Raw genomic sequence first — 56,953 nt, 5'->3', positions numbered from 1 at the left:
CGCCGGATCTTCAAACGCCACGAACAGAACGAACTGCGGGCCGCCGCCGCCCAGGCCATCGGCGAAATCGGCGCCCCGGACAGCGCGCCGCTGCTGGAACAGGCCGCCAGCGACCGCTCTCCCGAGGTCGCCCGCCAAGCGGCGACAGCCCTGAAATACCTGAACCGCGCCCATGACTGACCAGGACAGACCACAGCAGATCGTCCAGTTTCTGGCCGCCGCCTGCAAGGGGCTGAAGCTCTACCCAGCCGCCCATCCCGAGGTCAAGCGACAGATAGCCCGGCTGTCGGAACAGCTGCTGCTCTACCTGCGTCGCCGGCAATCGATGCGCGTCGGCCTGCTGGAGGGCAGCCTCTTTGTCGACCAACACCTCTTCACCGACAACCAACCGGCGGCAAACGACGTCATCGCCCAGCTCCAGCGTTTCGACATCGAAGGCCTCGAATTCAACCGCGGCGTCACCAACGAGGAGATCCGCCAGTTCATACTGGTACTGCACGAAGGCGCCGGCAACGGCGATTTGCAGCAGACACTGCGAGCCCGGGGCGTCAGACACATTCTGCCCGTTCGCGCCAGGGACGACGAGGACAGCGAGACGCCGCGGGCCATCTACAGCCGGGCGCTGGATGTCGTTGACCGCATCTTTCACGATGTGCGCATGGGGACTGTCCCCTCCTCGGAAGAAGCGGTCAAGACCGTCAAGAGCATGGTCCACATGACCCTGACCGATCCGCACGCCCTGTTCGCCATGTCGCTGCTCAAGGATTACGACAACTACACCTTCACCCACTCGGTCAACGTGGCCGTGCTGGCCCTGACTGTCGGCCGCGCCTGCGGCCTGGGGGAGGAAAAACTGCGCCTGTTGGGTCTGGGGGCCCTGCTGCATGACATCGGCAAGCTGAAAATCGACTGGAATATCATCAACAAACCCGGGCGGCTCACCGACGAGGAGTTCGAGCAGATCAAGAAGCATCCCACCACCGGGGCCGATCTGGTCCGCAAAATGGAGGGGATGTCCCCCGAAGTGATCGACATCGTTCTCGGACATCACCTGCGCTACAACCGCGAAGGCTATCCGGCCGACGCCAAGGGCAAGGCGCTTTCGCCCCTGGTCGACATGGCGACCATCGCCGACACCTACGACGCCATCACCACCCTGCGCTCCTACCAGCGCCCCATGACCCCGAAACAGGCCGTCGCCCGGCTGGAAGAACTTTCAGGAACAGCCCTCCATCCCGACTATCTGGCACGCTTCACCCGCTTTCTCGGCCCTTACCCGGTCGGCAGCCTGGTGCGCCTGACCAGCAACGAAATCGGCCTGATCGCCTGGATCAACCCGGAGAATTCCGGGCAGCTCCGGCTCAGACTCCTCTTCGACGGTGACGGAGAGCGCATCGAACCGCCGGAAGACATCGAACTGGCCGAAGACGGCCAGCGCCGCATCGTCGCCGAGGTCGATCCTTTCAGCCGCAACATCGACGTCACCGACTATCTCGACTGACTGCGCTCCCCGCCGCCCACACACGCCACGGTGGCGGAACGCCCCGGAACGGGACCTTGTCTCGTCGTTCCGGATTTACAGATTGATCATTGAAACAACAGATGTTTTTTATATTCCAGCAGGCCGTCGGCGACAGAAGCGGGTTATGAAAACCAAGAAGGCGGGAGAGATTGACTGCAACCAGAGCACGCAAAAGAAAGTACGCAAGAGGCAGTGCGCAGTGCCGAAAACGAGGTTATCAGCAAGGCAGGCGGCTCAAAAAGTCGGATGCAAGGCATCCGAAATTTCGCGGCATGAGGACAACGCCGCCAACAGGCTTTTTTCAGTGTCCTGAGCGGTTTCAGAAATCGAGACGCCCCAGCGCCTCGGCGGCGGCAATACGCACCTTGCGCCGCGGATCGTGCAGGGCCAGCAGCAGGTGCGGCTCGGCGGACGGATCGCCGATCCGGGCCAAAGAATCGATGGCGGCGCAGACCAGGGCGTCGTCACGCGCCTTGAGCACGGCGGCCAGATAGGGAACCAGCCGCCGGTCGGAAAAATAGCCAAGGGCGGTGGCGGCGTGAACCCGCACCGCCGGCTCGCTGTCTTTCAGCCGCGCCAGCACCGCCTTCAGGGTCCGGGGATTGTGCCGACGACCGAGCACCTGGGTGGCGGCGGCACGGATATCGGCATCCTCGTCCTCGACCGCCTTGAGCAGAACCGGAAAAACCCGGGAAGAACGGGCCCTTTCCAAGGCGAAAATGGCCTTGACCCGTTCACCGCGTTCGCCGGCGACCACCGCCTGCAGCAAGGCGTCGAGACTGTCAAGCAGTTCGATGCCGTCCAGCGCCCTGGCCGCCGCCTGACGAACCTCCTCGTCAGAATCGTTCAGAGCGTTCCTCAACGCTTCCCGGCGTTCATCGAGCATGTCCACAGACTCCATGGCCCCGCCGACCGGCATGGACGGCGGATAATACGGCAGGGTGTCGACGGCACGGCGACCGGCGCGGGGCGCCTTCTGCGGGGCAACGGATGGATATTTCGCCGGCGTCAGTCACCCCGAGCTAGAAGGGGATGTCGTCGTCGGGATTGTAGGCCGGCTCGTCGAAGGAAGCCGCCGGCTGCTGGTTGAAATCGTCCTGGGCTGCGGCCGGGGCAGGAGCACGGCTGCCGACATCGTCTCCGATCCGGCCGAGCATCTGCATCTGTTCGGCCTCGATCTCGGTGATGTAGCGCTTGTTGCCGTCCCGGTCGGTGTAGGAACGGGTGCGAATCTTGCCCTCGATGTAGACCTGTTTGCCCTTGTGCAGATACTTTCCACAGATCTCGGCCAGATTGCGCCAGACGACGATATTGTGCCACTCGGTCTTTTCGACCTGCTGGCCGCTCTTGTCGCGATAGCGTTCGCTGGTGGCCAGGGGGAAGGTGGCGACAGCGGTGCCCGCGGGAGTGTAGCGCAGCTCGGGGTCCTTGCCGAGATTGCCGACCAGAATGACCTTGTTGACTGACATGGGTGACATCCTCCTTCGCAGACCGCCGATACCTGCCGATGAACGACCTGCCTGATGCGGATTGAATGGGGGAAAATGCGGATTCAGATGCAAATCGGGTGAAGTGTAGCCAAATGCGCCAGTGCTGTAAAGCGGGCGAAGTGATTGACTCGCGAAAAAAGCTCAACTAGACTGCGTTTTCAAGGTTTTTCAAGGAGTTGTTCATGCGCAGCCTCTTTTTCTACAGCATCTTCCTCCCCCTGACCCTGGCCATGATCCTCGTCGGCTTCTTCATCGCCCTGGTCGGCGGCGCCAACCCCCTGCACAACTGGGCACGCCTCTGGGGCCGGATCGGGCTGGCCCTGGCCGGAGTCCGCCTGCGCATAAAGGGGCTGGAGAACATTCCGGCCGACAGGCCGGTCATCTTCATGGCCAACCACCAGAGCAACTTCGACATCCTGGCGCTGCTGGCCGGCATCCCCGGACAGTTTCGCTGGCTGGCCAAGGCCGAGCTCTTCCGCATCCCCTTGTTCGGCCTGGTCATGCGGCAGGCCGGCTACATTCCCGTGGAGCGCGGCGACCGCCGCGAGTCCCTCGAAAGTATGAAAATGGTGGCCAGCCGCATCACCGCCGGCGCCTCGGTCATCATCTTTCCGGAAGGCACCCGAACCGAAGACGGCAGCCTTCGTCCCTTCAAGAAGGGCGGTTTTCTCGTCGCCCTGCAGTCGGGAGTGGAGATCGTCCCCGTCGCCATCAGCGGCAGCTTCACCATCATGCCCAAGGGCGGCAAGAAGATCCGCGGCGGCCGCATCGAGGTGACCTTCTTCGCCCCGGTTCCAACCGCCGGCAAATCGGTCCGGCAGCTGCGCGAGCTGATGGCGCAGATCCGACAGCCGATCGCCGCGACCCTGGGAGACGGCGAGGCATGACGCCCTCTCCCAACCCAACCGACGACTTCCGAACTCTGCGCCTGTTGCCTCTGGGCGGCCTGGGCGAGATCGGGCTGAACATGCTGGCCGTCGAGTGCGGCGGCAAGATCCTGATCATCGACTGCGGCCTGATGTTTCCCGAGCCCTACATGCTAGGCATCGACCTGGTGATTCCCGACGTGTCCGCCCTGCGGCAGCGCCGTGACGACATTCTGGGCATCCTGCTGACCCACGGCCACGAGGACCACATCGGCGCATTGCCCTATCTGCTGGACGACCTCGGTTCACCGCCGGTCTATGGCACGCCGCTGACCCTGGGACTGCTGAAGAACCGGCTCTCCGAACGCCGGCTGGACAGCCCGGCCCGGCTGCACACCGTGCAGCTGCGGCAGCCGCTGAAACTCGGCCCGTTCGAAGCCGAATTCTTCCGGGTCACCCACAGCATCGTCGACGGCGCCGGCATCCTGCTGCGAACTCCGGCCGGCAACATTCTGCATACCGGCGACTTCAAGCTCGACCCGACGCCGGTCGACGGGCAACCGACCGACCTCGGCTTTCTCGCCGCCTGCGGCTCCGAAGGAATCGATCTGTTGCTGGCCGATTCGACCAATGTCGAGAACGAGGGGCACACCCTGTCGGAAAAGAGCGTTGGCGACACCCTGAACAGCCTGATCCCCGCCTGCCGCGGCAAGGTCGTCGTCTCCACTTTCTCCTCCAACATCCACCGCATCCAGCAGATTCTCAACGCCGCTGCCAACGCCGGCCGCCGGGTGCTGGTCAACGGCCGCAGCATGATCGCCAACATCGCCGTTGCCCGCGAGCTTGGCTGCCTGCGGGTCGCCGACGACCTGTTCATCGATCTGCGGCAATACGAGACCCTGTCGCCCCACAGGGTACTGCTGCTGACCACCGGCAGCCAGGGCGAGCCGCTGTCGGCCCTCTCCCGCATGGCGGCCGGCGACCACAAGCAGCTCGAGATCGCTCCGGGCGACACGGTCATCCTCTCCTCCAAGTTCATTCCGGGGAACGAAAAGGCGATCACCAGCCTGATCAACCAGCTCTTTCGCCGCGGCGCCGACGTGCATTATGAAACGACCAGCGAAATCCACGTCTCCGGACACGCCTCGAAAGAAGAGCTGAAGACCCTGCACGCCCTGGTCCGCCCCCGCCATTTCGTGCCCATTCACGGCGAATACCGGCATCTGGTGCGGCACGCGCGGCTCGCAACCGAAATGGGCCTGCCCGCCGCCAACGCCTTCGTGCTGAGCAACGGCCAGACGCTGGTGCTGGGCCCCGACGGAGCCCACCGTGGCGAGGAGATCGAAACCGGCCGCATCTTCGTCGACGGCAGGGGCGTCGGCGACCTGGGCTCGGTTGAGCTGCGCGACCGGAGGCACCTGGCCAATCACGGCGTGGTCAACGTCATCCTCGCCATCAACCAGAAGACGGGAGAGATCCTCTACGGGCCGGAGATATTCAGCCGCGGCTTCATCACCGAGGATTGCGGCGGCGACTATCTCGCCCGGGCCGAACAGGAAGTGCGCGAACTTCTCGACCAGCACAGCCTGGAAACCGTCGGTGACTGGGAGGAGATCCGGGTCGAGGTCCGCAAGTGCCTGCGCCGTTTCTTCAATCGGACACTCGATCGAAGACCTCTCATTTTGCCATTCATTCTCGAACTCTAGCCTGACATGCGGATATCCGGAGAAACACATAAATGAGCATCGGACAAGCCGTTTTTCTCGGCCTGCTGCAGGGACTGACCGAATTTCTTCCCGTTTCCAGCTCCGGCCACCTGGTCATCGCCCAGCACTTTCTGACCGGCTTCCGGCAACCGGGAGTACTGTTCGACGTCATGCTGCATGTCGGCACCATGCTGGCGGTCTGTCTCTACTTCCGTCACGACCTGGCGGCGCTGCTCAGCGCCCCGCTGCGCCGCAACGAGGAAGACCGGCGTCAGCTGCGCCTGCTCGGTCTGCTCGCCCTGGCGTCGGTACCCACGGCCATCATCGGCCTGAGCCTGGAGGATTTCTTCAGCCGGCTCTTTCACAGCCTGCCGACAGTCGCCGCCATGCTGCTGGTGACCGGCAGCCTGCTCTTCGTCGCCGAACGGCTGCGGCGCGGCGAGCGGGGCATCGACAGGCTGGGAGCCTTCGACGCGCTGCTGGTCGGCACCGTCCAGGGGCTGGCGATCATCCCCGGCATCTCCCGCTCCGGCTCCACCATCGCCGTCCTGCTGCTGCGCGGCGTCGACGGCGAAGCCGCCGCCCGTTTCTCCTTCCTTCTCGCCCTGCCGGCGGTCGGTGGCGCCGCCCTGCTGTCGCTCAGAGATCTGCGGGCGGTCCAGGCCGCGGAGATCCCGGCCTACCTGGCCGGCACCCTGGCGGCCTTTCTGATCGGACTGGCCTCGATTCATCTGCTGATGGGTGTTATCCGCAAACGGCGGCTGCTGGTCTTCGCCGTCTACTGCTGGCTTGTCGGCCTGCTCTTTCTGCTGGTGCCGTTTTGACGGGTATCGAAAAACGTCACGCGGGCGACGAGACAAGACGAAAGCAGCCGAAAAAGCGCACAATGTTTCATTGTCAAATCGCCGACTTTTGGGCTATAGTGCCGAAGATATGGGCAGCGAAAGCAAACCTTTTTTCCGCGAACATCTGAAGAAGGAAATCGCCGGCATCTTCTGGCTCGCCTTCGGGGTCTTCACCCTGCTCAGCCTGGTCTCCTTCTCCAACGCCGATCCGTCCTTCAACAACAACCTGCACCCGGAGACCATCCGCAACTTCGGCGGCGTTGTCGGGGCGCATCTGGCCGATCTCTTCTTCCAGGTGCTCGGGCTGCCTTCCTTCCTGGTGCCACTGGCCTGCTTTCTCTTTGCCTGGCGCCTGCTGAAGTTCCGCGACATCAAGGTCCGTCTCTACAAGATCGGCGCCTTCATCCTGCTGCTGGTCACTCTCGACGGCCTGGTTGCCCTGCACGCAAGCCGGGTGCACCTGTTCGGCGAAACCATCAGTCAGGCCGGGGGAGCGCTTGGCCGCATCCTGGCCGATCCGCTACGCGGCTATCTCAACTATGCCGGCGCCTTCATCCTGCTGCTGGCCCTTTTCCTGGCCTCCTTCATGCTGGTGGCGCGCTTTTCCATGGTCCTGTTCCTGGAAGGTCTGGCCGAGCGGGTCGGTTCGGCCCTCAACCAGCGCCGCGACGCGCGGGCGGCGCGCCGAAAGGAAAAAGCCCTGAAAAAGGGAATCCGCGTCGACCGGGAACCGGTGATCGTTCAGCCCGAACCCGCCGCCCTGCCGGCGCCGGCGACCCGAATCGCGCCCCGGCGCAAACGCCGCAAGGAACCGCCGCCGGACCAGGAGAGTTTCGATTTTCTCGAACCGTCCGGAACCTACCACTTTCCCTCTCTCAACCTGCTCGATCACGACGGCGACGAAGCGCCGTCCGTCGATCGCGAGACGCTGATGATGAACGCCCGGCTGCTGGAGAAGAAGCTGCGTGATTTCGGCGTTGAAGGAGAGGTGTCGGAAGTCAAGCCGGGCCCCGTGGTCACCATGTACGAGTTCGCCCCGGCGCCCGGCGTCAAGGTCAACAAGATCGCCGGCCTGGCCGACGACCTCGCCATGGCCCTGCAGGCCCTTTCGATCCGCATCGTCGCCCCCATTCCGGGCCGCGGCGTGGTCGGCATTGAAATCCCCAACAAGGAACGGGAGACCGTCTACCTGAAGGAGATTTTCCAGTCGCCCGAGTTCCAGAAATCGTCCGGACGACTTCCGCTGGCCCTCGGCAAGGACATCTTCGGCCACACAGTCGTCTCCGACCTGGCCAAGATGCCGCACCTGCTGGTGGCCGGCTCCACCGGCAGCGGCAAATCGGTGTCGATCAACACCATGATCCTGTCGCTGCTCTACCGCTCCAGTCCGACCGACGTCCGGCTGATCATGGTCGATCCGAAGATGCTGGAACTGTCGATCTACGAGGGCATTCCGCACCTGTTGCTGCCGGTGGTCACCGACCCGAAGAAGGCGTCTTTGGCCCTGGCCTGGGCGGTGCGGGAGATGGAGCGCCGCTACAAGCTGATGGCTGACAAGGGCGTGCGCAACATCGACGGATACAACAAGAAGATCGCCCGCGAGGAAAAAGAGAAGGAAGAGCTGAAGAAAAAGGGCATCATCCAGGTCGACGCCGCGCCCGAACCGACTGATCCGGACACGCCGGTCCCCGAACCCGAAGAAGAGCTGGAACACGGCCACCTGCCCTACATCGTCGTCATCGTCGACGAGCTGGCCGATCTGATGATGGTCGCCGGTCGCGAAATCGAGGAGAGCGTCGCCCGTCTGGCGCAGATGGCGCGGGCGGCGGGCATCCATCTGATCCTCGCCACTCAGCGTCCCAGCGTCGACGTTATCACCGGCCTGATCAAGGCCAACTTTCCGACCCGCATCTCGTTCAGGGTCTTCTCACGCACCGATTCGCGCACCATCCTCGATTCGATGGGCGCCGAGAGTCTGCTCGGCATGGGCGACATGCTCTTCCTGCCGCCCAGCTCCGGCGTGCTGCAGCGCGTCCACGGCGCCTTCGTCTCCGAGCTGGAGGTGCAGCGGGTGGTCGATTTTCTGAAAAAGCAGGGCGATCCCGAATACGACAGCAGCATTCTCCAGCCTCCCCCCGGCGATGGCGCGGCGGGCAACGACGATGACGAGTACGATGAGAAATGGGACGAGGCCCTCGCCATCATCGCCGAAACCCGGCAGGCCTCCATCTCCATGCTGCAGCGCCGCCTGCGTCTCGGCTACAATCGCGCCGCCCGCATGATCGAGAAAATGGAACGGGAAGGCATCGTCGGCCCCTCCGACGGCACCAGCCGCCCGCGCGAGGTCTTCATCAACAGGATTGGCGGGGAGTAACGGGGAGAACGACCCTCGTCCCTCGTCCCTCGTCCCTCCATCCTCGACCCTCGACCCTCGATCCTCGATCCTCGATCCTCGATTCGCGACTCTCGACTCGCGCTTCTTGCTTCTCGCCCCTCGCCCCTGATTCCTGATTCCTCCCAATTCTGAGCCCCCGTTCACACTTTACCCCTTGTTCATAGAGGATGAACATTATAGAATGGTGAACAACACCTGACTTCAGCGGAGAGTCCGACAACCATGGCGCGCCTGACCGACAGCGAACGACAGACTCTGGAAGCCTGCCTGCGCAATTTGCGGGCCCTGGACGGGTGCCAAGCCGATTTTTTCCCGAGCGACAGGTCCGAGGAGCAGGGCCGGCTGCAGCTTCAGGGCCCCTGGGGGCGCCTCAGCTACCGGACGTTCACCCGCCTGCGGCTGACCGAGACCAGCGCCGAGGTGGCCATCCATCATCTGCGAAACGAACCCGACGGCGAAAAACCGTTGCTGCTGACCGACTATCTGCCGGAAAAGGTCGCCGCCAAGCTGCGCCGCTCGGGTATCGATTTCGTCGACGCCGCCGGCAACGCCAGCCTGCGGCAGCCACCCCTGTTCGTCGAGGTCAGCGGCCGCAAGCGGCCGGAAAGACAGCCCCGGACGGGACGCGCATTCCAGCACGCCGGGCTGAAACTGATCTTTCTGCTGCTGCGGCAACCAAAGGCGGCGGCCTGGACCTATCGCGACCTGGCCGGCGAATCGGGCATCGCCCTGGGCGCCGTCGGTCCGGTGCTGAAGAATCTCGAACAGCTCGGCCATCTGGTCGAACGAAACGGCATCCGCCAGCTGCACGCGGCGGACGAACTGTTCCGCCGCTGGGAAATCGGCTACGGCGATCGCCTGCGCGCGACGCTCGGCATCCAGCCCTGCCGACCGGTCGCGGCGGACGGAATTGCCCGGTTGCCCGACATGATCCGCGAGCAGGGGCTGGAGGACGACGTGCTGATCGGCGGCGAACTGGGAGCCTGCCTCCTGCTCAGAGAAGGAACGCCGGAGCAGGCCAGCCTGCACCTTGCCGGCGATCCGCTGCGGCTGATGCTCAAGCTGCAGCTGATCCCCGACCCGGCGGGACGGGTTCACCTGCTGCGCCGGTTCGGCCGGGTGGACGCCTGGCGGGGATGGCAGCCGCAAGAGACGCCGCTCGCCGATCCACTGCTGCTGCACGCCGAAATGGCGGCGACAGCGACGCGGCAGCCGCAGATCGCCGAAAGGCTGTTTCGCGAGTATCTGGCGCCGCGATTCGCGGGCAGGCCGGTGGAATGAGATTTGTTCATGGAGTTAGCCGGAACACGAAAGACCGGCACGAGGAAAACAGAACATGATTCCCGACATCAACGATACCCGAGGCATCATCGAACACCTGACGGATCTGGCCGAAACCGACAGCGAAGAATTCGACCGGGTCAGTCGCGAACTGGTCGAGAAGACGATAGAAAGCTTTCCAGAAGCCTACCGCAAACGGGCCCGCGGCCTGCAGTTCCGCATCGACGCCACCCTGTCCCGCTGCAAGGACCCCCTGTCGCGGATGAACGCCATGGTGGAAATCTTCTGGGACCATTTCCAGAAATTTCACGACGCCTTCAACAACCCGGAAAAGGTGCTCGCCGAGGAAAAACAGCAACGGACGCCGGCGCGGGTCATCGACCTGCGCGAGCGGGCTTCGGCCAGACGAAGCTGAAAGGTCGGTCAAAAAACGTCGGTGACCGGGGTTTGTCCCCGGGCACCGACGCGCTGATCCAGCAGATGCCGTCCGGAATTTTCAGGCTCAGGAATCCAGACGCAAGCCTCCGTAGACCGCGAAAGAGCGACAACCTTCCCGCAGCTCTTCCTGAACGCGCAGTGACGAACGGAATCCGCTTCCACTCAGGAAACTCAGCCCACCCCCAATGACAAGACCGTAGCGCTCCGGTTCCCGGCCGTAAATCGTGAACGTCGCTCCCCGGTAGCCGGTAAATCCGGCGCTGAGCAGGTGGTCGTCGATATCGAAATCGTAATTGAACTTCGCTTCCAGGTCACTGACCAGGGTTTCGGATCCCAGGCTGGTCATCCAGCCGGTACGTCCGCCGATATCGGCAACCAGGCTGCCGGTTTTCCGCACCCGCACAGTCAGGTTCAGCGGATCGGCGCCGACCTTGGTAAAGGCGCCTTCTGCCAACCGTCGACAGTTCATGGCGACTTGCCGATCAGTCCAAACGAAAGCGTCACGCACCCGATCAAAACTGATAAACATAAAATGCTTTACTACACCAAAATTGCGGGATTGCTCAAAAAAGAAAACCGGACAAGTGGCATATACGCCATTGACATCAAAATCATCCGTCCACTGGCAACCGGCAATCCTTTCCCCCAGAACCCTGGCGACATGGCAGTTCACCGTCTCCTCCACATCACCTGAAATCCTGCTATAATGATTTGTTTAGGCTGACAAATCATCTTCTCAAGGGAGGGAGATACCCATGTCGTACGGCATTGACCGCAACCAGGCCCTCGACCTGGTCCACCAGCATATTCACAGCCCGAACCTGATCAAGCACTGTCTGGCCAGCGAAGCGGTGATGCGGGCCCTGGCCCGCCGACTGGGCGAAGACGAGGAAAAATGGGGACTGGCCGGACTTCTGCACGATCTCGATGTCGAGCAGACGGCCGACGATCTCGAACGCCACACCCACCAGACCGTTGCCATCCTCAACCGGCTGGGCGTCGATCCGGAAATCGTCGAGGCGATCCGCCTGCACAACGAAGCGGCCCATGGCGACCGGCGACGGACGATCTTCCATCACGCCCTGGCGGCGGGCGAAACCATCACCGGCCTGATCATCGCCACCGCCCTGGTCTATCCCGACAGGAAACTGGCCAGCGTCAAGCCGAAGTCGGTGCGCAAGCGCTTCAAGGAAAAAGCCTTCGCCGCCGGCGCCAGCCGGGAGATCATCCGCGAATGCGAACAGGCCGGCATCCCCCTGGACGAATTCTGCGACCTCTGCCTGCAGGCGATGCAAAAAATCGCGCCCGAACTGGGCCTGTAAGCTCCGCCGGCGCCGCAAATTTGTTGCGGCGGGGATTGGCAAACGACAGCGAGCCTGCTAATTATGGAGTTTTGGCATGAACCGGACTGAACTGAAAAAGCTGCTGACGGCATTTCGTGACGGCGGCCTGTCCACCGACGAACTGCTCGAGCGTCTGCAGGCTCTGCCCTTCGAGGATATCGGCGTCGCCCGCATCGACCATCACCGCGAGCTGCGCCAGGGAACGCCGGAAGTCGTCCTCGGCGAAAGCAAGAGCGCCGACCAGCTCGACGCCATCGTTGCCGCCATGACGGCCAGGGGGCGCAACATTCTCGTCACCCGCCTGAATCCGGAAAAGGCAAAACGGCTGCAGCAACGGCACGGCGGCGACTACGATCCGGTGGGACGCACCTTTACCCTGTCCGGCCAGGCGCCGCCACGGCCCCGCTACGGGCCGCTGCTCATCGTCTGCGCCGGCACTTCCGACCTGCCGGTGGCCAGAGAGGCGGCGATCACCGCCCGCATGCTCGACCTCGAGGTCGAGGAACTGGTCGATGTCGGCGTCGCCGGCATCCATCGCCTGCTGGCGGAATCCAGCCAGCTGCAGCGGGCAGCGGCCATCATCGTCGTCGCAGGCATGGAGGGGGCCCTGCCCTCGGTCATCGGCGGCCTGGTCGCCGCCCCGGTGATCGCGGTACCGACCTCGGTCGGCTACGGCACCGCCTTCGGCGGCCTGGCGGCGTTGCTGGGCATGCTCAACTCCTGCGCCAGCGGCATCACCGTGGTCAACATCGACAACGGCTTCGGCGCCGCCTTCGCCGCCGCCCGCATTCTGCGCCGGAACGACGAATGAAGACGCTTTATCTCGACACCTTCTCCGGCATCGCCGGCGACATGCTGCTCGGCCTGATGGTCGATCTGGGATTTGAGGCCGATCGCCTGCGCGGCGATCTCGCGGCGCTCGGACTTGACGGCTGGACCCTGCACGTCCGCCGGGAAAAACGTCTCGGCATCGGCGGCACCCGGGTCGAGGTCCGGGTCGAAAAAGAGCAGCCGCACCGCAGCTGGAACCGGATCGACCGGATGCTGGCCGACGCACCGCTGCCAGCGGCGGCGCGGAAACAGGCCCGCACCATATTTCGCCTGCTGGGGGAAACCGAGGCCAAGATTCACGGCGTCCCCCTCGACGCGATCCACTTCCACGAGGTGGGGGCGGTCGACGCCATCATCGACATCGTCGGCTGCTGCCTGGCCCTGCAGCAGCTGGGAATCGAGCGGCTGGTCTGCTCGCCGCTGCCGCTGAGTCGCGGCTTTGTCGACACCGAACACGGCCGCATGCCACTGCCGGCCCCGGCCACCGCCGCCCTGCTCGAAAACGTGCCGGTGGTCGCCGCCGACTGCGACCACGAGCTGGTGACACCCACCGGCGCCGCCATCGTCAAGGCGCTGGCGGAATTCGCGCCGCTGCCGGCCATGCGCCTCGAACGCACCGGTTACGGCGTCGGCGGACGGGAGCTGGCCGACCGGCCGAACCTGCTGCGCGGCTTGCTCGGCGAAGAGACCAGCTCGGGACTGGAGTGTGACCGGGTCACCGTCATCGAGTCGCACATCGACGACGCCAGCCCGGAATGGCTCGGCTACCTGCAGGAGCTGCTGTTCGAACACGGTGCCCTCGACGTGGCCTTTGCGCCGCTGCAGATGAAAAAGAACCGGCCCGGCGCCGGCATCATCCTGGTCGCGCCGGAGGCCGAAGGGGAAAGGCTCGCCGCCCTGCTGCTGCGCCAGGGCACCAGCAGCGGCGTCCGCTGGCGGACCGAACGGCGCTGGAAGCTGCCGCGAGAGATCCGGACGGTGGCAACGCCCTTCGGTGAGGTCCGGGTCAAGCTCTTTCAGGTCGACCGCACCACCAGGCGGCTGTCGCCCGAATTCGAGGACTGTCGCCGCATCGCCCGGCAAACCGGTCTGCCGCTGGCCGAGGTCTACCGCCAGGTCGAATGCGCCGCAGAGAAGCTGCTGGCCGGGGAGGAAACCGACACATGAGCGCTCACAACACCGATCATCCCCGCCTGTGGCTGCTGCTGGCGGCCAACGGCGGCCTCGGCTACGCCCCGGTCGCCCCCGGCACCTTCGGCACCCTGGCCGGCATTCCGCTCTTCTGGCTGCTGAGCCGGCTTTCGCCGACCGGCTTTACCCTTGCCTGGATTCTGCTGCTGCTGCTCGCCTGCTACTGCAGCGAACGGGCCGGCCGCCACTACGGGGTGGCCGACGACGGCCGCATCGTCATCGACGAGCTGGTCGGCTACCTGGTCACGGTGGCGCTGCTCCCCTTCAGCTGGAGCGCCGCCCTGCTCGGATTCGGCTTCTTCCGGCTGTTCGACATCGCCAAGCTGCCGCCGGCATCCTGGTTCGACCGCGAGATGAAAAACGGTGTCGGCGTGGTGCTCGACGACGTCGCCGCCGGCATCTACGCCGCCCTGGCCCTGCGTTTCTGCCTGCTGGTCTTCTCCTGACCAGCAGCAGAAGGAGATATGAGTCCGTTCATGAACAGGGAGAGCTTCGACATCGCCGTACTGACCACCGGCAGCGAACTGCTGTCGGGCGAACTCGTCGACGGCAACACCCGGAAGATCGCCGGACGGCTGGCCGAAAACGGCCTGAAGCTGCGGGCATCCCTGACCGTCGGCGACCGGCTCGAGGATATCGTCGATGCCCTGCGGCAGCTGGCCGGACGCTTCCGGGCCGTCATCGTCACCGGCGGGCTCGGCCCTACCGACGACGACCTGACCACCCTCGCCGCCGCCCGCGCCTTCAGTCGTCCCCTGGACGAGAATCCGCAGGCCCTCAATCTGATCGTCGAACACTTCCGGAGGCTGAACCGCGTCATGCCGGCGGCCAACCGCAAGCAGGCGCTGCTGCCGCAGGGGGCCGAGGTGCTGGTCAACGGCCTGGGGACGGCGCCCGGCTTCTGCCTCGAACACCGGGGCTGCCTGTTCTTCTTTCTGCCGGGCGTGCCGCGGGAGATGCAACGGATGCTGGAGACGGAGGTGCTGCCCCGGCTGCTGGCCAGCTCCGGCGCGCCGCCGGCGCTGCGCGAAGAGCGGCTGCGCGTGTTCGGCCTGCCGGAGCCGGAGGTCGAAAGCCGCCTGCGCCGGCACGGCGTGCCGGAGCTGGTCGAGCTGGGATTCGGCGTCGAGTTTCCGGTCACCATCGTCAAGCTGCGCAGCCGCGATGCGGCGGCCCTGGCCGCGGCCGCCGAGCGGACCCGCGCCGCCCTCGCCGGAGCCATCCTCTTTCCCGACCAAACGACCCTGGCGGAACTGGCGGCAAAAAAACTGCGGCAGGCGAAAAAGACCCTCGCCCTGGCCGAATCCTGCACCGGCGGCCTGATCGCCGCCAGGCTGACCGATATCCCCGGCGCTTCGGCCTTTTTCGAACGGGGCGCGGTCAGCTACGCCAACAGCGCCAAGCAGGACTGGCTCGGGGTGCCGGCCGCCATTCTGGACGAACAGGGCGCGGTCAGCGCCGAATGCGCCGCTGCCATGGCCGAAGGGATCCGGCGGGCCGCCGGCACCGATCTCGGCCTGGCGGTAACCGGCATCGCCGGCCCGGACGGCGGCACCAAGGACAAGCCGGTGGGAACCGTCTTTCTCGCCCTGGCCCACGCCGCGGGCACCGAGACCGAACGCCTGCAGCTTGGCGGCGACCGGTGGCGCATCCGCGAACTGACCGCGATGACCGCCCTGGCGCGGCTGATCCGCCATCTGGAGGACGAACAGGAATGAACGGCACCGTTGGCAACAGATTTCTGTCCGGGCGCAAACCGCTGCTGCTGGCGGGGCTGTCCGCCCTGCTGCCAGTGCTGCTGGTGCTGCCGTGGACCGGCCCCGGGCAATGGACCCCGCTGTTCTTCGGCCTGTCGCTGGGAAGCTGTCTGCTGCTGATCGTTCTGCTGCTGGCCAGGCTGATAGCCCTGCGCGACGAAAAGGAGGCCCTCGCCCGACAGCTGGCCGAGGAGCAACAGCGCGGCCGTTCGGCGCGGGACGAACTGGCCCAGGCCCAACGCCGCCAGCGCCAGCTGCTCGACTGGGCCAGCGACGCCATCCTCTTCATCGACCCGCAAAGCGGCCGGCTCGTCGACCAGAACCGCGAAGCCTGCCGGCTGCTCGGCTATTCGACGCAGGAACTGGCCGAAAAACCACTGCTCGAACTCATGCCGGAGACGGAGCGATCCCGCTACCTGAGCCTGGTGGAGCGAACCCTCGCCATCGGCCATGCCGAAGACGACAATCTCGTTTTCCGCCGCCGGGACAACAGCCGCTTTACCGGCGCCATCCACACCCGGCTGGGCAACCTCGGACGACAGCGGGTCATCCACGCCATCCTGCGCGACATCACCGCCCAGAAACAGATAGAGCAGGAGCTGCGGCAGAAGAACCGGGATCTGACCCTGCTCAACCGCATCGCCCACCAGGCAGCCGAAAGCCACGGGCTGCAGGCCCTGCTCGACACTACCCTGCGCACCGTTGCCCAGTCCCTCGACGCCGACAGCGGCAGCATCTTTCTTTTGCGCCACGGCGGCAACGACCTGCACCTGGCGGCCTGCTACAACATGCCGGACAGCGTCCGCGAAGAGCTGTCCCGCATGCGGCCTGGACAGGGACTGGCCGGCGCGGTCGCTGCCACCGGCCACCCCCGCTCGTCCGTCGATCTGCAGACCGACAGCCGGCGCTGGGCCAAGTCGGTGGCCGAAACCGAGTGGCGGGGTTTCCAGGCGGTGCCTATCAGCGTCCGCGACCGCATCGTCGGGGTGCTCTGCATCTGCTGCCGGGACAAGCGGGTCTTCAAACGGGACGAGGTCCACCTGCTGATCGCCGTCGGCAAACAGCTCGGCGCCGCCATCGAGGGGGCGGAGCTGCTCGAGGCCCTGCGCTGGCAGAACCGCCTGAACGAGGCGACCAACCGTGAGCTGAAGGAGTCCCGGCGGCGGCTGAAGGAGAACCTGCGCCGGCAGGAAGAGGCGACCCGCACCCTCGAGCGGCTGGAACGGATGAAGAACAACTTCCTCGCCCTGGCCTCGCACGAGCTGCGCACCCCGCTGACCTACATCCTCGCCGGCACCGAGATCCTGCTCGACCGACAGGCCGAGCTGCCCGAAGACCAGCTGCGGGTGATCGACGCCATCCGCCAGGGCGGCGACCGCCTGCGCGACATCGTCGACAACCTGCTCGAGGTGGCCCGGCTCGAGGCGCAGAGCATCTATCTCGGCCGGGAAAGAATCGACCTGCGCCTGCTGCTGCGCAGCCTGGAAGAGACCGTCCGTTCCAACCTGATCGAAAACCGCCTCTCGCTGCACCTGGACATCTCCGGCGACTCCTTCCCGATCTGGGGCGATTCCGACCACCTGCACAAGGCGCTGCTGCGGGTGGTGGAAAACGCCATCAAGTTCACCCCTCCCGACGGCAACATCAGGATCGAGACAACCCGGATGCACAAAGAGGAGATCCTGGCACGGCGCACCGACCTCGAGCCTTTCGCCCTCGGCTTCTTCGACCGGCCGCTGGCCGACGCCTACCTATGCATCATCGTCAGCGACTCGGGCATCGGCATCGACCCGGAGGAACTGCCACGCATCTTCGACAAGTTCTACGAAGTGGGCGACATCAGCGACCACCACACCTCGCGAACCCGCTTCGGCGGCAAGGGGGTCGGGCTCGGTCTGACCCTGGCGCGCGGCATGATCGAGGCGCACGGCGGCATGATCTGGGCCGCCAGCGAGGGGACCCGCCAGGGGGGCAGCCGCTTTCACCTGCTGCTGCCGCTGGGGGAAACGGCCGCGGAGACCGAAGCATGAGTACCCGAACCTGCCGCCTGTTCATCGCCGTTCCGACCGCCGACAGCCTGAAGAAGAGACTGGGCGAGCTGCAGTGTCGGCTGGCGACCGGGATTTCCGGCCTGCGCTGGACCCGCCCGGAAAGCTTTCACGTCACCCTCTGCTTTCTCGGCGACCAGACCGAGGATTCCCTTGAAAAAATCGCCTCTGCTGTGCTATCGGTAGGTCGGTCGAGCCAGGCGTTTTCAAGCACCTGCCGCGGGCTGGGAGCCTTCCCCTCGAGCCGCCGGGCCCGCGTTCTCTGGGCCGGCCTGAGCGCCGGCGACCAATGGGCCGCCCTGCACCACCGGCTGGTTGACGGGCTGCGCGACTGCGGCATCCGGTTCCGGGCCAACTCCTTCCACCCGCACCTGACTCTCGGGCGGGCGCGAAAATGCCCCCTCGACCTGCGGCGGCTGACCGACGACAGCGAACCGGCCGACTGTGGAGAGCTGGAGGTCGATCGCATCATCCTGTACGAGAGCCGCCTGCAGCCCGGAGGCGCCATCCACACCCCGCGGGTGATGGCGCGCCTGCAGCCGCGCCCGGCGTGACATATAGTGTCACACCAACAACCGATACTGACGCCAAAACAGGTTGTTGAAAAACGTGATGAGGCTGTTTTCAACGCCGTATCGCCAACCGCAATAGTTTTTCAACAACCTGAAAAAGACGGGAGGTTCCGACATGGCGGACGATCAACGCAAACGCAGCATCGAACTGGCAATGAGCCAGATCGAAAAACAGTTCGGCAAGGGGAGCATCATGCGCCTGGGAGAGGACTCCACCCTGCCCGGCGTTCAGGCCATCTCCACCGGCGCGCTCTCCCTCGACATCGCCCTCGGCGTTGGCGGTGTGCCGCGCGGCCGCATCATCGAGATCTACGGTCCCGAGTCTTCGGGCAAGACGACCCTGGCCCTGCACATCGTCTCCGAGGCGCAGAAGAAGGGTGGCATCGCCGCCTTCGTCGACGCCGAGCACGCCCTCGACATCCAGTACGCCCGGCAGCTCGGAGTCAAGACTGACGACCTGCTGGTGTCGCAGCCGGATACCGGCGAACAGGCCCTGGAGATCACCGAGGTGCTGGTGCGCAGCGGCGCCATCGACGTGCTGGTGGTCGACTCGGTCGCCGCCCTGGTGCCGCGCGCCGAGATCGAGGGCGAGATGGGCGACTCGCACATGGGGCTGCAGGCCCGGCTGATGTCGCAGGCGCTGCGCAAGCTGACCGCTACCATCAGCAAGAGCAACTGCTGCGTCATCTTCATCAACCAGATCCGGATGAAGATCGGCGTCATGTTCGGCAACCCGGAAACCACCACCGGCGGCAACGCCCTGAAGTTCTACGCCTCGGTGCGCATGGACATCCGCCGGATCGCCGCCATCAAGCAGGGCCAGGACGTCATTGGCAACCGCACCCGGGTCAAGGTGGTCAAGAACAAGGTCGCGCCACCGTTCAAGGAGGCCGAATTCGATATCATGTACGGTACCGGCATCTCGCGCGAAGGGGACATCCTCGATTTGGGGGTGGCGCAGGGCATCGTCGACAAGAGCGGCGCCTGGTACTCCTACGACGGCGAACGGATCGGCCAGGGGCGCGAAAACGCCAAACAGTTCCTCGCCGAGCATCCGGAGACGGCGGCGGCCATCGAAGCCGCCCTGCTCGAACATTTCGGTCTGAAGGAGCGGGAAGCCGTCGCTGAAGGAGCCTGAGCATGGAACTGAACAGCATCCTCGCCATGGCGCTCAAGGCGCGTGCCTCCGACGTCCACCTGAAGGCCGGGCTGCCGCCGATCTACCGCATCGACGGCAGCCTGCGTCCGCTGCCCAAGGCGCCGCGCATCACCCCGGAACAGACGAAGACCATCGCCCACAGCATCATGAACGAAGCCCAGCGCCGCCGCTTCGAGGAGAGTCACGAGGTCGACCTCTCCTACGGCGTGCCCGGTCTGGGGCGTTTTCGCGTCAACGCCTTCACCCAGCGCGGCTCCGTCTCCCTGGTCTTCCGGACCATCCCCTTCGAAACCAAGACCATCGACCAGCTGCTGCTGCCGCCGGTGCTGAAAAAGCTGGCCATGGAGCCGCGAGGGATGATCCTGGTCACCGGCGCCACCGGCTCGGGCAAATCGACGACTCTTTCGGCCCTGATCGACCACATCAACAGCCACCGCACCGCCCATATCGTCACCATCGAGGATCCGATCGAGTACCTGCACCGCGACAAGAAGAGCATCATCAACCAGCGCGAGGTCGGCTTCGACACCGAGAGCTTCAACATCGCCCTGAAAAGCGCCCTGCGCCAGGATCCGGACGTGATCCTGGTCGGCGAGATGCGCGACTACGAAACCATCGAGACCGCCATCACCGCCGCCGAAACCGGGCACCTGGTGCTCTCCACCCTGCACACCGTCGACGCCCCCGAAACCATCAACCGCATCATCGGCGTCTTTCCGCCCTACCAGCAGCGGCAGGTGAGGCTGCAGCTGGCCGCCATCCTCAAGGGGGTTATCTCCCAACGGCTGGTGCCGTGCGCCGACGGCAAGGGCCGGGTTCCGGCGGTGGAGGTCCTGGTTTCGACCGCGCGGGTGCGGGAACTGATCGAGGACAAGGACAAGACCAAGCTGCTGCGCGACACCATGGCCCAGGGCTATGTCTCCTACGGCATGCAGACCTTCGACCAGTCGCTGCTGCAGCTGTTGCAGAAAAAACTGATCACCTTCGAGGAGGCCCTGCGCCAGAGTTCGAACCCGGATGATTTCAAGCTCAAGGTCTCCGGCGTCTCCTCCACCTCCGACAGCACCTGGGACAATTTCGAGGACAAGGAAGCGAACCTGGACGTCCCCAAGCCGGCCGAAGGTGAAAAGATCCAGATCGACCGGTTCTGACAGGTGACCGGCGGGCGACGGCAAAAAAAGGGCGGCGACGCCTACGCGACGGCCCTGCGACTGCTGACCCGCAGGGACTACAGCTGCCGGGGGCTGGCCGAGCGGTTGCGCCAGCGGGGCTTCGCGCCGGACGACGTCGCCGCGGCCATCGATCGCTGCCGCCGGCTCGGCTACCTTGACGACCGGCGTTTCGCCGAACGAACCGCCCGCAACCTGGTTGCGGGCGGACGCGCCTGGGGAAGGCGGCTGCTGCTCGAACTGACCTGGCGCGGCATCGATCCGGAACTGGCCGAACAAGCCTGCGAGCTGGCCTGCGGCGGCTGTGACCCCGAGGCCCTGATTCGCGACCTGGCGGCCCGCCGCTACCCGGACATCGACTTTCTCCGGGCCGACGCGGCGGCGCGGCGACGGCTGGTCCAGTTCTTCCAGCGCCGCGGCTTTGCATTGGCAACCATCTTCTCCGCCCTCGAGGCGGAGGACTGACGCACGACAATCAGCGGGATTGCGCACCGTGATCGCGGCGCGCAATCCCGAAAAGTATCGAAAGGACATTCCATGCTCACTGGCAACCAGATCCGCAAGAAGTTTCTCGACTATTTCGCCCGCCACGGGCATACCATCGTGCCATCCTCGTCGCTGGTCCCGCACAACGACCCGACGCTGCTGTTCACCAACGCCGGTATGAACCAGTTCAAGGACTGCTTCCTCGGGGCCGAAAAGCGGGACTACGTCCGCGCCACCTCGTCGCAGAAATGCGTCCGGGCCGGCGGCAAGCACAACGACCTGGAGAACGTCGGCCGCACAGCCCGCCACCATACCTTCTTCGAGATGCTGGGCAACTTCTCCTTCGGCGACTATTTCAAGAAGGAAGCGATCGCCTTCGCCTGGCAATTCCTGACCGAAGAGCTGGGCATCGACAAGGAGCGCCTCTACGTCTCGGTCTATACCGACGATGACGAGGCGGCCGACATCTGGCACCGGCAGGAAGGCGTGCCGATCGAGCGCATCTTCCGCTTCGGCGAAAAGGACAACTTCTGGGCCATGGGCGACACCGGCCCCTGCGGACCCTGTTCGGAAATCTTCTACGACAACGGTCCCGAAGCCGGCTGCGGCAACCCCGACTGCACCGTCGGCTGCGACTGTGACCGCTACATGGAGATCTGGAACAACGTCTTCATGCAGTTCGACCGCCAACCCGACGGCACCCTGGTGCCGCTGCCGAAACCGGCGGTCGATACCGGCATGGGCCTGGAGCGGATCACCACCGTCATGCAGGGCGTGCTCTCCAACTACGATACCGACCTGCTGCGCGACATCATCCGTCACATCGAACAGCTCTCCGGCAAGACCTATGGCGACAACGCGGAGAATGACGTCTCCATGCGGGTGATGGCCGACCACAGCCGCGCCACCGCCTTTCTCATCGCCGACGGCGTCCTGCCCTCCAACGAGGGCCGCGGCTACGTGCTGCGCCGCATCATGCGCCGCGCCATGCGCCACGCCAGGATGCTCGGCTTCGAGGATCCGGTCCTGTTCAGGACCGCCACCTTCGTACTCGACTTCATGGCCGAGGCCTACCCCACCGAGGCGTCGCGCAAGGACTTCGTCGCCAAGGTGGTGCAGAACGAGGAGGAGCGCTTCATCCAGACCCTCGGCAACGGTCTGCGCATCCTGCAGGACGAGGTCGCCTCGCTGCGCGAGCAGGGGGCCAGCATCATCCCTGGCGAAACCGTCTTCCGCCTCTACGACACCTACGGCTTTCCCGTCGACCTGACCGCCGACATCGTCGAAAAGGAGGGCTTCACCCTCGACGAGGAGGGCTTCGAGGCCTGCATGGAAGAACAGCGGACCAAGGCGCGTGAACACTGGAAGGGTTCGGGCGAGGAGGCCGTCGCCCTGATCTACAAGCAGTTGGCGGACCGGGGCATGCGTTCCGAGTTCACCGGCTATGACCGGCTCGAGGACCGGGGCGAGGTTCTCGCCCTCATCCGCCAGAACCGGGAAGTCGACGAGGCCGCCTGCGGCGAGACGGTCGAAGTGATCTGCTCGGTCACCCCCTGCTATGGCGAGTCGGGCGGCCAGGTGGGCGATACCGGACGCATCCGCGCTCCCGAAGGGGAGCTGCGCATCATCGACACCCGCAAGCCACTGCCCAACCTGCACGTGCACGTCTGCGAGGTGGTCACCGGCGCCATCCGCAAGGGTGAAAGCGTCGACATCGCCGTCGACGGCGACCGCCGCCAGGCCATCGTTCGCAACCATACCGCCACCCACCTGCTGCAGGCGGCGCTGCAGAAAGTGCTCGGCGACCATGTCAAGCAGGCCGGCTCCCTGGTCGAGCCCGACCGCCTGCGCTTCGACTTCACCCATTTCTCCCCCCTGAGCGAAGAGGAGATCCGGCGGGTAGAGGACGAGGTCAACCGGCAGATTCTGGGCAACACGAAGGTCCAGGCCCGGCTGATGTCTGCCGACGACGCCCTGGCCGCCGGTGCCATGGCCCTGTTCGGCGAAAAGTACGGGGATATCGTCCGCGTGGTCAACGTCGGCGACTACAGCATGGAGCTGTGCGGCGGCACCCACGCCGACGCCTCGGGCGACATCGGCCTGTTCCGTATCGTCAGCGAAGGCGGCATCGCCGCCGGCGTCCGCCGCATCGAGGCGGTGACCGGCACCGGCGCCCTCGACTGGGTGCGGCAGCAGGAGAAGACCCTGCAGCAGGCCGCGGCCCTGGTCAAGAGCGACCCGCAGAACCTGGACGTGCGACTGCGCAAGCTGCTCGAACAGCAGAAGGAGCTGGAAAAAGAGGTCGAAACCCTGCGCCGCCGGCTGCAGGCCGGCCAGGCCGACAGCCTGCTGCAGCAGGCCGTCGAGGTCGAGGGCGTGCGCCTGCTGGCGACCGAAGTCGACGGCATGGACGGCAAGCAGCTGCGTGAGCTGGCCGACCGGTTGCGCGACAAACTGGGCAGCGGCGTCCTCGCCCTTGGCTGCAAAACCGGCGACAAGGTCAATCTGCTGGTGGCCGTCACCAAAGATCTGACCGCCCGGCTGCACGCCGGCAAGCTGGTCGCCGAACTGGCCAAAGCCGTCGGCGGCCGTGGCGGCGGACGCCCCGACCTGGCACAGGCGGGCGGTTCGCAGCCGGAGAAACTGGCCGAAACCCTGGCCGGCGCCGCCGACCTGATCAGGGCCCAGCTGGCGGGCTGAACCGGGCAGGCACGGGAGGAACCCTCGACATGAGCGCCGGCAAACGACCCCAACAGCAGGTGGCACCACAGCCGGCCTTGCAGCAGAGGCGGCAGAGTATCCTGGTGGTCGATGACGAGCCGGTGCTGCGCGACCTCTGCGCCCGTGCCCTGGACGGCTATCGCGTTCTCGAGGCTGAAAACGGCCGGCAGGCGCTGACCATCCTGGAAACAGAGCAGGTCGATGTCGTCCTTTCCGACGTCATGATGCCGCAAATGGACGGCCTCGACCTGCTGCGCCGCATCCGGGAAAGGGATCCCGACCAGGTGGTGGTCATGATGACAGGCTATGGCGACCGCGAGGTGGTGCTGCGGGCCCTGAAGCTGGATGCCGACGATTTTCTGACCAAGCCGGTCGACCCGCTGCAGCTGACCACCGTCATCCGGAAGACCCTGGAGAAGAAGGTCCTGCGCGAAGAGCTGCTTCGAGCCCGGAAAGGGGATCGGCTCAAGACCGAGTTCCTCGGCCTGGTTTCGCACAAGCTGAAGACACCGGTCACCGTCATCTCCCTCTTTCTGCAGAATCTGGCGCGCGAGCTGCCCCAGGACGGCATGGATGTCTGCCGCCAGAACCTTCCCCTCATCCAGCGCGAAACCGACTATCTCGCCGAACTGATCCAGGGACTGCTCTACTACAGCGAAAAGGTGCTGGCCGCCGGCCGGCCGCGGATCGAGCCGATCGAACTGCACGGCCCCCTCAAGGACTGTCTCGACGAAATCGAGCTGCGGGTCCGGGCCGCCGGCATCCGGCTCTCCACCCGCTTTCCCGACCGAATTCCGCCCGTCCGGGCCGACCGGGAGCGGCTGGTTTTCTGCCTGCGCGCCCTGCTCGATAACGCCGTCAAGTTCACCCCCTGCGGCGGCCGGATCGAGATCGGCGTCGAACGCGCGGACAACCGGGTCCTGCTGCATATCGCCGATGACGGGCCCGGTATCGACCCGAAGGAGCTCGGCCGGGTCTTCGACAAGTTCCACCAGGTCGATCCGCAACGAACCGGCCAGGTGCCCGGGTTCGGCCTCGGTCTTTACTACACCAGGGAATTCTGCAGGGCCATGGGCGGCGACGTGCGGCTCGACAGCACTCCGGGCAAGGGAACCCGGGCGACGCTCGTGCTGCCGACCGGCGACGCGTGAACGCCAGCTTTTCCCTTTCGCCTCTTCCCCTTCGCCCGAATCCCGAAATTGATGGTGGATTTGAGGGGAACTGTGCTATATTTTTACTTTTGATTTCGTGAACTAAACATCAAAATGGACAGGCAAGCATGTTTCGCGGCACAACCATCATCTGCGTGAGAAAGAACGGCGCCGTGGCCCTGGCAGGGGACGGCCAGGTGACCCTGGGCAACACGGTCATGAAGCATTCGGCCCGCAAGATACGCCGGCTGGGCGAGAACCGGGTTCTGGCCGGCTTCGCCGGCAGCACCGCCGACGCCTTCACCCTGTTCGAGAAGTTCGACGCCAAGCTCAAGGAGCTTCGCGGCAACCTGACGCGGGCGGCGGTGGAAATGGCCAAAGACTGGCGCACCGACCGGGTGCTGCGCCGTCTCGAGGCGCTGCTGGTGGTGGCCGACGCCGACACCACCCTGATCATTTCCGGCGCCGGCGACGTCATCGAACCGGACGACGGCATCGCCGCCATCGGCTCGGGCGGCGCCTACGCCCTGGCGGCGGCCAGGGCCATGGTCGACAGCAGCGAACTGGCGGCGCGACAGATCGCCGAAAAGGCGCTGCGCATCGCCGCCGATATCTGCATCTACACCAACGATCAGATCACCGTGGAGACACTGCCGTGAACGACCTGACACCACGCCAGATCGTCGAACAGCTCGACCGCTACATCATCGGCCAGCAGCAGGCCAAGCGCGCCGTGGCCATCGCCCTGCGCAACCGCTGGCGCCGGCAGCAGGTGGCGCCGGAGCTGCGCGACGAAATCGCGCCGAAAAACATCATCATGATCGGCCCCACCGGCGTCGGCAAGACCGAAATCGCCCGCCGCCTGGCCCGCCTGGCCAGGGCGCCCTTCATCAAGGTCGAAGCGAGCAAGTTCACCGAGGTCGGCTACGTCGGACGCGACGTCGAGAGCATGATCCGCGACCTGCTCGAACTGGCCATCCTGATGGTAAAGGAAGAAGAGGCGCAAAAAGTGCGCGCCAAGGCGGAGGCAGTCGCCGAAGAACGCCTGCTCGACCTGCTGCTGCCGGGCGAGGCACACCGCTTCGACGAAACGGCTGCCGCCGAGCCAGGTTCGACGCGGGAGAAGCTGCGCAAGCTGCTGCGCGAGGGACGCCTGGACGACCGGTTCGTCGAGCTGGAAACCCAGGAGGCGCAGACGCCGACCATGGAGATCTTCACTCCCCAGGGGAGCGAGCAGCTCGGCTTCAACATCAAGGAGATGTTCGGCAACCTGTTCCCGAAAAAGACCCGCCGGCAGCGGGTGCGGGTGGCCGAGGCGCGCGAACTGCTGATTCAGACCGAGGCGGACAAGCTGGTCGACATGGACCAGGTCCGACAGATGGCCCGCGAGCGGACCGAGCAGAGCGGCATCGTCTTCATTGACGAAATCGACAAGATCGCCTCCCGCGAGGGGGTGCACGGTCCCGAAGTCTCCCGCGAGGGGGTACAGCGCGACATTCTGCCCATCGTCGAAGGGAGCACGGTCAACACCAAGCACGGCCCGGTGAAGACCGACCATATCCTGTTCATCGCCGCCGGCGCCTTCCATGTCAGCAAGCCGTCGGACCTGATTCCCGAGCTGCAGGGGCGCTTTCCGATCCGGGTCGAGCTGGAGAACCTGGGCGAGGAGGAGTTCATCCGCATCCTGAGCGAACCGCGCAACGCCCTCATCCGCCAGTACACGGCCCTGCTCGAAACCGAGGGGATCGACCTGATCTTCGAGGACGACGCCATCGCCGAAATCGCCCGCACCGCCGCCCTGGTCAACGACCGCACCGAGAACATCGGCGCCCGGCGGCTGCACACCGTCATGGAGAAGCTGCTCGAGGACATCTCCTTCGACGCGCCGGAGATGCAGGAAAACCAGCTGACCATCGACGCCAGCTACGTCCGGGAAAAACTGACCGACATCGTCCAGGACGAGGATCTGTCGAGATATATCCTTTAACGGCAGGTGCCGGGTGCCGGGCACTGGGCGCTGAGAGAATCCAAACCCGGCGCCTGGAGCCCTGAGCCTGGGGCCTGGAGCGAAGCGACTATGCAGAAACTGATCGAAAAAGCCAATGTCCTGATGGAAGCCCTGCCCTGGATCAGGCGCTTCTACGGCAAGACCATCGTCATCAAGTACGGCGGCAACGCCATGGTCGACGAAAAGCTGAAAGAAGGGTTTGCGCGCGATGTCATCCTGATGAAGTACATCGGCCTGAACCCGGTCATCGTCCACGGCGGCGGTCCGCAGATCGGAGAGGTGCTCGACGCCATGGGCATCGAGACCCGGTTCGTCCAGGGAATGCGGGTTACCGACGCCGCCACCATGGGGGTGGTCGAGATGGTCCTCGGCGGCAAGGTCAACAAGGAGATCGTCGCCAACATCAACGCCCACGGCGGCAAGGCAGTAGGTCTGACCGGCAAGGACGGCGGCCTGATCCGGGCCCGCAAGCTGGAAATGACCAAGGTCAACCCGGAGACCCTCTCCCCCGAGATCATCGACATCGGCATGGTCGGCGAGGTGGACGTCATCGATCCGCAGGTGATCCGGGCCCTGGAGGCCAACAACTTCATTCCGGTGATCGCGCCGGTCGGCATCGGCGCCGACGGCCGCTCCTACAACATCAACGCCGACCTGGTCGCCGGACGCATCGCCGGCGCCCTGCAGGCTGAAAAGCTGATCCTGCTGACCGACGTCGAAGGCGTCAAGGACACGAACGGCGCCCTGATCTCGACCATCGACTACCGCGAAGTACCGAAGCTGATCGCCGACGGCACCCTGACCGGCGGCATGATCCCCAAGGCCACCTGCTGCGTCGATGCGGTTCGGGAAGGCGTGGCCAAAACCCACATCATCGACGGCCGGGTCGAACACGCCTGCCTGCTCGAGATCTTCACCGACAAGGGCATCGGCACCGCGATAGCGGATTTCGGGAGCAACCAGGCTTGAGGCCAAAGGCCAAGGGAAAGAGACAAACGACAGGAGGTCAGGGAGCAGCGGGCCGGCGGTGGCCGATGCAGACTGCTCGCCCCGGAACGCTCCTGGCGAACCTGTTCTGCAAGGAAACCACCAATGAGCGACAATCAGCACTGGATCGAACGGGCCGACAAGGTCATCGCCGCCACCTACGGACGCTATCCCGTCGCGCCGGTTCGCGGCGAAGGCTGCCGGCTCTACGACGCCGACGGCAGAGAATATCTCGATTTTCTCGCCGGGGTGGCGGTCAACAATCTCGGCCACTGCCATCCGAAGGTGGTGGCGGCCATCCAGGAGCAGGCGGCGACTCTCATCCACTGCTCCAACTTCTACCAGATTCCGCAGCAGATCGAACTGGCCGAGCGGCTCACCGCCCACGCCTTTGCCGGCAAGGTCTTCTTCTGCAATTCGGGGGCCGAAGCCAACGAGGCGGCGATCAAGCTGGCCCGCAAATACAGCCGTGAGCACAAAGGCACGGACCGCTTCGAAATCCTCACCGCCACCGCCTCCTTTCACGGCCGGACCATGGCGACCATCAGCGCCACCGGCCAAGAGAAGGTTCGTGTCGGCTACGAACCGGTGCTGCCGGGCTTTGTCCACCTGCCTTTCGGCGACATCGAGGCGCTGCGCAAGGCGGTCACGGCACGCACCTGCGCCGTCATGCTGGAGCCGATCCAGGGCGAAGGGGGCGTGATCGTGCCGCCCGAAGGCTACCTGCAGCAGGTTCGCGAGCTCTGCGACCAGCACAAACTGCTGCTGATTTTCGACGAGGTGCAGACCGGCTGCGGCCGCACCGGCTACCTGTTCGCCTGGCAGCACGACCATGTCCGGCCCGACATCATGACCCTGGCCAAGGGGCTGGGCGGCGGCGTGCCCATCGGCGCCATGCTGGCCGTCGACAAGGTGGCAGCCAGCTTCGGGCCCGGCAGCCACGGCTCGACCTTCGGCGGCAATCCGCTGGCCACGGCGGCTGCCCTGGCGGTCATGCGGGAGCTGACCGAGGGGCGCATCCTCGACAACTGCGTCGCCGTCGGCGCCTACCTGCGCCTGCGTCTCGAACAGCTGAAAAAGGAGTTCGCCTGGATCCGCGAGGTGCGCGGCCGCGGGCTGATGCTCGGCATGGAACTGGACATCGACGGCGCGCCGCTGGTGGAGCGGGCGCTGCAGCGCGGGCTGCTGATCAACTGCACCGTCGGCAGGGTGCTGCGCTTCGTGCCGCCGCTAACGGTCAACCGCGAAGAAGTCGACCGGGCGATGGACATTCTGCAGGCGGTCTTCCGGGAACAGGCCGCTACCGACAACACGAAACAACCCTGACCGGTGTTTATTTTATCTGCATGGGAGACTTGGAATGCCAAAGGACTTTCTCTGTCTGACCGACTGGAACAAGGAGGAGCTCGACCGGATCTTCGCCCTGACCGCCGACCTGAAGGCGCGGCAAAAACGGGCGGAGCCCCATCGCCTGCTGGAGGGCAAGACCCTGGCGATGATCTTCGAAAAGAGTTCGACACGCACCCGGGTTTCCTTCGAGGTCGGCATGTTTCAGCTCGGCGGCCACGCCCTCTTTCTGCATTCCGGAACGACGCAGATGGGACGGGGCGAGCCGATCAAGGATACAGGCCGGGTGATGGCGCGCTACTGCGACGGCATCATGATCCGCACCTTCTCGCAGGAAGCGGTAGAGGAGCTGGCCCACTGGTCGAAGGTGCCGGTCATCAACGGCCTGACCGACCTCTATCACCCCTGCCAGCTGATGGCCGACCTGTTCACCGTCATTGAGCACAAGGGAGGCTACGAGGGCCTGACCTTCGCCTGGATCGGCGACGGCAACAACATGGCCAACAGCTGGATCAACGCCGCCGCCGTCTTCGGCTTCCGTCTGCAGGTCGCCACCCCGGAGGGCTACCGTCCTGACGAAGAGGTGATGCGGCGGGCGGCGGAGCTGGGAGCGGACGTCAGCTACACCTCCGATCCGCTGGCGGCGGCCGAGGGCGCCGACGTGCTGTCGACCGACGTCTGGGCCAGCATGGGGCAGGAGGACGAGGCGGAGAAGCGCCGCCGGGCCTTTGCCGGCTATCAGCTCAACCGGCCCGTCCTCGAGGCGGCGGCCGACGACGCCATCGTGCTGCACTGCCTGCCGGCCCACCGCGGCGAGGAGATCACCGACGAGGTGATCGAAAGCAAGCAGTCGGTGGTGTTCGACGAGGCGGAAAACCGCCTGCACGTGCAAAAGGCGATCATGGCGACATTGATGGGATAAAGGCGGGCTTGAGGCATCGGGCATCAGACGTTGGGAAAAAGCCCGGCGCCCGACGCCCGGCGTCCAGCGCCGGAATTTACAGATGACCATCACCTGCCCACATTGCCGCTACCGGCGTGACGTTCCCGCCGAACGGATTCCGCCACGCACCGTCCGGGTGCTCTGTCCGCGATGCGGACAGCGCTTTGCCTGGACACCGCCGGACCGGCAGCCGGCCCCGGCGGCAGCCGAAACGTCCACGGCGAAACCGTCCCCGATACGTTCGGAGCCTGGCGAACAAACGCAGGCGACGCCGGCAGCGGCCAGAACCGAGACCGCCGGTTTCGGACTGCGGCTGGTCGCCCACCTTCTCGACTGCGTCGCCTTTTCGCTGCTGGTGCTGGTGCTGGCTTTCGGTCTGAGCCTGATCATCCACCTCTTCGGTGGCAGTCACCCGCGCGCCCTGGAACTGATGGGCCTGCTGGCCCTGTTTGTCCTGCTCACCGCCCACTGGCTGTTCGCGGTGGTCTTCATCGGCTACTGCGGCCAGACGCCGGGCAAGATGGTCACCCGCATCCGGGTCGAGAGAGCGGACGGCTCCGAGGTCGGCTATGCCGCGGCCTTTCTGCGCGAGGTGGTGGCCAAGCCGATTTCGGCCCTGGTCCTGTTTTGCGGCTATCTCATGATACTCTTTGACCCGCAGCATCGGGGACTGCACGACAAAATCGCCGGAACGAGGGTCGTCAAGCTGTAAGCTGTAAGAATAGTTATAGAAAATTCTATTCAAGAAACCAACTCAGGAGCATCTGCAATGAGCAAGCATGGAACGGTCAAGAAGGCTGTCCTCGCCTACTCGGGCGGGCTGGATACGTCAATCATCCTCAAATGGCTGATCGAGGAATACGGCTGCGAGGTGGTAGCCTTTTCCGCCGATCTCGGCCAGGGCGAGGAGCTCGATCACATTCCGCAAAAGGCCAAGGACACCGGCGCCTCCGCCTGCTACGTCCTCGACCTGCGCGAAGAATTCGTACGCGACTTCGTCTTCCCCATGTTCCGCGCCAACGCCATCTACGAGGGCCGCTACTTTCTCGGCACCTCCATCGCCCGGCCGCTGATCGCCAAGGCGCAGATGGAAATCGCCGCCAAGGAGGGGGCAGACGCCGTCTCCCACGGCGCCACCGGCAAGGGGAACGACCAGGTCCGCTTCGAACTCGCCTACTACCACTTCGATCCCAACGTCAAGGTCATCGCTCCCTGGCGGGAATGGGACCTGAACAGCCGCAGCGCCCTGGAAGCCTACGCCCGCAAGCATGGCATCCCGGTGCCGACCAGCAAGAAATTCCCCTGGAGCTCCGACCGCAACCTGCTGCATATCTCCTTCGAGGGGGACGTGCTCGAGGACCCCTGGGCCGAACCGCCGGAGGAGATGTACGTGATGACCCGGCGGCCCGAGGATGCCCCCGACAAGCCGGAATACCTGGAGATCGAATTCGAACAGGGGAACCCGGTGGCAATCAACGGCGAGCGGCTCTCCCCGGCCAACCTGCTGGCCAGACTCAACCAGTACGGCTACGAGCACGGCATCGGCCGTCTCGACCTGCTGGAGAACCGCTACGTCGGCATGAAGAGCCGCGGCGTGTACGAAACCCCCGGCGGCACCATTCTCGAAGAAGCGCACCGCGGCGTCGAGCAGATCACCATGGACCGCGAGGTGATGAACCTGCGCGACTCCCTGGTGCCCCGCTACGCGGCGATGATCTACAACGGCTACTGGTTCTCCCCCGAACGCGAAGCGCTGCAGGCGCTGATCGACGAAACCCAGAAGACGGTCAACGGCGTTGCCCGGGTCAAGCTCTACAAGGGACACTGCCGGGTGGTCGGCCGCAAGTCGGACACCCACTCCCTGTTCAACCCCGATTTCGCCACTTTCGAGGCCGACGAGGTCTACAACCAGGCCGATGCCGAGGGCTTCATCAAGCTCAACGCCCTGCGGCTGCGCATCCGCAGCATGATGAACAAAAGCAGGCGCTAGACGCCAGGCGCCCGGCGCCTCGAGCCCGGTTTTTTGAATGGAATTCAAAAAACAGCACATCAAGACCTCCGTGGTCGCCTGTATCGTCGACGAGCAGCGCCGGGTCCTGCTGACCCGGCGCTGCATCGAGCCCTTCTGCAGCCAGTGGGTGATGCCGGGGGGGAAGATCGATCACGGCGAACCGATCCTCGCCGCCCTGCACCGCGAAGTGCGGGAGGAGGTCGGCCTGCTTGTCGGCGTCGACGGCCTGATCGACGTCTACGAGCACATCGGCGTCGGCTGCGGGCAGGATCACTACGTCATCCTCTACTACCGCTGCCATCCGACCGGCGGCAACCTGCGCCCCAACAAGACCGAATGCACCGAGGCGGCCTGGTTCTCCCGCGAAGCACTGCCGGGAATGGACCTGCCACCCGGCTGCCGACACATCCTCGCCCGGGTCTTTCCCGAACTCGACTGGGGGCCCGAGCACGCCATCATCGACGCGGCGGGCGAAATCCCAGACCAGATGCGCCTGCCCTGACGGAGTCAGCGATGGTACGCATCGTCGAAAAGGACATCCAGGTCGCCATCCCCCGCGGTCATCACCTGCATGCGATGACCTGCCAGCTCACCAACCACCTCGAACAAACCGATCTTGCCTTCCGCATAGCCGATCCCGAAGAACAGTGGCGACAGATTCACACCATTTTCGAGATGGTCGCCACCGGCGAAAAGAACCTGAAAAAGCTCCATTTCCTGATTCTGCCTGAATCAATCATGCCGGCCGCCCGGGTCGATGACGCCCTGGCCCTGATCGGCGACCGCTTCCGCCCCAACACCGTCACCATCTTCGGCGTCGAGCACGTGACCCTGGCCGATTTTCACGCCCGGCTGCAAAGGCACGCCGGGGACAACGCCGAACTGCTGGCCGAAGTCGAACGGGACCTCGACTCCGGCGACGTCGAGCAGATGCCGGTCAACTGGTGCGTCATCGCCTGCAAGGAGAACAGCGGCCGGCTGCGGGTCTTTCTCGAAGCCAAGAGTCATCCCTTCGGCGGCGAGGAGACTCTCGATTCGCTGCACGACCTCTACCGGGGCCGGATCTTTCCCCTGCTGCGCTGCCATCCGACCTGCTTCAACTTCATGAACCTGATCTGTCTCGACTACGTCTACCGCGACCTCTACCAGTCGAACATCAGCGCCATCATCTCCCGCGCCAACGAACTCTTCTTCGCCTCACGCCAGCGGCTCGACCTGCTGACCGTCATCCAGTGCAACCCCAAGCCGGAACACCAGGCCTTCCGCGACGTGGTCAACGGCTTCTACGGCGAATATCTCGAATACACCCCCGGCGTGCGCGACGCCATCACCCTGTTCTGCAACAGTTCCGGCGCCACCCGCTGCGGGGGGCTCGAGGTGCCACCGGAGGCTTTCGGCCACTCGAGCGTCATCATCCACAAGAGCCACAAGCTGGAGCAGGTGCGGCTGGCCGAATTCGCCACCGACGATTTCGGCGGACTGCCGGTCTGCCGGCTGCGCTTCGGGCTGGAACCACGCCTCTATTTCTTCAACCTGCCCGTCTTCCACGAACTCGATCCCCGAACCACCCGGGTGCCGCTGAAAATCCACGCCATCTTCCGTCCCACCCCGCAGGGCACATGGGTGCGCATGGCCGGCAACGAGCTGGTCGGCGGCGTGACCGGAAACTGAGCGCACGCGCCACAAGCGCGGTTTCTTTCGCTTGCAAAATGGGGTATAAAACGGATTCGGCTTCGCCGTCGTTGCGACATCAGACCAGACTGAGAGGAACCCATCCATGAGCGACAAACCCTGGGCCGGACGCTTCACCCAGCCGACCGATCAGTTCGTCGAGGAGTTCACCGCCTCCATCAGCTTTGACCAGCGCCTCTACCGCTACGACATCCGCGGCTCCATCGCCCACGCCCGGATGCTGGCACGGCAGGGCATCATCGGTCAGGACGAGGCCGAGCGCATCGTCTTCGGCCTGAACGAAATCCTCGAGGAGATCGAAGCGGGGAAATTTACCTTTTCGGTCAGCCTCGAGGACATCCACATGAACATCGAAAAGCGGCTGATCGACAAGATCGGCCCGGTCGGCGGCAAGCTGCACACCGCGCGCTCACGCAACGACCAGGTCGCCCTCGACATCCGCCTCTACCTGCGCGACGAGATCGACGCCATCGTCGGCTTTCTCGAAAAGCTGCAGACCGCCCTGGTCGACCAGGCCGAGGCCAACCTCGATGTCATCATGCCGGGCTACACCCACCTGCAGACCGCCCAGCCGGTGCTCTTCGCCCACCACATGCTGGCCTACTTCGAGATGTTCAGCCGCGACAGCGAACGGATGCGGGAGATCCGCCGCCGCCTCAACCGGCTGCCGCTGGGCGCCGGCGCCCTGGCTGGAACCACCTTCCCTATCGACCGGGAATGGGTGGCCGAGCAGCTCGGCTTCGACGGCGTCACCCGCAACAGCCTCGACTCGGTCTCCGACCGCGACTTCGCCATCGAGTTCTGCGCCGCCGCCAGCATCCTGATGATGCACCTGTCGCGCCTCTCCGAGGAGCTGATCCTCTGGTCGAGCGCCGACTTCGACTTCATCGAGCTGTCCGACGCCTTCTGCACCGGCAGTTCGATCATGCCGCAGAAGAAAAACCCGGATGTGCCGGAACTGGTGCGCGGCAAGACCGGCCGGGTCTACGGCAACCTGGTCAGCCTGCTGACCCTGATGAAGTCGCTGCCGCTGGCCTACAACAAGGATATGCAGGAGGACAAGGAGCCGCTGTTCGACACCCTCGACACGGTCAAGGGCTCGCTGAAGATCTTTGCCGACATGATCGCCGAAATGAAAGTCAAGGCCGACCGGATGCGCCGGGCCGCGGCCCGAGGCTTCTCCACCGCCACCGACGTCGCCGACTACTGCGTGCGCAAGGGGCTCCCCTTTCGCCAGGCGCACGAGGTGGTGGGCAAGACCGTCCGCTACTGCATCGAACAGGGCAAGGACATCCCCGAGCTCAGCCTCGATGAATTCCGCCAGTTCAGCGAGCTGATCGACGAGGACATCTACGACTTCGTCACCCTCGAGGCCTCGGTCGACGCCCGCAAGGCCACCGGCGGCACGGCGAAAGAAGCTGTGGCGCGCGAAATCGCCCGCGCCCGGCAGCAGCTCTCCGGATGACGATGCGCAGGCTGGCTGTCCTCGGACTTCTGATGCTGCTGACCGCCTGCGGCCACAAGGGGCCGGTGCGCCCTCTCGGCCAGCCACTGCCGGACGGCGTGCGGCAGCTGCAGCTCGAACAGTTCGGCGACGGCCTGCTCCTCTCCTGGCTGCCGCCCAAGGCCAATCAGGACGGCAGCCCCCTCGCCCCGATCCGGCACTACGCCGTCTATCGCCAGCAGTTCGACCCGGCGGACGACTGCCCCGACTGCCGGCCGCCGCGCCAGCCGATCGCCAGAATCCGCCCGGAGCAGGCCACATCCCCGTCCGGTCGCATCCACTTTTTCGACAACCGGGGCCTGCAGCCCGAAAGCGGCTACCGCTACCGGGTGGTCGCCGTCAGCCGCTCCCGGCAGCCGGGCCTGCCGGCGCAGACCCAGCGGGTCTTTCTCCCGTCGCCGCCGGCGCCCGGCCAACTGCAGGGCGAAAGCCTCGAACGACTGAATCGCCTGCGGTGGCAACCGCCGACCGCCGAAGGTTTCGAACTGCTCGGTTACCTGGTCTACCGCGGAGTAGCGAACCGGCCGGCCGGATTCACGCCGCTGAATGCCGAGCCGCTGAACGAAGCCCGCTACGACGATTTCGACCTGACGCCGGGGGTCCGCTACCGCTACCGGGTACGGGCGCTCTACCGGCTGCGGGGCCAAAAAGTCGTTTCCGGTGCCAGCGACGCGCTCACCCTGACCGCCCGGCCCTGAGCCGAAGCGGCGGCGCTTTACTTTGCCCCGCCGGTGTGATACCAAAAAGTTTTCCGGTCCGCCCCCTTGCGGACCGTTTCGGGGAGTATTTTCAGCCGTAACCGTTGAGGAGGAGGAAACACCATGGCCCACTTTTCCGGATCGATGGTCGCCATCATTACCCCGTTCAGGGAAGATGGCACGTTCGACGAAGAACGCTACCGGGAACTGATCGAATTCCAGATCGAAAAAGGCACCGACGTCATCGTCCCCTGCGGCACCACCGGGGAGTCGGCGACGCTCGACTTCGAGGAACACGACTACGTCATCAAGACCTGCATCGACCAGGTCAACAAGCGGGTTCCAGTCATCGCCGGCACCGGCGCCAACAACACCGCCGAGGCGATCCACCTGTCGCAGAATGCCAGGAAGAACGGCGCCGACGGCCTGCTGCTGGTCTGTCCCTACTACAACAAGCCGTCGCAGGAAGGCATCTACCGCCACTACCGCAAGATCGCCGAGGAAGTTGCCCTGCCCCAGGTGCTCTACAACGTGCCCGGCCGCACCGGCGTCAACATCAGCGCCGAGACCACCTGCCGCCTGGCCGAGTTGGACAACGTCGTCGCCATCAAGGAAGCATCCGGCGACCTGACCCAGATCAGCGAAATCATCGCCCGCGCCGGCGACAAGATCGACGTCATCTCCGGCGATGACTTTCTTACCTTTCCGATGATGGCCTGCGGCGCCGTCGGCGTCATCTCGGTGACCGCCAACATCGCGCCGGACAGGGTCAAGCGCATGGTCGCCGCTGCGGCCGAAGGCGACTACGCTACCGCCCGCAAACTGCACCTGCAGCTGCTGGAACTGCACAAGGCCATGTTCATCGAGAGCAATCCGGTGCCGGTCAAGACCTCGGCCAGCCTGATGGGCAAGTGCGGCGACACCGTGCGCCTGCCGCTGGCCCCCATGGCGCCGGCCAACCTGGAGAAGCTGCAGGCGGTGCTGAAGAAATACGAGTTGATTTAACAAACTCCATGAGCTTTCAAAAGGTTTCAACATGACCAAGATTGCCGTCACAGGAGCTGCCGGTCGCATGGGCGGCCGCATCATCACCCTGGCGACCGAAAGTGACCGGCTGCAGGTCGTCGGCGCGGTCGAGATGGCCGGGCACCCGAAACTCGGACAGGACGCCGGTCTTGTCGCCGGCTGCGGCGAGCTCGGCGTCGCCATCACCGATTCGCTCGAGCAGGCCCTGCAGGACGCCGACCTGCTCATCGACTTCACCTTCCCCCAGGTGACCCTGGCCAACGCCGAGGCCTGCGCCCGCCTCGGCAAAGGGATGGTCATCGGTTCGACCGGCTTCAAGCCGGACGAACGGGAACGGCTGCGGCAGATCACTGCCGGCATTCCGGTGGTCTTCGCCCCCAACATGAGCGTCGGCGTCAACGTCTGCTTCAAGATCCTCAAGGATATCGCCAAGACCCTGGGCGACGGCTTCGACGTCGAGATCGTCGAACTGCATCACAACAAGAAGAAGGACGCCCCTTCCGGCACCGCCGTCCGCATGGGCGAGATCGTCGCCGAGGCCCTGGGACGCGACTACGACCGGGTGGCCAACTACCACCGCGAAGGGATGTGCGGCGAGCGCGACCCTGAAGAGATCGGCATGCAGACCGTGCGCGGCGGCGATATCGTCGGCGAACACACCGTCTACTTCATCGGCATGGGCGAACGCATCGAGCTGACCCACCGCGCCATGAGCCGCGACATGTTCGCCCGCGGCGCCATCCGCGCCGCCGCCTGGCTGGGGGGCAAGCCGGCCGGGATGTACGACATGCAGGCGGTTTTGGGGCTCGACTGAGCCCCAAAACCGCGGGCACTGGGCGTCAGGCTTCAGGCACTGGACAAGAACGAAACAAAGGCGACTGGAATTTCGATCGCCTTTTCATAAAACAAACGCACAAGGAACGAGCAATTTTTTGTCAAATCAAGGAAGGCGATCAGAGACAGCGCAGGCGTAGCAGCGCTACGTCGAGCACAGTCGAAGTGAAGCCTGACGCAGAGTTGGCGAAAAAGGGCCGTTTCTCCTACGGAGGAATTATGGCACGTATAAATGACAACTACCTCAAACTCCAGGCCGGCTATCTCTTCCCCGAGATCAGCCGCCGGGTCTCCGAGTTTACCGGCGCCAATCCCGACGCCCGGGTCATCCGCCTCGGCATCGGCGACGTCACCCGGCCGCTGGTGCCGGCGGTAGTCAAGGCGTTCCACGAAGGGGTCGACGAGATGGCCCGCAGCGAAACCTTTCACGGCTACGGCCCGGAGCAGGGCTACGACTGGCTGGCGCAGGTGATCATCGACAAGGCCTACAAGCCGCTCGGCGTCGAGCTGAAAACCTCCGAGGTCTTCATCTCCGACGGCTCCAAGTGCGACAGCGCCAATATCCTCGACATCTTCGATCTTTCCAACAAGGTCGCCATCGGCGACCCGGTCTATCCGGTCTACAACGACACCAACGTCATGGTCGGCCGCAGCGGCGAGGCGAACGAGCAGGGCTACTACGAGGGGATCGTCTACATGCCCTGCACCGAGGAAAACGGCTTCATGCCGCAGTTCCCCGAAGAGAAGGTCGACATCATCTACCTCTGTTTCCCCAACAATCCGACCGGCGCCGTCGCGACCAGAGAGCAGCTCAAGGGCTGGGTCGACTACGCCCTGGCCAACGACGCGGTGCTCCTGTTCGACGCCGCCTACGAGGCCTTCATTACCGAACCCGGCATCCCCCACTCCATCTACGAGATCGAGGGGGCGAAGAAGTGCGCCATCGAGTTCCGCTCCTTCTCCAAGACCGCCGGCTTCACCGGCGTGCGCTGCGGCCTGACCGTGGTGCCGGAGGAGCTGACCGGCACCACCGCCAGCGGCGAGCGCTACAGCCTCAACAAGCTCTGGAACCGCCGCCAGTGCACCAAGTTCAACGGCGTCTCCTACCCGGTGCAGAAGGCCGCCGCCGCAGTCTACTCCGACGAGGGCTGGGCGCAGGTGCAGGAGGTCATCGCCTACTACATGGAGAACGCCCGCATCATCCGCGAGGGGCTGACCGCCGCCGGTATCCGGTGCTACGGCGGGGTTAACGCCCCCTACATCTGGCTGAAGACGCCGGAAGGGATGAGCAGCTGGGACTTCTTCGACAAGCTGCTCGCCGAATGCCACGTGGTCGGCACCCCGGGCAGCGGCTTCGGTCCCTCCGGGGAGGGCTACTTCCGGCTGTCCGCCTTCGGCGAGCGGGAAAACGTCGAGACCGCCGTCAGCCGCATCCGCGACAAGTGGGGGAAATGACATGAGAATCGTCATTCACGCCGACCGCTGCCAGGGCAGCGGCGAATGCATCAGGGTCTGTCCCGAAAAAGCGATCAGCATGGTGGACGGCAAGGCGGTGCTCGATGAATCCCGCTGCAATTTCGACGGCATCTGCATTCCGGCCTGTCCGCACGGGGCCATCGAGTTCGATGAAGGCGAGCTCGGCGGCTGCGGATTCTGAACCACTACCTGCAGACAACCAGACAGCAACAGGAGAGCCCTGCCGGACCCGGCAGGGCTCTCCTGTTGTTCACACATCGATGATGCTGGAAAAAATCCCTAGTCGGAGAGAAAGACTTCCCCGGCCTCCAGAATAATGTACGCTCCCAGCTTGGCAGGCTGGCTCCGCAGATAGAGCCCGCGCGGGACGCCGGTGATCCAGTAGATATCGAGCCGGTCGCTGTTCTGGGTACCTACGGCATGCATGATTCCGTTGGTCTGTTCGACATCAAGGCTGCTGGATCCGCCGTCCATGACCAAGGTAGCCTGGCCGCTACCGGTCCCGTCGACCTTGAAAGTCCCCTGGCGCAAGGCCGACAGCCGCGTCATGTCCTCATTGTAGGCGTAGACGGGACGCTCGAGGTAGTCAAACGTTTTGGGAACGATGTCCGGCAACGTGCTTCCCACTTCTCTGGCCCGTGCCAGGATCAGACCCGGATGGAGATGGGCCGGCAACACATGGGTGGCATCGCAATCAGCCCAGTCACGAGTATCCGAGTCGAAACAACCGCCAACCGAGAGCTGTCCGATCAGCCCCCCTCCTTCGTAGACCTCGAACATCAGGGAACTCGTCGAGCGCAACGTATAATCACCAAGCGAACTGAACGCAACGACGCCCGGCAGGAAATAGCCGTTAATCCCCGCACTGGCGTCCCAGGAATGCACACCGGCATTCGCCGGAACATCGCAGGACAGGGAGAAAGACCACATCCCCGGCGAGTAGTCAGGGTTGAAAATTTCACTGGCAATATGTGAAGCGAAACCGTAGGCCTGGATTCCGTATGAGGTCGCCGCCTTGAGCTGCGGAACGACTGGTCCGGCCGCAGACAGAAACGCGTGACCGATGGCGTAGGCCTGATCCTGCGCTGACGCATCAACCGAGTTTCTCCGGTCGGTATCCACCGCCACATAGATGCCACGGCGGTTGCCGAGCGGCAGGATGAAGAAGGCCTTGTCACCGGTGCTGTCGAGCATCTCCAGCACCAGCAGGCCGGTCGGGCGGCCGTCGCCGGTCTGCAGGAAGGTCCCCTGCAGCAGCTGAACGGTATCGCTGGTCCCGGCGCTCACGCCACTGACAAAGTTGACAGTGAAACCATTGCCCGACATGGTCACCTGGTTGGCAAGCGGGTCGAGACCGGTGAACTGGATGGTGCCGTAACCGGTATCGTGGTCGGAGCCGAAAACATCCTGAAACAGGGTATGCAGCTCACCGCCATAAAGCCTGGCAACCGTCTGCGCCACGGCGGCCGGCTGCAGGCCGGCAACCGGCACCAGGGCGGCGACGAACAGGCCGTCGGTCCGTGACACCGTTCCCGGCTGGCTCAGATCGAGATTGTAGTAGGTGCCGGCAACGCTGCCGAGCAGGCCGACCTGGCCGCTGACATTGGTGAAGCTGGTCGGACTGGTCGGGTCATCGGTGATCTGCATCACCAGACCGCTGCCATTCAGCCGGCCGCTGACCGTTTCAGTACCGAGACTGCCGCTGAGCTGTCCACCGCTCAGGGTCACGCTGCCTTCCAGCCGATTGGCTGCCAGCAGGGACGCCGTGTCCGGATAGAGAGTGCTGTCGAGATCGGCGTTCTCCAGATAAATGACCAGCAGCGTGTAATCACCGTCCGGCAATACGCAGTCCTGAGTCCCCGTCTGCAGCGCGGAGGCCAGCGCCTATTGCAGAGAAGCCGGGGCCTGCCCCGCCGCCGGGTCAGCATAGAGATCCTGTTCCGCCAGCCCCAGACGGCCGGCTATTCTGGTTTTGGCCGCCGCCAGACCTTCGACCCGGGCATAACGATAGAGCATGTCGGTCAACGGTGTCACATAGATGCCATCGGCGCTGTAGCTGCCGACGAACCGCATGGTGGGCGCCGGCAGTCCGGTGTCGCGATCGATCCCGCCGCGGGACCTCAGATAGAAGGTTGACGGCAGGTCCGTACCCGCCAGGTCAAGAACAAACCGCCCCTCGGCATCGGTCACCCCGCTGGCCAGTTCCTGGGTCATTCCGATGTCGGCATAAACCGTCACCCGGGCATTCTGTACATAACCATCGACCACCGCCCCGCTGAGAGTGGTTGGCGCAACCGTGGTACCGGTTGACGAATCACTGCCACAACCGGCCAACGCCAGCATCAAGAGCAGGGCGATCCCCATCCACCATTGCCGCATGTTCTCCAACACTGTTTCATCCTCCTTTTCTGGATTTGATCCAGCAGGAGAAAAGCCGAAACCTTCCCGGACGACAAGTCGACTTTTTGTCGACCTTGTCTTTTTATGCAAAAAATCATATAGTTTCGGCGCGCCGGATTTTTCCAAAAACACCGGCAAACCTGCGGGTGCGCCCGGGATTTTTGCAAAGCCCGCCCAACAGTTCCCCCCCCTCCCGGTATGGGCTTACGAATTCGGATTCCATACAAGGAAATGAAAAAACTACGCCCCCTGCTCTCCTTTTCCGCCATCGTTTTCTGGCTGCTCTCCTGGCCGCTGCAAGGTCCGTTGCTGCGAGGCGGACCACCGGAAACGCAACTGTTCCTCGCAGCTCATACAATTGCCCTGATCCTGACCGCTGTAATTCTCGACCGCGGTCGGCTGCGCCGATTGCAACCTCTGGCGCTGCTCGGCGCCATCGTCGCCACGGCCGGTTACCGTCTGACGACCACCGGAGCGGCCGGCTGGCTTCTGTTCGCCGGCATCTGCGGGGCCCTGCTGATGGTTCAGGCCGGCTGCGTCCTCAGCGGTGAACGCGCACCGCTGCGACAGGCGGCGATGGCACTTCTGATTGCCAACCTCGCACTCTTCCTGCTGATCCGTATCGACTCTTCCGTCCTGCAGACCACCCTGGTGCTGCTGCTGTTGCCGCTGGCGGCCGGCAAAAATGAGCAACCACCCCAGGGACAACAACGCGACCTGCCGTACTATCTGCCGCTACTGATCTGCTATCACCTGGTGGCCGGCCTGATGTACGCGCAAATGTTGCCGAACTACCAGCAGGCTGCGTGGTGGCCGGGAGCGGAACTGTTCTGTTACCTGGCCATGGTGGCAACCGCACTGAAAATCCGCACTGAGCACGGCGATCTGCGTCTGGTGGCGGCCTTTCTGACCGCCACCGTCGCCCTCGTCCTGCACGGCATTGGCGGCCGGACCGGGGCCAACCTGGCCCTGTTCGCCATGCAGGCCGCCGCCGGGCTGATCGACGTCTTCGTTCTCGAACTGATGCTGACCCAGCGCAACCCGGTCACCGCTTTCGGCTACGGATGCGCGGCGGTCACCGGCGGCATTTTCACCGGAGAGTGGCTCGGCGAGCTGCTCTCCTCACAGACCGGCCTGGTGTCCATGGCCGGCATTCTGGCCCTGAATCTCACCCTGGTCCTGCTCTACCTGCTCGGACGTCACCATGGCAGCCGGGCAACATCCCCCAACTCCGTAAAACGTCAACTTTTCACCGCCTGGCAGCCGGCACCCGTCACCTCCCGGGAGATCCCTTCCGAGTGGCGGGTCCTGCTGGCCCCCAAGGAGCAACAGACGCTGCTTGGAGTCATGGCGGGGCTGACCTACCGCGAGATCGCTGAAGAGATGGCCGTTTCCAGCTCGACCGTCAAGACATACATGCAGCGGATCTACGTCAAGACCGGCTGCAGTTGTCAGAAAGACCTGCTGCGCCACGTAGCAACCCTGCAGAGCAAACAGCAGGACAAAAACAGGCCGGCTACAACCATAATAGACAGGCTTGTGACGGGTTTGCGGAGTTTTGGAAAAGCCCGAAACAACTGAAGGGACTACGATGCAAGTGCATCTTCTCCCATCGGCGACCGAACGCATGTCGAAACCGCAGTCCGGCGCATTCGGGAAAGGTGGGAAGCCAAGACAAATAAAAGCTGTACAGGGCGGCCAAGCGGACCGCCCTTCTTTTTTCCCCATCCGAATCGGCTATACTTACCCACGAACGCACCACTTCCGATTTCGCGCAGCGACATGAGCGCGCAGCGACAACCTCTCCCCCCCTTGTGCCGGGACAAGCCATGACCGCCATCACCCTGCAAGACATTCTGGTTCTGCTCGGCCTGGCCCTGGCGATCGCCTTTTTCTGCAGCCGGATCAAGCTGTCGCCGATCGTCGGCTATCTGCTCACCGGTCTGCTGGCGGGCCCCTACGGCTTTCACCTGATACGCGGAATTGACGAAGTCGAAATGATGGCCGAGATCGGGGTGATCATGCTGCTGTTCACCATCGGCCTGGAATTCTCGGTCAGCCGGATTCTGCGGCTGAAGGGACTGCTGCTGAAATGCGGTATCACCCAGGTGCTGCTGACCGGGCTGCTGATCGGCGGTCTGGCCGGCCTGGCCGGCCTGCCGGCCAAGACCGCCGTGGTGCTGGGGATGGCCCTGGCCCTCTCCTCGACCGCCATCGTTCTCAAGCTGCTGCTGGAGAAGGGCGAACTCGATTCCGCCCACGGCCGGATCGCCCTGTCGGTGCTGCTGTTTCAGGATCTGGGCGTCATCTTCTTTCTGGTCGCGCTCCCCCTGCTGGGGGGCAAGGCCAGGGATTTCACCCTGCTCGGCGCCGCCGGAACGCTCGGGCTGCTGGCCGGCCTGTTCGTCTTCTCCCGCTACCTGCTGCAGCCGCTGCTGGTCGGCGTCCTGCGCACCAGGACGCCGGAACTGTTCCGCCTGACCATCCTGGTTCTGGTGCTGGGGACCGCCTGGACAACCCACCTGGCCGGGCTCTCCCTGGCGCTGGGAGCCTTTCTGGCCGGGCTGGCCCTGGCCGAGTCGGACTATTCACACCAGGCCCTGTCCGACATCATCCCCTTTCGCGACACCTTTCTGGCCATCTTCTTCATCTCCATGGGGATGCTGGTCAACGTCCGCAGCCTGATCGGCGACTGGGCGCTGATTCTAGGCCTGTTCCTGATCCTGGGCCTGCTCAAGGCCGGCACCGCCAGCCTGGCGGCACTCTGGTCGCGGTTCCCCCTGCGCATCTGCCTGCTTTCCGGCCTGATCCTGTTTCAGGTCGGCGAATTTTCCTTCATCCTGCTCAGGCAGGCCCGCAGCCTGCAGCTGATTCCCGAGCACATCTACCAGATCACCCTGTTCGTCATCACCCTGTCGATGATGGCCACGCCGCTGCTCTTCTCCCGCGCCGGGCAGATCGCCGAATGGCTGGCGGACCTGCTCGGCAGCCGCCGGGATTCCTGGAGCAACACGCAGGAGGAGCAGACCGCCAACCTCGAAGGACATGTGGTCATCGCCGGCTACGGCCTGGCGGGACGCAACGTGGGACGGGTACTCAAACAGATGCGGATTCCCTGCATCCACATCGAATTGAACGGCGAAATCGTCCGTCGCGCCCGGGAGCGGGGAGAGCTCATCGTCTACGGCGACGCCACCTCGCGCACGGTGCTGGAACGGGTCGGCATCGAGCGGGCGCGGGCGCTGGTGCTGGCGATCAACGATCCGTCGGCCCTGGCCAGCACCATCCAGGCCGCCCGCGAACTCAATGACAGGCTCTACATCCTGGTGCGGACCCGCTTCGTGCTCGACCTCGACCGGCTCTGCGAGTTCGGCGCCGACGAGGTGATCCCCGACGAATTCGAGGCCAGCCTGCAGATGGCGGCCTGCCTGCTGCGGCGCTTCGCCATCCCCGAAGGCAAGACCCTCAAACTGATCGCCTCCCTGCGACAGGAACACTACGGCGGTCTGCGCGAGCCGGCCGCCCCACCGGCCGATCTGGCCGGCTATCTGAGCGTCCTCAGGGAAGGCCGGATCGAGTTCCGCCCCCTCCCCGAAGGTTCGCCCTGCCTGGGTCGCACCCTGGCCGAACTGCAGTTTCGCGGCCGCACCGGCGCCATGGTGGTCGGCGTGGTGCGCAAAGAGCGCATCCTCTACAATCCGGCCGCCGAACTCCGCCTGGAAGAAGGGGACACCCTGATGCTGCTCGGCGCAAGTGAAGATCTCGACCGGGCTTGCCAGCTGCTGCACGGAGAGCTTACGGCAGACGGACCGGCTGTTGATACCTGAGGCTGCTGCCACCTTCGCTCGACGGGGGGAATGATTTGCGCCGTCTGTCGCTGTTGCCTTCCTGACAGTCAAGCAGTCATCCACCTCACCACTCCAGATGCAAAAAATGAAGCCCCCGACCTGCCAATGGGAGTAAAATAGAAAGAGAAGATCCTGGAGGAGAAAGGAAGAGACATGAACCGCAAGGATTACCGCGAACTCTGTGACCTGGCAGCCGCAGGTGAGCATCGGATCGTCATCAATCTCGACAACCATACCCAGGGCGAGGTGCGCTCCTGCCATCACGACTATTTCAACGTCCGCGTCGGCCGAGGCTGGGAAGTCTGGAACCGCAAGGATTGCGAAATGAGCCTGATGCTGCACGAATCGGCCGGGCAGAGCGAACCGTCAATTGATTTCCAGATCTGACGGGCCGATTTTGGGAGTGGATGATGGCTGAACAATGGGGAGAGCTCTATCAGCAGCCGGCACTGCGCGAACGCAGCGGGGTTTTTGCGGACCGCCGACAGGCTGGATTACTGCTGGCCGAACTGCTGGAGCCGCTCGAGCTGAACTCCCCCCTGCTGCTGGCGATCCCGGCCGGCGGGGTTCCGGTCGGCGTCGCCATAGCGGAACAAACCGGCTGGCCTCTGGACCTGGCCGTGGCGAGCAAAATCACTCTGCCGTGGAACAGCGAAGCGGGCTACGGCGCCGTCGCCTTCGACGGCGGGGTGCTGCTCAACGAACGACTGCTGCCGCAGCTGGGCATGAGCGAAGAGGAGATTCTTCACGGCATCCGCCAGACCCGGAACCGGGTCAAGCAGCGCAATCGGACATTGCGCGACGACCGGCCCCTGCCCGAGGTTCGACGGCGAACGGTCATCCTCGTCGACGATGGTCTGGCCAGTGGCCTGACCATGCGCGTCGCAGTCAACGCATTGCGCAAAGCCGGAGCGGCAACGCTAATCGCTGCCGTCCCGACCGCTCATATCGATGCCGTCAACACTCTGCGCCAAGAGGGTGTCAGCGTCTGCTGCGCCAATCTGCGCAGCAGCTATCCCTTTGCCGTGGCCGCGGCCTACCGTAGCTGGTACGATGTCAGCGAGCTGGAAGTCCTCGACCTGCTCGGCAAATTGCACTCAAGTCGATAGCGAAACCGGAAAGAGGTTCCCGAGAATCGGTTGGCCCGTTGCCGGGCCTCCCCCTCATCCCTGCCTGGCCGTCCCACCCTTGCAACTGCGGTATTCGACCACCGGCTCTCGCCGGCGCTGCGTACCCGGTTTGCCCTTGCCGCGCTTGAAACCACCATAGCCCTTGCCTCCGGAGCGGCCGGGGCGTTTGCCCGCCGGCCGGGCCCGGCGCAGCGGCCGGGTCGGCTCCAGACCGGGAATCTCCACCTGCGGCAGGCACTCGCCAAGCAGCCGCTCGATCCGCTCCAGGCGCTGGACATCGGCACCGTTGCTGGCGAAGGAGATGGCGGTGCCGCTGGCGCCGGCCCGCCCGGTCCGGCCGATACGATGGATATAATCCTCGGCCGCCATCGGCAGATCGAAATTGATCACATGGCTGATGCCGGGGACATCGATGCCGCGGGCCGCGACATCGGTCGCCACCAGCAGCCGCACCCGACCCTGGCGCAGGTCGCGAACCGTGCGGTTGCGCATCCCCTGGGACATGTCGCCGTGCAGGGCGGCGGCGCGGTGGCCCTGGGCCGCCAGCTCCCGGGCCAGGGCGTCGGCGTCCCGCTTGGTGGCGGAGAAGATGATCGCCTGCCTGAGTTCGTCAGCCTCGACACAATGCTGCAGCAGGCGCTTCTTGTGGGCAACATTGTCGGCCACATGCAGCCGCTGGGCGATCTGGTCGAGGGTCGGCTTCCTGCCGGCAATATCGACCCGCACCGGATCGTTCAGCAGCCGCCGGGCGAGGTTTTCCATGGTCCGGTCGAGAGTGGCGGTAAAAAGCAGGGTCTGCCGCCCGGCCGGAGCCGCCGCCACCACCTTTTCGACATCCTCCTTGAAGCCCATGTCGAGCATCCGGTCGGCCTCGTCGAGAATCAGCACCTCCAAGCGCGAAAGATCGAGACTGCCGCGTTCAAGATGATCGATCAGCCGCCCCGGAGTGCCGACCACCAGGTCGATCGGCCGGCCAAGATCGCGGAACTGCGGCCCGTAGGCGCTGCCGCCGAGAATCACCGCGCTGCGCAGGCGCAGAAAACGGCCGTAGTCGCGGGTCGCACCGATCACCTGGGCGGCGAGCTCGCGGGTCGGCGTCATCACCAGCACCCGCGGCGCCCCCTTCGGGCCCTTCTTCAGCACCGCCAGACGGTGCAGGACCGGCAGCATGAAGGCCGCGGTCTTGCCGGTTCCGGTCTGGGCCGAGCCGAGCAGGTCGCGACCGGCGAGAATTTCGGGAATCGATTGCTTCTGGATCGGGGTCGGCTCGGTGTAGCCGCATTGGGCGATAGCGCGCAGAATCGGCGCGGCCAGCTGCAGTTGGGTAAAAGACATGAGATCCCTTTGACAGTAGACAGGCGTGCGGGACCGGCCGGACAGACAGTCTGTCCGACTGCGAAGGCGGTCATCCGCTCCGGGACTGGCGTATGTGCTCGCCAACCGGAGACAGGCTGCCAGGGATTCGGGGGAATCGACTGCAGAAAGGAAGGTCAGGGAGCGATGGGCGGTTCCGGCAGAGCCTGAACCCGCGCTGCATAAATCAGTCGTCGCGCATCATACAGGGTTGCGGGAAAAAGGCAAGGCTTTTCATCGGAACGTCCCGCACGGACCGAACAACGGCAACAGCCGAGGGCCTCAACCCACGGAGCACCATGCAGCAAAAAGGCACGGCGCTGCCGGCAGCCCTGTTGCGCAGCACAAAACACTGGGCGGACTTGCTCCAAACGCCTGGGGTGATAGAAATGATAGAAAAGACGAAAGGGGCACCCCATGCGACCGAACATCAGAGGGCTGGCGCTGGCCGGCCTGTTCATTCTGCTGCTGTATCCGACAATGGCCTCCGCCGGCCATCGCGATACGCTTCCCACCAATCCCAAGGACATCTGCCCCCTGCTGATCGGCAATGCCATCCCTGCCGTCACTCTCCAGGACAGCGAAGGCCGGACGATCCGCCTCGACCAGCTGACCAGGGGCAAGCCGACCATTCTCATCTTCTACCGCGGAGGCTGGTGCCCCTACTGCAACATACAGCTGGCCGACCTGGGACGCATAGAACCTGACCTGCTCCGCCTCGGCTACCAGCTTGTCGCCATCAGCATGGACAGCCCCCGCTTCCTGAGGGAAACCCGGCAGAAGCACGCCATCAACTATACCCTGCTGTCCGACAGCGACGCCAACGCCGCCAAAGCCTTCGGCCTGGCCTGGCGGCTGGAGGAGCCGACCTTCGACCAGTACCGCAGCCTCGGTTTCGACATCGAGCAGGCGTCGGGACGCAAGCACCACATCCTGCCGGTTCCTGCTACCTTCGTCGTCGGAACCGACGGACTGATCAGCTTCGCCTATGTCCATCCCGACTTCCGCATCCGGGTCGACGGCGATGTCCTGCTGGCAGCAGCCAGGGCGGGCCTGAAACCCTGAGATCCGGGACAAGCGACATCACCCGTCACTTGTCACCCGACTTGATCATCACCAGCAGCATCTTGAAGCGGGTCACCGCCTTCAGCGCGTGCGGCTCGTCGGCCGGCATAATGATGAACTGGCCGGCGGCGACCCGGTGCTCGCTGCCGGAGATGGTGATCAGCGCCTCGCCGTCGGTGACCTGGACCAGGGCGTCGAAGGGCGCGGTGTGCTCGCTCAGTCCTTCGCCCTCGTCGAAGGCGAACAGGGTCACCGTGCCGGTCTCCTTCTTGATGATGGTGCGGCTGACGACCGCTCCCTGCTGGTAGTCGAGCAGCTGGTTCAATTCCAGGGTTCTGCCGAGAAGATCGGTGCTGTCGGACATGGTCAGTCTCCTTTTGTCGGGTTGTCGAGTCACGCCGGGCGCGACATGGTCAATCTTATCGCGTCTGGCCGGCAATTCCTTGCGCCAGGTCAAATGCGGCGGAAAAACCAGCAATAAACGTTCAATCCGGCGACCGGAATATGCTACCCTGAAGCGCAGATTTCTCCGGGATTCGCTGCATGCTGCGCTTCACTCACCTTTCACGCTGGATTCTCTCCATGGCCGCGGCGCTGCTGGCCGGCTGCCTCGCCGTCTCCACACCACAGAGCGGTACCTCCCGGCCATCGACCAAAAGCCCCTCGGTGCTGCCGCCGGCCGCCGGCGATCCCATCGGTGACCTGCTCGACCGGCTGCCGCGACAGCCGACGGCGGCAGCAAAAAAACCGGCGGAATCCTCATCGACGCAGACGCTGAAGCGCATGGGTTTCGCCACCCAGGTCGGCGCCTTCAGCCGTCTTGACAATGCCGTTCGCCTGCAGGAAAGGCTGCGCAACCGGGGCATCGACGCCTACTACTTTCGCCACGAATCGGGACTGTACAAGGTGCGCTTCGGCAATCATGCCAGCTACGCCGCCGCGCGCGAACAGGCGGAAGCCCTGCAGCGACAGGGACTGATCGGCAGCTTCTTCATCGTCATCCCCGACGACTACGCGGCGGCCCGCATTCGCAAGAGCGGCAGGGGAAACCTGCGCGACGAACTGGTACGCACCGCCCGCCGTTTTCTCGGCGTCCCCTACCGCTGGGGCGGAGAAGACCGAAAGAACGGCTTCGACTGCAGCGGCCTGACCATGGTCTGCTACCGGCTCAACGGCCTGAACCTGCCGCGCAACTCGCGCATGCAGTACCGCGCCGGGCGCCCGGTCGGCCGGCGCCAGCTGCGCAAGGGTGACCTGGTCTTCTTCGCCACCCACGGCGGCCGGCGGGTCACCCACGTCGGCATCTACGCCGGCGGCGGAAAGTTCATCCATGCCCCGCGCACCGGCAAGACGGTGCGCTACGCCAGCCTGAACAGCCCCTACTGGCGAAAAACCTTCGTCGGAGCTCGCGCCTACCTGTGATGCCGGATATACGTCTGCAAAAAGCGAGTCTGCTGGCGGTCTGCGTCGCCCACTTTCTCATGCCCTTCATGATGAGCGCCGTCGGCATCGCCCTGCCGGTCATCGGTCGCGAGCTGCAGGCCAGCGCCCTGCAGCTCGGGCTGGTGGAGACGGTCTACGTGCTGGCAGCCTCCATCTTTCTGCTCGCCATGGGACGTCTGGGCGACATCCACGGCCGGCGCCGCATCTTTCTCGCCGGGCTGCTGATCTTCAGCGCCTTCGGCGGTCTCATCGCCCTTTCGCCCTCCATCGAGACGCTGATTCTGCTCCGGTTCTTCCAGGGGATGGGCGGCTCGATGGTCATGGCCACCACCTTCGCCATCGTGGTTACGGTCTTTCCGCCAGAGCGACGCGGCCGGGCCCTCGGCATCGCCGTCGCCGCCGTCTATGCCGGCATCTCCTGCGGCCCCTTCTTCGGCGGCTGGCTGGTCAGCCTGGCCGGCTGGCGCTCCCTCTTTCTGCTCTGCGTTCCCCTGGGTCTTGCCGCCTTCGCCGTGGCCCGTATCCACCTGACCGAGGAATGGGCCGGCAGCCGCGGCGAACCCTTCGACTGGCAGGGCAGTCTGATCTACGCCAGCTCCATCATGCTGCTGATCGTCGGGGCGGCGCATCTGAACCGGGGCTGGCCGGCGGGACTGGCCGTGGCGGCGGGGCTGTGCGGTGTCGGCGGCTTTCTCGTTTTCGAAGGACGCGTCCCCTACCCGGTGCTCGATGTACGGCTGCTGCGCCACAACCGGGTATTCGCCTTCTCCAACCTGGCCGCCCTGCTCAACTACGCCGCCACTTTCGGCGTCACCTTCTTTCTCAGTCTCTTTCTGCAGGTAGTCCGGGGAATGACGCCGCACCAGGCGGGGACGGTCCTGATCCTGCAGCCCCTGGCCCAGGCCCTGCTCTCTCCGCTCTGCGGCCGGCTGGCCGACCGCTATTCCGCTCCGACGGTGGCCACCTTCGGCATGCTGCTCTGCGCCGTGGGACTCGGCCTGGCGGCCGGCCTCGACGCCGCCTCGTCCCTGGGGCGCATCCTCGCCCTGCTGGCGGCCCTCGGCGTAGGCTTCGCCCTTTTCTCATCGCCCAACATCAGCGTCATCATGGGCAGCGTCGACCGGCGCCATCTCGGCGTCGCCTCCGGATTGAACTCGACCATGCGCACCCTCGGCATGATGACCAGCATGACGGTGATTACCGTCGTCTTTTCCCTGTTGATGCACGGGCAGCCGGTTTCGGCGACGACAGTGCCGGATTTCCTCGCCAGCATGCGCACCTCCCTGCTGGTCTTCAGCGGCCTGTCCGTGTCCGGCATCTTTCTCTCCGCCGTCAGGATCCGGCCGGCAGCGGCCGACAGCACCCCGAAAACGGACTGAAACCGGCGCCGGCGTTTTTCACGCTGTGCTACGGTGGAAGAAACGACGATTCAGAGGAGATGACGATGGAACAGGCCCCCTGGCTCTGCCATGTCTGCAACCGGAAGGGGGAAGGGGAAAGCATGGCCTGCGACCTCTGCTACCAGGTCACATGCCCCGAACACCTGACCTGTCGGCCGGTCCGCAACGCCGACAGCGGCCTCTACGAGCTCCGGTCACTCTGTCCGGACTGCGCCGCCGGCCGCCCGCCGCGCTGAAAGGCACCCGAAAGCGGCAAAGGAAGGGATCTCAGTTCCGGCGAACCAGCTTGCGGATGGCCAGCCAGTTGACGGCGAGGGCACCGGCGACAACGGCTACCGCCCAGAACCCCAGGCCGGTGGAAAAGCCGTGACGCAACCGGTCGACCAGGTAGACGCCGAAAAAGGTGAAGGAAATGACGGCGCTGGCCGCCTCGGTCCAGGGAGCCCGGCTGCGCCAGGCGGCGCTCAGGGCGTAGACGTTCATCAGGCCGTAGCCGCCGGCCACGTAGGCGAAGGGACTGGCCAGTACGCCATGTCCCTGGCCGATCATGCTGACGGCGTAAAAAACACAGTAAAAGGACGTCAGCAGGCTGAAAATGGCAAATCCGGCCGCAAGCACGGCATCCTGTCGATTCATGACCCTCCTCGTAGGTGCTTCCCGTTATTGCCGAACCAGCCTCAGGTTCGGCATATCCTGTTCGAAATCACTGCGAAACGGATTGATGTCGAGGCCGCCACGACGGGTGTAGCGGGCATGGACGGTCAGTCGCTGCGGCCGGCAGAATCGCTTCAGATCGACGAAAATGCGCTCTACGCACTGCTCGTGGAACTCGTTGTGCTGACGGAAGGAAATCAGGTAGCGCAACAACGCCTCCTCGTCGATCCGGGGCCCCTGGTAGCGAATGAGCACGCTCGCCCAGTCGGGCTGGCCGGTGACCAGGCAGTTGCTCTTGAGCAGGTGGCTGTGCAGCTCGCGTTCGACCACCCGGCCGACATCGGCCGCCCCGGCCAGCAGCTCGGGATCGAGCGCATAGCGGTCGACATCGATATCGAGGTGGTCGATGCACTCGCCCGGCAGCGTCTGGATCTGAAAGGCGTCGCTTACATCGGGAGGAAAGAGGCGGACCTCCACCCGGCCGCCGGCGGCCGCCGCCAGATCCCGTTCGATGCGCAGACGGGCCGCCTCCATCGACGCCAGGCGGGTCTGGTTGTAGGAATTGCAATAGAGTTTGAGCGACTTCGATTCGACCAGGTTGGGAGTCCGGCAGTCGAAACGGAACAGGCCGAGGGCCACCACCGGCTTGCCGCGCTCGTCGAGCCAGGAAAGCTCCCAGGCGTTCCACAGGTCGAAACCGGTGAAGGGAAGCTCGCCGGCAAGGCCGATCTCGTCCCTTTTCAGCCGCCGCGGCACGGGGCAGAGCAGCGAAGGGTCGTAATCGGTGCTGTACGACGTGGCCTTGCCCAGGGGTAGGCGCTTTTCGAGTTCATCCATGGCTGCCATTTTCGCCGGGCCAGCGCCGTAATTCAACCAAAAAGGACGGGTGACGGTGCTAGCGCTGCCTGGCGAGCCAGGCCCGCGCTACGGCCTCGCTGCGCCCGACATGCACCCGCGCCATGCGGTTTTCGAATATGACCTGCAAAAGGTCGAGATCGACGCCGCCGCGCTCGAGAAAAACCAGCGCCGTCGGAATGTCGAGGCCTTCACTGATGCTCTGCCAGCTGGTACCCAGCTGGTAGAAGTGCATCGCCGCCACCGCAAGTTCCCGGCCGGCGATCAGGACCAGCAGGCGGGTCGCATCGTGCCGGCGGACGCGGCGGAAAATGTCTTCGAAATCGGCGTGCAGCCGCAGGGCGCGAAAACGGGCCGGCTCGAAACGGACTTCGAGCAACGGCGCAAAGAAATGAAAGCTGAGATTGGATTCCACCAGGTAACGTCCTCCATGACGTAACCATCAGAATTTAGCCTGTAAACCGCTTCCGGCCAACGATTTTTCGATTAATTTTTAACCATGTAAGGCTTCTATTTGACCCGGACTAACATCCTCGTCCCTTTCTCCTCCGCCGGTCGAAAGTCCTGTTAGAATGATGAAAAATCCCCTTCGTCACCCCTCCGGAGTACCGGCATGCGCAAACGACTGCTTCGCTTCTACCGCCGTACCATCCTGCGCCACCCCGTGGCCGTCCTCGCCGTGACCGGCCTGGTCCTGCTCGCCGCCGGTTTCCAGGCCCGTCACTTTCGCCTCGACGCCTCGGCCGATTCGCTGGTTCTCGAGGATGACGCCGACCTGCGCACCTACCGGGAACTGCGCCGCCGCTACGGTTCCGGCGACTTTCTCATCATCGCTTACACCCCGCGCCGGGAACTGTTCAGCGACGCCGTCCTCGGCGACCTGAAACGCCTGCGGGACGAATTGGAGGAGCTGGAAGAGGTGCAGAGCGTTGTCAGCATTCTCGACGTGCCACTGCTGCAGAGCCCGCCGGTCGGCTTCAGCGAACTGCACAACGGCGCCCGCACCCTGCTCTCGCCCGGCGTCGACCGGCAGCTGGCCCGCCGGGAATTTCTCACCAGCCCCCTGTACCGGAACCTGATCCTCAGTCCCGACGGCCGCACCACGGCGCTGCAGATCAACCTGAAGCCCGACCCGGCCTATGATCAGCTGCTGGCGCGCCGCAACGAGCTGGCCGCCAGGGACCGCCGGGGCGAACTGTCCGCACACGAAAAGGAAGAGCTGGCCCGGGTGCGGGCGCAATTCAAGGACTACAGCGCCGAGGTCATCGACCGCGAGGCAGCCACCATCGCCCGCGTCCGCGCCATTCTCGACCGCCACCGGCAACGTGCGGAGCTGCATCTCGGCGGCATGGCGATGATCGTCGCCGACATGATCGATTTTATCCGTCACGACCTGCTGGTCTTCGGCTGCGGCGTCCTGGTCTTTCTGGTCGGCATGCTGGCCGTCATCTTCCGGCAGCCGCGCTGGGTGCTGCTGCCGATGCTCTGCTGCGGCGCCTCGGTGCTGTTCATGTTCGGCCTGCTTGGAATGCTCGACTGGCGGGTGACCGTGGTCTCCTCCAACTTCACCTCGCTGCTGCTGATCATCACCCTCTCGCTGACGATGCACCTGATCGTGCGCTACCACGAACTGCATGCCGTCAACCCCCAGGTCAGCCAGCGCACCCTGGTGCTGGAAACCGTCCGCAGCAAGTTTCTGCCCAGCCTCTTCACCGCCCTGACCACCATGGTCGCCTTCATCTCGCTGCTGATCAGCGGCATCCGCCCGGTGATCGACTTCGGCTGGATGATGGCCATCGGCATCACCGCCGCCTTCATCCTCTCTTTTCTCATCTTTCCTGCCGGGCTTGTGCTGCTGCGGCCGAAGCATTTCACCCCCCGCTTCGACCTGACCGGCCGAATGACCGGCTTCTGCGCCCGGCTGATCGAAAAACGCCGCAAAACGGTGCTGGCGGCGTTCGTTCTCGTCGCCCTGCTCAGCCTGATCGGAATATCCCGACTGACGGTAGAAAACCGCTTTATCGACAATTTCAAAAAGGATACGGAAATCTACCAGGGCATGACCCTGATCGACCGCAAGCTCGGCGGCACCACGCCAATGGAGATCGTGCTCTCGGCCGACCCGGACTGGCAGCTGCAACAGGCGACCGAGGAGGATTTCGACGACGATCCCTTCGCCGATGTTGGAACCGACGCCGGCCTTACCGCCCGCAGCTACTGGTACAACAGCCACCGCCTGCGGCTGCTGCAAACGATTCACCGCGACCTGGAGGCCAGGCCCGCCACCGGCAAGGTGCTTTCCCTGGCCACCACCATGGAACTGATCCGGCAACACAACAGCGGCGTCGAACCGGACGACCTGCTGCTGTCGGTGATCCACAAAAAGCTGCCGCCGGACATCGCCAGCGCCCTGTTCGATCCCTACATGACGCCCGACGGCAACGAGGTACGGCTGACGCTGCGGATCATCGATTCGGCCCCCGGCCTCAAGCGCAACGAGCTGTTGCGGCAAATCCGGCGCGACCTGACCGAAAAGTACGGCCTGAAACCGCAACAGATAACCATCAACGGCATGTTCGTGCTCTACAACAATGTGCTGCAGAGCCTCTACCGCTCGCAGATTCTGACCCTGAGAGCGGTCTTCGCCGTCATCATGGTCATGTTCCTGCTTCTCTTCCGCTCCCTGCGGCTGGCGGTCATCGCCATCATTCCCAACCTGCTGGCGGCCGGAGTGGTTCTCGGCCTGATGGGATGGCTGAAGATTCCGCTCGACATCATGACCATCACCATAGCCGCCATCACCATCGGCATCGCCGTCGACGACACCATCCACTACGTGCACCGGTTCAGCGAGGAGATCACTCACGACCTCGACTACCCGGCCGCCATCCGCCGCTGCCACTCGAGCGTCGGCCGGGCCATGTACTACACCTCGATCACCATCATCGCCGGCTTCGGCATCCTCACCCTGTCCGATTTCATGCCGACCATCTATTTCGGACTGTTCACCGGCCTGGCCATGGCGGTGGCGATGATCGCCAACCTGACCCTGCTGGCGCTGCTGCTGTTGACCGTGCGGCCCCGGCATATCTGCTGGCTACCGGGCAGGAAGGCAGGAAGGCGGTTAGAGGCTGGAGGTTAGAGGCTGGAGGTTAGAGGCTGGAGGTTAGAGGCTGGAGGTTAGAGGCTGGAGGTTAGAGGCTGGAGGCGAAGTGACCTTCCCCCGGTTTAGTGGACACCGGGTTAGGCTGCAAGTTCAAAATAGGCCGCCTCGTATTCAGCCGGGCTTTTATAGCCCAGCGTTGAGT

54 protein-coding genes (1 of these 54 cut by a window edge) are annotated in these 56,953 nt (G+C 64.5%); 44 read left to right on the top strand and 10 right to left on the bottom strand.

Annotated elements, in window-relative coordinates:
* Together EDC39_RS10865 and EDC39_RS10860 are read left to right on the top strand one after the other, a co-directional pair.
* A protein-coding gene (locus EDC39_RS10865) for a HEAT repeat domain-containing protein (protein WP_148896412.1) crosses the window boundary here: on the top strand, positions 1 to 180 show its 3' end. The gene continues 1,368 nt to the left of window position 1, outside the view; only the last 180 of its 1,548 coding nucleotides appear in the window; its start codon lies beyond the left edge, outside the window; its stop codon occupies positions 178 to 180.
* Positions 173 to 1,501 (top strand): HD-GYP domain-containing protein, encoded by a 1,329-nt coding sequence (locus tag EDC39_RS10860; protein ID WP_148896411.1) that lies wholly within the window; start codon positions 173 to 175, stop codon positions 1,499 to 1,501. The genes EDC39_RS10865 and EDC39_RS10860 overlap by 8 nt, the downstream gene beginning before the upstream one ends.
* A gap of 340 nt (positions 1,502 to 1,841) precedes the next feature.
* Here EDC39_RS10860 and EDC39_RS10850 read toward each other — a convergent pair whose 3' ends face one another.
* A complete protein-coding gene (locus EDC39_RS10850; RefSeq protein ID WP_187426753.1) occupies positions 1,842 to 2,408 on the bottom strand; it encodes a HEAT repeat domain-containing protein in 567 nt (188 codons plus the stop codon).
* A 136-nt stretch (positions 2,409 to 2,544) separates the two neighbouring features.
* Entirely contained in the window at positions 2,545 to 2,991 is a 447-nt protein-coding gene (locus EDC39_RS10845) for a single-stranded DNA-binding protein (protein ID WP_342791326.1), read from the bottom strand.
* A gap of 203 nt (positions 2,992 to 3,194) precedes the next feature.
* Here EDC39_RS10845 and EDC39_RS10840 point away from each other — a divergent pair, with 203 nt between their 5' ends.
* From EDC39_RS10840 to EDC39_RS10815, 6 genes are all read left to right on the top strand, one after another.
* The gene (locus tag EDC39_RS10840; protein WP_148896408.1) at positions 3,195 to 3,899 is read left to right on the top strand and encodes a lysophospholipid acyltransferase family protein; all 705 of its coding nucleotides are present in this window, start codon (positions 3,195 to 3,197) and stop codon (positions 3,897 to 3,899) included.
* Positions 3,896 to 5,584 carry a ribonuclease J gene (locus EDC39_RS10835; protein WP_148896407.1) on the top strand — a complete coding sequence of 563 codons (1,689 nt, stop codon included), beginning with the start codon at positions 3,896 to 3,898 and terminating at the stop codon, positions 5,582 to 5,584. Before EDC39_RS10840 ends, EDC39_RS10835 begins: the two co-directional genes overlap by 4 nt.
* A gap of 32 nt (positions 5,585 to 5,616) precedes the next feature.
* Entirely contained in the window at positions 5,617 to 6,408 is a 792-nt protein-coding gene (locus tag EDC39_RS10830; protein WP_148896406.1) for an undecaprenyl-diphosphate phosphatase, read from the top strand.
* Between the two features lie 109 nt (positions 6,409 to 6,517).
* Entirely contained in the window at positions 6,518 to 8,803 is a 2,286-nt protein-coding gene (locus tag EDC39_RS10825; protein WP_148896405.1) for a DNA translocase FtsK, read from the top strand.
* Positions 8,804 to 9,046: 243 nt separating this feature from the next.
* Positions 9,047 to 10,105, top strand: coding sequence for a type IV toxin-antitoxin system AbiEi family antitoxin (locus tag EDC39_RS10820; protein WP_148896404.1), 1,059 nt, complete (start codon positions 9,047 to 9,049; stop codon positions 10,103 to 10,105).
* A gap of 55 nt (positions 10,106 to 10,160) precedes the next feature.
* Positions 10,161 to 10,520 (top strand): DUF3135 domain-containing protein, encoded by a 360-nt coding sequence (locus EDC39_RS10815; protein ID WP_148896403.1) that lies wholly within the window; start codon positions 10,161 to 10,163, stop codon positions 10,518 to 10,520.
* Positions 10,521 to 10,607: 87 nt separating this feature from the next.
* Here the strand turns inward: EDC39_RS10815 and EDC39_RS10810 are convergent, their stop codons facing one another.
* Positions 10,608 to 11,216, bottom strand: coding sequence for an autotransporter domain-containing protein (locus tag EDC39_RS10810; protein WP_148896402.1), 609 nt, complete (start codon positions 11,214 to 11,216; stop codon positions 10,608 to 10,610).
* Positions 11,217 to 11,298: 82 nt separating this feature from the next.
* Here EDC39_RS10810 and EDC39_RS10805 point away from each other — a divergent pair, with 82 nt between their 5' ends.
* The 27 genes from EDC39_RS10805 (at position 11,299) to EDC39_RS10675 (ending at position 39,678) form a co-directional block, all read left to right on the top strand.
* On the top strand, positions 11,299 to 11,865 hold the full coding sequence (locus EDC39_RS10805) for an HDIG domain-containing metalloprotein (RefSeq protein WP_148896401.1): 567 nt from the start codon (positions 11,299 to 11,301) through the stop codon (positions 11,863 to 11,865).
* Positions 11,866 to 11,941: 76 nt separating this feature from the next.
* Positions 11,942 to 12,697 (top strand): nickel pincer cofactor biosynthesis protein LarB, encoded by a 756-nt coding sequence (gene larB / locus EDC39_RS10800; protein ID WP_148896400.1) that lies wholly within the window; start codon positions 11,942 to 11,944, stop codon positions 12,695 to 12,697.
* Positions 12,694 to 13,884 carry a nickel pincer cofactor biosynthesis protein LarC gene (larC, locus tag EDC39_RS10795; RefSeq protein WP_148896399.1) on the top strand — a complete coding sequence of 397 codons (1,191 nt, stop codon included), beginning with the start codon at positions 12,694 to 12,696 and terminating at the stop codon, positions 13,882 to 13,884. The genes larB and larC overlap by 4 nt, the downstream gene beginning before the upstream one ends.
* Positions 13,881 to 14,354: a phosphatidylglycerophosphatase A family protein gene (locus EDC39_RS10790; protein WP_148896398.1), complete on the top strand. Its 474-nt coding sequence runs from the start codon at positions 13,881 to 13,883 to the stop codon at positions 14,352 to 14,354. The genes larC and EDC39_RS10790 overlap by 4 nt, the downstream gene beginning before the upstream one ends.
* An 18-nt stretch (positions 14,355 to 14,372) precedes the next feature.
* Complete coding sequence (locus EDC39_RS10785) at positions 14,373 to 15,626, top strand: CinA family nicotinamide mononucleotide deamidase-related protein (RefSeq protein WP_246140240.1); 1,254 nt, start codon at positions 14,373 to 14,375, stop codon at positions 15,624 to 15,626.
* The gene (locus EDC39_RS10780) at positions 15,623 to 17,695 is read left to right on the top strand and encodes a sensor histidine kinase (protein WP_148896397.1); all 2,073 of its coding nucleotides are present in this window, start codon (positions 15,623 to 15,625) and stop codon (positions 17,693 to 17,695) included. The genes EDC39_RS10785 and EDC39_RS10780 overlap by 4 nt, the downstream gene beginning before the upstream one ends.
* The gene (thpR, locus tag EDC39_RS10775) at positions 17,692 to 18,267 is read left to right on the top strand and encodes an RNA 2',3'-cyclic phosphodiesterase (RefSeq protein ID WP_148896396.1); all 576 of its coding nucleotides are present in this window, start codon (positions 17,692 to 17,694) and stop codon (positions 18,265 to 18,267) included. Before EDC39_RS10780 ends, thpR begins: the two co-directional genes overlap by 4 nt.
* Positions 18,268 to 18,400: 133 nt before the next feature.
* A complete protein-coding gene (gene recA / locus EDC39_RS10770) occupies positions 18,401 to 19,423 on the top strand; it encodes a recombinase RecA (RefSeq protein ID WP_148896395.1) in 1,023 nt (340 codons plus the stop codon).
* A gap of 2 nt (positions 19,424 to 19,425) precedes the next feature.
* Entirely contained in the window at positions 19,426 to 20,595 is a 1,170-nt protein-coding gene (locus tag EDC39_RS10765) for a type IV pilus twitching motility protein PilT (protein WP_148896394.1), read from the top strand.
* Between the two features lie 3 nt (positions 20,596 to 20,598).
* Positions 20,599 to 21,078 (top strand): regulatory protein RecX, encoded by a 480-nt coding sequence (locus EDC39_RS10760; protein WP_148896393.1) that lies wholly within the window; start codon positions 20,599 to 20,601, stop codon positions 21,076 to 21,078.
* Positions 21,079 to 21,150: 72 nt separating this feature from the next.
* Positions 21,151 to 23,799 (top strand): alanine--tRNA ligase, encoded by a 2,649-nt coding sequence (gene alaS, locus EDC39_RS10755; protein WP_148896392.1) that lies wholly within the window; start codon positions 21,151 to 21,153, stop codon positions 23,797 to 23,799.
* Between the two features lie 29 nt (positions 23,800 to 23,828).
* A complete protein-coding gene (locus tag EDC39_RS10750) occupies positions 23,829 to 24,971 on the top strand; it encodes an ATP-binding response regulator (protein WP_148896391.1) in 1,143 nt (380 codons plus the stop codon).
* A gap of 128 nt (positions 24,972 to 25,099) precedes the next feature.
* Positions 25,100 to 25,630 (top strand): ATP-dependent protease subunit HslV, encoded by a 531-nt coding sequence (gene hslV, locus EDC39_RS10745; RefSeq protein ID WP_148896390.1) that lies wholly within the window; start codon positions 25,100 to 25,102, stop codon positions 25,628 to 25,630.
* Positions 25,627 to 26,958: an ATP-dependent protease ATPase subunit HslU gene (gene hslU / locus EDC39_RS10740; RefSeq protein WP_148896389.1), complete on the top strand. Its 1,332-nt coding sequence runs from the start codon at positions 25,627 to 25,629 to the stop codon at positions 26,956 to 26,958. Before hslV ends, hslU begins: the two co-directional genes overlap by 4 nt.
* Before the next feature lie 90 nt (positions 26,959 to 27,048).
* Entirely contained in the window at positions 27,049 to 27,948 is a 900-nt protein-coding gene (gene argB / locus EDC39_RS10735; RefSeq protein ID WP_148896388.1) for an acetylglutamate kinase, read from the top strand.
* A gap of 123 nt (positions 27,949 to 28,071) precedes the next feature.
* A complete protein-coding gene (locus EDC39_RS10730) occupies positions 28,072 to 29,292 on the top strand; it encodes an acetylornithine transaminase (protein WP_148896387.1) in 1,221 nt (406 codons plus the stop codon).
* Between the two features lie 34 nt (positions 29,293 to 29,326).
* The gene (gene argF, locus EDC39_RS10725; RefSeq protein WP_148896386.1) at positions 29,327 to 30,235 is read left to right on the top strand and encodes an ornithine carbamoyltransferase; all 909 of its coding nucleotides are present in this window, start codon (positions 29,327 to 29,329) and stop codon (positions 30,233 to 30,235) included.
* An 82-nt stretch (positions 30,236 to 30,317) separates the two neighbouring features.
* Positions 30,318 to 30,968, top strand: coding sequence for an RDD family protein (locus EDC39_RS10720; RefSeq protein WP_148896385.1), 651 nt, complete (start codon positions 30,318 to 30,320; stop codon positions 30,966 to 30,968).
* A 57-nt stretch (positions 30,969 to 31,025) separates the two neighbouring features.
* Positions 31,026 to 32,246, top strand: a complete 1,221-nt coding sequence (locus tag EDC39_RS10715; protein ID WP_148896384.1) for an argininosuccinate synthase — start codon at positions 31,026 to 31,028, stop codon at positions 32,244 to 32,246.
* 37 nt (positions 32,247 to 32,283) lie between these two features.
* The gene (locus tag EDC39_RS10710; protein WP_148896383.1) at positions 32,284 to 32,769 is read left to right on the top strand and encodes an NUDIX domain-containing protein; all 486 of its coding nucleotides are present in this window, start codon (positions 32,284 to 32,286) and stop codon (positions 32,767 to 32,769) included.
* Positions 32,770 to 32,780: 11 nt separating this feature from the next.
* On the top strand, positions 32,781 to 33,938 hold the full coding sequence (locus EDC39_RS10705) for a hypothetical protein (protein ID WP_148896382.1): 1,158 nt from the start codon (positions 32,781 to 32,783) through the stop codon (positions 33,936 to 33,938).
* 106 nt (positions 33,939 to 34,044) lie between these two features.
* Positions 34,045 to 35,424: an argininosuccinate lyase gene (argH, locus tag EDC39_RS10700; RefSeq protein ID WP_148896381.1), complete on the top strand. Its 1,380-nt coding sequence runs from the start codon at positions 34,045 to 34,047 to the stop codon at positions 35,422 to 35,424.
* Complete coding sequence (locus EDC39_RS10695; protein WP_148896380.1) at positions 35,421 to 36,161, top strand: fibronectin type III domain-containing protein; 741 nt, start codon at positions 35,421 to 35,423, stop codon at positions 36,159 to 36,161. Before argH ends, EDC39_RS10695 begins: the two co-directional genes overlap by 4 nt.
* 123 nt (positions 36,162 to 36,284) lie before the next feature.
* Positions 36,285 to 37,166, top strand: a complete 882-nt coding sequence (gene dapA / locus EDC39_RS10690; protein ID WP_148896379.1) for a 4-hydroxy-tetrahydrodipicolinate synthase — start codon at positions 36,285 to 36,287, stop codon at positions 37,164 to 37,166.
* A 31-nt stretch (positions 37,167 to 37,197) separates the two neighbouring features.
* On the top strand, positions 37,198 to 38,001 hold the full coding sequence (dapB, locus tag EDC39_RS10685; protein WP_148896378.1) for a 4-hydroxy-tetrahydrodipicolinate reductase: 804 nt from the start codon (positions 37,198 to 37,200) through the stop codon (positions 37,999 to 38,001).
* Positions 38,002 to 38,240: 239 nt separating this feature from the next.
* Positions 38,241 to 39,476: an LL-diaminopimelate aminotransferase gene (locus tag EDC39_RS10680; protein WP_148896377.1), complete on the top strand. Its 1,236-nt coding sequence runs from the start codon at positions 38,241 to 38,243 to the stop codon at positions 39,474 to 39,476.
* Position 39,477: 1 nt separating this feature from the next.
* A complete protein-coding gene (locus EDC39_RS10675) occupies positions 39,478 to 39,678 on the top strand; it encodes an indolepyruvate ferredoxin oxidoreductase subunit alpha (protein WP_148896376.1) in 201 nt (66 codons plus the stop codon).
* Positions 39,679 to 39,776: 98 nt separating this feature from the next.
* Here the strand turns inward: EDC39_RS10675 and EDC39_RS10670 are convergent, their stop codons facing one another.
* On the bottom strand, positions 39,777 to 41,339 hold the full coding sequence (locus tag EDC39_RS10670) for a hypothetical protein (RefSeq protein ID WP_148896375.1): 1,563 nt from the start codon (positions 41,337 to 41,339) through the stop codon (positions 39,777 to 39,779).
* 42 nt (positions 41,340 to 41,381) lie between these two features.
* A complete protein-coding gene (locus tag EDC39_RS10665; RefSeq protein ID WP_148896374.1) occupies positions 41,382 to 41,888 on the bottom strand; it encodes a hypothetical protein in 507 nt (168 codons plus the stop codon).
* 240 nt (positions 41,889 to 42,128) lie between these two features.
* On the opposite strand from EDC39_RS10665, the gene EDC39_RS10660 reads away from it, so the two are divergent.
* The 4 genes from EDC39_RS10660 to EDC39_RS10645 all read left to right on the top strand — a co-directional run bounded on the left by EDC39_RS10660 (position 42,129) and on the right by EDC39_RS10645 (position 46,854).
* The gene (locus EDC39_RS10660) at positions 42,129 to 43,478 is read left to right on the top strand and encodes a response regulator transcription factor (RefSeq protein ID WP_187426752.1); all 1,350 of its coding nucleotides are present in this window, start codon (positions 42,129 to 42,131) and stop codon (positions 43,476 to 43,478) included.
* Between the two features lie 248 nt (positions 43,479 to 43,726).
* Complete coding sequence (locus EDC39_RS10655) at positions 43,727 to 45,724, top strand: monovalent cation:proton antiporter family protein (protein ID WP_148896372.1); 1,998 nt, start codon at positions 43,727 to 43,729, stop codon at positions 45,722 to 45,724.
* Positions 45,725 to 45,898: 174 nt separating this feature from the next.
* Complete coding sequence (locus EDC39_RS10650) at positions 45,899 to 46,132, top strand: hypothetical protein (protein WP_148896371.1); 234 nt, start codon at positions 45,899 to 45,901, stop codon at positions 46,130 to 46,132.
* Between the two features lie 23 nt (positions 46,133 to 46,155).
* A complete protein-coding gene (locus tag EDC39_RS10645) occupies positions 46,156 to 46,854 on the top strand; it encodes a phosphoribosyltransferase (RefSeq protein WP_222862872.1) in 699 nt (232 codons plus the stop codon).
* A 54-nt stretch (positions 46,855 to 46,908) separates the two neighbouring features.
* Here EDC39_RS10645 and EDC39_RS10640 read toward each other — a convergent pair whose 3' ends face one another.
* On the bottom strand, positions 46,909 to 48,210 hold the full coding sequence (locus EDC39_RS10640) for a DEAD/DEAH box helicase (RefSeq protein ID WP_148896369.1): 1,302 nt from the start codon (positions 48,208 to 48,210) through the stop codon (positions 46,909 to 46,911).
* A gap of 435 nt (positions 48,211 to 48,645) precedes the next feature.
* Between EDC39_RS10640 and EDC39_RS10635 the strand changes: the two genes are divergently transcribed.
* Positions 48,646 to 49,293: a peroxiredoxin-like family protein gene (locus tag EDC39_RS10635; RefSeq protein ID WP_148896368.1), complete on the top strand. Its 648-nt coding sequence runs from the start codon at positions 48,646 to 48,648 to the stop codon at positions 49,291 to 49,293.
* Positions 49,294 to 49,318: 25 nt separating this feature from the next.
* Here EDC39_RS10635 and EDC39_RS10630 read toward each other — a convergent pair whose 3' ends face one another.
* Complete coding sequence (locus EDC39_RS10630) at positions 49,319 to 49,657, bottom strand: cupin domain-containing protein (RefSeq protein ID WP_148896367.1); 339 nt, start codon at positions 49,655 to 49,657, stop codon at positions 49,319 to 49,321.
* Between the two features lie 179 nt (positions 49,658 to 49,836).
* On the opposite strand from EDC39_RS10630, the gene EDC39_RS10625 reads away from it, so the two are divergent.
* The 3 genes from EDC39_RS10625 (at position 49,837) to EDC39_RS10615 (ending at position 52,372) form a co-directional block, all read left to right on the top strand.
* Entirely contained in the window at positions 49,837 to 50,715 is an 879-nt protein-coding gene (locus EDC39_RS10625; RefSeq protein ID WP_246140239.1) for a C40 family peptidase, read from the top strand.
* Positions 50,715 to 52,115, top strand: coding sequence for an MFS transporter (locus tag EDC39_RS10620; RefSeq protein ID WP_148896366.1), 1,401 nt, complete (start codon positions 50,715 to 50,717; stop codon positions 52,113 to 52,115). The genes EDC39_RS10625 and EDC39_RS10620 overlap by 1 nt, the downstream gene beginning before the upstream one ends.
* Before the next feature lie 65 nt (positions 52,116 to 52,180).
* The gene (locus EDC39_RS10615; RefSeq protein ID WP_148896365.1) at positions 52,181 to 52,372 is read left to right on the top strand and encodes a hypothetical protein; all 192 of its coding nucleotides are present in this window, start codon (positions 52,181 to 52,183) and stop codon (positions 52,370 to 52,372) included.
* A 31-nt stretch (positions 52,373 to 52,403) separates the two neighbouring features.
* On the opposite strand, the gene EDC39_RS10610 is transcribed toward EDC39_RS10615, so the two are convergent.
* The 3 genes from EDC39_RS10610 to EDC39_RS10600 are packed head-to-tail and all read right to left on the bottom strand — an operon-like array spanning position 52,404 to position 54,060.
* Positions 52,404 to 52,772: a hypothetical protein gene (locus EDC39_RS10610; RefSeq protein WP_148896364.1), complete on the bottom strand. Its 369-nt coding sequence runs from the start codon at positions 52,770 to 52,772 to the stop codon at positions 52,404 to 52,406.
* A 24-nt stretch (positions 52,773 to 52,796) separates the two neighbouring features.
* Complete coding sequence (gene queF, locus EDC39_RS10605) at positions 52,797 to 53,627, bottom strand: NADPH-dependent 7-cyano-7-deazaguanine reductase QueF (RefSeq protein WP_148896467.1); 831 nt, start codon at positions 53,625 to 53,627, stop codon at positions 52,797 to 52,799.
* 58 nt (positions 53,628 to 53,685) lie between these two features.
* Positions 53,686 to 54,060 (bottom strand): hypothetical protein, encoded by a 375-nt coding sequence (locus EDC39_RS10600; RefSeq protein ID WP_148896363.1) that lies wholly within the window; start codon positions 54,058 to 54,060, stop codon positions 53,686 to 53,688.
* A 198-nt stretch (positions 54,061 to 54,258) separates the two neighbouring features.
* Here EDC39_RS10600 and EDC39_RS10595 point away from each other — a divergent pair, with 198 nt between their 5' ends.
* A complete protein-coding gene (locus tag EDC39_RS10595; protein WP_148896362.1) occupies positions 54,259 to 56,787 on the top strand; it encodes an efflux RND transporter permease subunit in 2,529 nt (842 codons plus the stop codon).
* Positions 56,788 to 56,953: the final 166 nt, after the last annotated feature.

This window comes from Geothermobacter ehrlichii, from assembly GCF_008124615.1.
GTDB classification, from domain to species: Bacteria; Desulfobacterota; Desulfuromonadia; order Desulfuromonadales; family Geothermobacteraceae; genus Geothermobacter; species Geothermobacter ehrlichii.
Note: the sequence above shows the minus strand (reverse complement) of the source record. Positions and strands in the feature narration are given on the sequence as shown.

Coding starts and splice junctions, on each gene's coding strand:
- EDC39_RS10790 (WP_148896398.1), top strand. CDS start 13,881: ATGAGCGCTCACAACACCGATCATCCCCGCCTGTGGCTGCTGCTGGCG.
- EDC39_RS10675 (WP_148896376.1), top strand. CDS start 39,478: ATGAGAATCGTCATTCACGCCGACCGCTGCCAGGGCAGCGGCGAATGC.
- dapA (WP_148896379.1), top strand. CDS start 36,285: ATGGCCCACTTTTCCGGATCGATGGTCGCCATCATTACCCCGTTCAGG.
- EDC39_RS10805 (WP_148896401.1), top strand. CDS start 11,299: ATGTCGTACGGCATTGACCGCAACCAGGCCCTCGACCTGGTCCACCAG.
- recA (WP_148896395.1), top strand. CDS start 18,401: ATGGCGGACGATCAACGCAAACGCAGCATCGAACTGGCAATGAGCCAG.
- queF (WP_148896467.1), bottom strand. CDS start 53,627: ATGGATGAACTCGAAAAGCGCCTACCCCTGGGCAAGGCCACGTCGTAC.
- EDC39_RS10720 (WP_148896385.1), top strand. CDS start 30,318: ATGACCATCACCTGCCCACATTGCCGCTACCGGCGTGACGTTCCCGCC.
- argB (WP_148896388.1), top strand. CDS start 27,049: ATGCAGAAACTGATCGAAAAAGCCAATGTCCTGATGGAAGCCCTGCCC.
- EDC39_RS10780 (WP_148896397.1), top strand. CDS start 15,623: ATGAACGGCACCGTTGGCAACAGATTTCTGTCCGGGCGCAAACCGCTG.
- EDC39_RS10595 (WP_148896362.1), top strand. CDS start 54,259: ATGCGCAAACGACTGCTTCGCTTCTACCGCCGTACCATCCTGCGCCAC.
- EDC39_RS10680 (WP_148896377.1), top strand. CDS start 38,241: ATGGCACGTATAAATGACAACTACCTCAAACTCCAGGCCGGCTATCTC.
- EDC39_RS10785 (WP_246140240.1), top strand. CDS start 14,373: ATGAGTCCGTTCATGAACAGGGAGAGCTTCGACATCGCCGTACTGACC.
- EDC39_RS10715 (WP_148896384.1), top strand. CDS start 31,026: ATGAGCAAGCATGGAACGGTCAAGAAGGCTGTCCTCGCCTACTCGGGC.
- EDC39_RS10820 (WP_148896404.1), top strand. CDS start 9,047: ATGGCGCGCCTGACCGACAGCGAACGACAGACTCTGGAAGCCTGCCTG.
- EDC39_RS10830 (WP_148896406.1), top strand. CDS start 5,617: ATGAGCATCGGACAAGCCGTTTTTCTCGGCCTGCTGCAGGGACTGACC.
- EDC39_RS10635 (WP_148896368.1), top strand. CDS start 48,646: ATGCGACCGAACATCAGAGGGCTGGCGCTGGCCGGCCTGTTCATTCTG.
- argF (WP_148896386.1), top strand. CDS start 29,327: ATGCCAAAGGACTTTCTCTGTCTGACCGACTGGAACAAGGAGGAGCTC.
- EDC39_RS10615 (WP_148896365.1), top strand. CDS start 52,181: ATGGAACAGGCCCCCTGGCTCTGCCATGTCTGCAACCGGAAGGGGGAA.
- EDC39_RS10840 (WP_148896408.1), top strand. CDS start 3,195: ATGCGCAGCCTCTTTTTCTACAGCATCTTCCTCCCCCTGACCCTGGCC.
- EDC39_RS10695 (WP_148896380.1), top strand. CDS start 35,421: ATGACGATGCGCAGGCTGGCTGTCCTCGGACTTCTGATGCTGCTGACC.
- dapB (WP_148896378.1), top strand. CDS start 37,198: ATGACCAAGATTGCCGTCACAGGAGCTGCCGGTCGCATGGGCGGCCGC.
- EDC39_RS10625 (WP_246140239.1), top strand. CDS start 49,837: ATGCTGCGCTTCACTCACCTTTCACGCTGGATTCTCTCCATGGCCGCG.
- larC (WP_148896399.1), top strand. CDS start 12,694: ATGAAGACGCTTTATCTCGACACCTTCTCCGGCATCGCCGGCGACATG.
- EDC39_RS10825 (WP_148896405.1), top strand. CDS start 6,518: ATGGGCAGCGAAAGCAAACCTTTTTTCCGCGAACATCTGAAGAAGGAA.
- EDC39_RS10835 (WP_148896407.1), top strand. CDS start 3,896: ATGACGCCCTCTCCCAACCCAACCGACGACTTCCGAACTCTGCGCCTG.
- EDC39_RS10765 (WP_148896394.1), top strand. CDS start 19,426: ATGGAACTGAACAGCATCCTCGCCATGGCGCTCAAGGCGCGTGCCTCC.
- EDC39_RS10655 (WP_148896372.1), top strand. CDS start 43,727: ATGACCGCCATCACCCTGCAAGACATTCTGGTTCTGCTCGGCCTGGCC.
- EDC39_RS10815 (WP_148896403.1), top strand. CDS start 10,161: ATGATTCCCGACATCAACGATACCCGAGGCATCATCGAACACCTGACG.
- EDC39_RS10845 (WP_342791326.1), bottom strand. CDS start 2,991: ATGTCAGTCAACAAGGTCATTCTGGTCGGCAATCTCGGCAAGGACCCC.
- EDC39_RS10640 (WP_148896369.1), bottom strand. CDS start 48,210: ATGTCTTTTACCCAACTGCAGCTGGCCGCGCCGATTCTGCGCGCTATC.
- EDC39_RS10630 (WP_148896367.1), bottom strand. CDS start 49,657: ATGTCCGACAGCACCGATCTTCTCGGCAGAACCCTGGAATTGAACCAG.
- EDC39_RS10750 (WP_148896391.1), top strand. CDS start 23,829: ATGAGCGCCGGCAAACGACCCCAACAGCAGGTGGCACCACAGCCGGCC.
- argH (WP_148896381.1), top strand. CDS start 34,045: ATGAGCGACAAACCCTGGGCCGGACGCTTCACCCAGCCGACCGATCAG.
- EDC39_RS10730 (WP_148896387.1), top strand. CDS start 28,072: ATGAGCGACAATCAGCACTGGATCGAACGGGCCGACAAGGTCATCGCC.
- EDC39_RS10660 (WP_187426752.1), top strand. CDS start 42,129: ATGAAAAAACTACGCCCCCTGCTCTCCTTTTCCGCCATCGTTTTCTGG.
- EDC39_RS10850 (WP_187426753.1), bottom strand. CDS start 2,408: ATGCTCGATGAACGCCGGGAAGCGTTGAGGAACGCTCTGAACGATTCT.
- EDC39_RS10710 (WP_148896383.1), top strand. CDS start 32,284: ATGGAATTCAAAAAACAGCACATCAAGACCTCCGTGGTCGCCTGTATC.
- EDC39_RS10705 (WP_148896382.1), top strand. CDS start 32,781: ATGGTACGCATCGTCGAAAAGGACATCCAGGTCGCCATCCCCCGCGGT.
- hslV (WP_148896390.1), top strand. CDS start 25,100: ATGTTTCGCGGCACAACCATCATCTGCGTGAGAAAGAACGGCGCCGTG.
- EDC39_RS10610 (WP_148896364.1), bottom strand. CDS start 52,772: ATGAATCGACAGGATGCCGTGCTTGCGGCCGGATTTGCCATTTTCAGC.
- alaS (WP_148896392.1), top strand. CDS start 21,151: ATGCTCACTGGCAACCAGATCCGCAAGAAGTTTCTCGACTATTTCGCC.
- thpR (WP_148896396.1), top strand. CDS start 17,692: ATGAGTACCCGAACCTGCCGCCTGTTCATCGCCGTTCCGACCGCCGAC.
- larB (WP_148896400.1), top strand. CDS start 11,942: ATGAACCGGACTGAACTGAAAAAGCTGCTGACGGCATTTCGTGACGGC.
- EDC39_RS10645 (WP_222862872.1), top strand. CDS start 46,156: ATGGCTGAACAATGGGGAGAGCTCTATCAGCAGCCGGCACTGCGCGAA.
- EDC39_RS10860 (WP_148896411.1), top strand. CDS start 173: ATGACTGACCAGGACAGACCACAGCAGATCGTCCAGTTTCTGGCCGCC.
- EDC39_RS10620 (WP_148896366.1), top strand. CDS start 50,715: ATGCCGGATATACGTCTGCAAAAAGCGAGTCTGCTGGCGGTCTGCGTC.
- EDC39_RS10650 (WP_148896371.1), top strand. CDS start 45,899: ATGAACCGCAAGGATTACCGCGAACTCTGTGACCTGGCAGCCGCAGGT.